Below are 56,781 nucleotides of genomic sequence, written 5' to 3'. Positions count from 1 at the left end.
AACCGCTACACCTTACTGCGCTCGGTAACAGCGTCAGCACACCAAAAGATGGGCTAAGTGGTGAGGTAATTTTATTTGAAACTCTCGATGAGCTGATTGCCGCGCCAGACAATAGCTTAAAAGGTAAAATAGCTTTTATTAATTACCGCATGAACCGCGACATTGATGGTAATGGCTATGGACCTGCGGTAAGAGCTCGTAATAGCGGCGCCGTAGAAGCGGCTAAAAAAGGCGCTATCGCCTATATGATGCGCTCTGTAAGCACCAGCCACCACCGCTTCGCGCACACTGGCGGCAGTCACTATAAAGCGGGAGTGACAAAGATCCCGTCCACTGCAGTTGCCAACCCTGATGCGGATCAGCTAGCACGCCTTATCAACTCAGGTCATACCGTTAAAGTCGCGCTAAATATTCAAACCGAGGACTTAGGTGAAGGAACCAGTTACAACGTCATCGGTGAATTCACGGGCACCGAATTTCCAGAGCAATATGTCTTAATTGGTGGTCACTTAGACTCTTGGGATCTGGGTACCGGTGCACTCGATGATGGCGCAGGTGTTGCATTAACGATGGCAGCAGCAAAGCACATTGCCGATGTAAAACGCCCTAAACGTAGTGTCCGGGTAGTCCTATTTGCAGCAGAAGAACTCGGTCTTTGGGGAGCAAAAGCTTATTTTAAAAAGCATCAGGCAGAATTAGACCGCATCGTAGCCGCATCCGAGTCCGATTTTGGTGCAGATGTAGTGTATGCATTTGAATCAAACGTAAATGCCGCTTCCTTACCGGTTGTGCGTGAGATTGCAAAGCAATTGGCGCCACTTGGCGTTACTTATATTGGCAAGAATAGCGCACATGGTGGTCCTGACTTAATTCCGCTGAAAAATGCCACATCAGCACCAATTTTCGCTTTACACCAAGATGGCACAGATTATTTTGATTATCACCACACAGCTGATGACACGCTTGATAAAGTCGATCCGGCAAAATTAAAGCAAAATACCGCGGCATACGCTGTATTTGCCTTAATGGCAGCCGACGCCAAAACGAAAATGGCAGGGAAATAAAATCTTACACTTATGGGGACAAGTACACTTGTCCCCTACACTCAAGTTGCCTACCTTAGACATACCCACACCTAACTAACTAATAGAATATGGAAATCAAAAGCGTATTTTTTTCCTTTTACGACACAATATTCAACTTTATCAGTAAATATAAACTTACCGTGTCGGCACTGATTGTGGTCACTATTGCACTTTACTTTTATAACCAATATCAACAACAAATCGCTAGTTATCAAACATACTTAGCATCCCCACAAATCGATGACCTGATTATTTTTGATGCTGGTAAAAACATAGGGCAAGCTTATGATCCGGCTTTTCAGGTCTTACAAATTACTGAGCTGACAGATGACAACATTGAAGTAAAGGAAAGCGCCTACACTTACCGTACGATGCGTAACATCACCCGAGATATCCGTGTCAGCATGCTAATGACCGATCACTATTTTAAACCACAAAGGCTGACGCTAGAAAAAGATAACCTATTAGACTTACTTGACGATGACACCATAGTCTCAGTCTACAGACCCGTCGGGATCCATGTGCTTGGCGGCGTTGTTAGACAACGATTTAAAAAGCCGAAGCCGCTATACAATGGACCCAAAATTTCAGCACAGAATCAAGAAGCAATTCACGCTTACAGCCAAGGAAACTTTGAAGAAGCAAAAACGGGATTTGCAGCAGCGGCTAAAACCGGCAACCCTTGGGCACAATATAACTATGGGACAATGCTTCGCGATGGTGAAGGCGGTGCAAAAGACATTAAAAAAGCGATCCACTGGCTTAAACTTGCTGCCGAGCAAGGTAATCATAAAGCACAAACGGCGCTGGCTAAGTTATGCCAAGACCACCCTTGTTAACTGTGACTTTGCTTGTGATACTGCATAGTCAAAACGTTTGCTTCAAACTCTTGTTGTGCCACAGGCTTAGAATGAAAATAGCCTTGTGTCATATCACACAGTAAATTCTTTAAAAACATGCATTGTGCAGGGGTTTCAACCCCTTCCGCAATGACCCTTAAGTTCAATTTATGCGCCATCAAGATAATCGCACTGACGAGCGCTTTATCTTCTTCATCTTCAGGTAAATCTCGAATAAAGGTTCTATCAATTTTCAATTTAGAAAGCGGGAAGCGCTTGAGGTAACTCAACGACGAATATCCAGTACCAAAGTCGTCAATCGCCAGTTCTACGCCCATTTCTCTTAATGCTTTTAGTTGTGACAATATTTTGTCTGAGTTTTCAACTAGTACCGACTCTGTGATTTCCAATGTCAGATATTTTGCTTCCAGTTTGGTATCTCTAAGTACCTTCCTTACTAGCTCGACCATATCTTGGCGTTTAAACTGGATACTAGAAACGTTAACTGCAATAAATAAGGGTCTACCGTAGTTGTCTTGCCAGGCTTTAACTTGAGAACAAGCGTGATACAGCACCCACTCTCCAATGGGTAAGATAAGGCCTAGTTCTTCGCAAACGGGAATAAACTGCTCGGGTGAAACATGGCCCAGCAACTCACTTTTCCATCTTAACAACACCTCGCAGCCAACGAGGTCGCCGCTGCCAAGCTGTGAAAAAATGGGCTGGTACACCAGTGATAATTCTCGATTAGAAAGTGCTTTATGCAAAGCACTTTCTAACACACTACGCGCTTTGGCATGTTGATGCATCGCTGAAGTATAGAATTGAAAACAGTCGCGACCATGTTCCTTGGCTTTATACATTGCACTGTCGGCATTACGGAGCAAAATTTTTCGATCGGTGCCGTCATCTGGGTAAAGCGTGATCCCCATACTACCGGATACATAAGCTTCGTGCCCTTCCAAATGAAAAGGGTTGGCTAACGCACGTAAAATCTTCGTCGCAACCAGCTCTAAATCACTGATAGAACTTATATCTTGTAGCAATAAAGCAAATTCATCCCCACCTAACCTTGCAACGGTATCAGAGCTGCGCACGCACTCATTAATACGGTTTGCTGCTTCTTTGAGTAATAGATCACCAATATGGTGCCCAAGCGTATCATTCACTGCTTTAAAGCGGTCAAGATCGATAAAACAAATAGCAAAGCGCTCTTCTAGTTGAGCTGCTCGTTTTAACGCTAAATCAAATTTAACGTGATAATGATGGCGATTTGCAAGGCCCGTCAAACTATCAAAGTTGGCTTGCTGCCACATCAACTGTTCATTACGTTTTCTCGAGGTAATATCGCTGAATAGGGCTACATACATATCAATTTCCCGAGCTTCATTAAATACTGCGGATACCTGCAGCCAACTCGGATAAATTTCACCATTTTTGCGCTTGTTCCAAATCTCTCCTTCCCAATGACCTTTATTAACCAAGTCATCATATAACGCGTTGAAAAAGCGCTCATCGTGACGTCCAGAATTCAGGATTGCAGGCGTTTCCCCAATCACTTCATCCATGCCAAAGCCTGTAATTTCGCTAAATGCGCGATTTACCATTTGGATTTGATTATGTTTGTCGGAGACCAACACACCTTCCGTGGTTGTCGAAAATACCGTACTTGCTAAGCGCTGTTCTCTTTCATTCTCAAGTTCTTCCGTAATATCCTGAATAACATAGATAAAACCAAGCTTTGCTTGTGTTTCACTGACCACAGGGGCACAAGAAACCCGAACATTGCGATAGCCAAAACGCGCATCAAGTTGGCACTCAAGCGTTCCTTCCGTTAGCAGCTTTTCACTATCAAGCACATCAAATAAGGTATAAATAGATTTTGATTTTAACGATTCTAAACTATCAAAATCCTTTAACACTGAGCCATTAGCGGCTTCAATGTGATGAGTTTCATCCGTAAACACCAGATATGCTTTAATACCATCAAAAATGGCACTAAGTTTCGCACCTTGGTCTTGTGCTCGCTGATTGGAGCGCCTTAGCCTGACCAAAACGGTCATCAACACCGCCATCGATAGAATAAGCACAGCAATTACCGCAGTTAACAAAATGACCTGTACCATATTGGCTTGCTTGATTTTTTCAGTCTGCAGCATGACCTGTTGTTCAAGATTGGCTTGGTAATGCCAAAGATCTTGCTGTAGCTTACGCTGCTCACTCATATCTTGAATGATAGAAAGTAACCTAGGTTTGCCATCGCTATCTTCAAATGGTGTCGAGTGAACACTTACTGTTTTCACACTACCGTCTGCAGTTTGATGTTGGAAGATAAAATAGTTACGGCCTTCATTTAAAGCCGCTTGACGCTCATTGGCAACCTGCTCGGCAGTAAATAAGTTGATATCTTGAATGACTTTTGATTCTAGTACCGCCTCGCTATAACCATAGAATGCGGCAGCAGCCTTATTGGCATCCAAAATTTTTCCAGACGTGGGCTCGATGATCAACATCACCGCGCTATGATTAGAAAAAGTATAATATGGTAACTCGTTAGCTGGTGCTGAAATACAAAACAGCAACAGCAGCCCCCCGAGCAATTTTGACATCAACTTCAAACTCAGACCCCTCAGGATATCGTTTTATGCAACCGCGGCGACTATAGCGCAAAGGGTATGTGAGCTACATCGAAAGTCGATTTTTGCTTGTTTCATATCAAAACAACTCAACACACACATCATTTTATAACAATTTATACACTTGCTCCGGCGTACTGACAAGCCGATAAGTTCTGAAAGTGTAGTCTATTTCGAAATACTGTAGACGCAAAAGTGAGTCACTAAACCTTTTCACCATCCCATCCGTACAGCTAGGAAAAATATGCCTAGTTGATATACTAGGCCAAACTCAACTCATAGTGCGCCGATGAAATACCAAGACTTACGAGATTTTATAGCCCAGCTTGAAAAACAAGGAGAACTTGTTCGCGTCAAGCAGCCCATTTCCACCAAACTAGAAATGACTGAAATTGCAGATCGAACGCTGCGAGCAGGTGGACCCGCTATCCTATTTGAAAACCCTGTAGGTTATGACATTCCGGTACTGGCTAACCTATTTGGCACACCAAAGCGCGTTGCAATGGGGATGGGACAAAGCGATGTCAGTGAGCTAAGAGAAGTCGGCAAGTTACTCGCTTTTTTAAAAGAACCCGATCCACCGAAGGGAATTAAAGAAGCCATCGGCCAGCTACCGGTATTCAAACAAGTGTTGAATATGCCAGCCAAGGAAGTGAAAAAAGCGCCATGCCAAGAAGTCGTATTGAGCGGTGATGAGGTCGATCTCACGACACTACCTATTCAACATTGCTGGCCTGGTGATGCCGCACCTTTAATCACATGGGGGTTAACGGTAACCAAAGGTCCTTATAAAAAGCGTCAGAACCTAGGGATTTATCGTCAGCAGCTATTGGGTAAAAACAAAATTATTATGCGCTGGCTATCACATCGCGGCGGCGCGCTTGACTTTCAAGAGTGGTGCAAAGAGCATCCGGGCGAACCGTATCCGGTATCGGTTGCACTTGGCGCTGATCCGGCGACGATTTTAGGTGCCGTAACTCCGGTTCCCGATACTTTGAGCGAATACGCATTTGCAGGTCTACTGCGTGGTAGTAAGACGCAGGTCGTTAAATCTATTTCTAACGAACTGCAAGTACCAGCGAGTGCCGAAATCGTCTTAGAAGGATATATTCAACCGGGCGAGCTCGCGCCAGAAGGTCCATATGGCGATCACACAGGCTACTACAATGAAGTTGACGACTTCCCTGTAATGACTGTCACCCATATGACGCATCGCAAAGATCCAATTTATCACAGCACTTATACGGGCCGCCCGCCTGATGAGCCTGCTATTCTTGGTGTTGCCCTTAACGAAGTATTCGTACCTATTTTACAAAAGCAATTTCCGGAAATCGTCGATTTTTACCTTCCACCAGAAGGCTGCTCATACCGCATGGCGGTCGTCACCATGAAAAAGCAGTATCCGGGGCATGCTAAACGCGTGATGATGGGCGTATGGTCTTTCCTTAGACAATTTATGTACACCAAGTTTGTCATTGTTTGCGATGATGATGTAAATGCTCGCGACTGGAATGATGTGATTTGGGCGATAACAACACGTATGGACCCCGCAAGAGACACCACCTTAGTTGAAAGCACGCCTATCGATTACCTCGATTTTGCTTCCCCTGTATCCGGTCTTGGTTCTAAAATGGGTATGGACGCAACTAACAAGTGGCCGGGTGAGACCGACCGTGAATGGGGCGAGCCTATCGTTATGGATCCCGAGGTTAAACAACGCGTTGACGAAATTTGGGATACCCTAGGGATCACCATCAAATGACATATATCATCTAACATTGTGCACTCAGCTATGCTAGAGTGCACAGACTTTAGCCACGTGCTTAATAAAGGTAACACATGCAAGTATTAGCAGCAGAGGTTGTCTCAATTACACCTCTTACGGAATTTGTTCACAAAGTTATATTAAAACCTGAAGAAGCGGTGCAATTCGAAGCCGGCCAGTATCTGCAATTGGTACTTGGTGAAAAAGACAAACGTGCTTTCTCGATTGCCAGCAGCCCTTCAAAAACAGAGCAGTTAGAGCTACATATCGGTGCTTCTGGCGCTGACTCTTATGCCATGCAGTCACTAGATCACCTACGTAACGCTTTTGATACAAAGCAAACCGTTGCATTAGAAGTTGGTCTTGGCGTATCTCAGATCCGTGTTGATCAAGCACGTCCACTAGTACTCCTTGCCGGCGGTACTGGATTTTCTTATGTCAAATCTATGGCCGATCACTTGGCTGAAACGGGTTACGATCAACCAGTATTATTTTACTGGGGTGTAAAAGAAGAAGCTGCGCTTTATGCAAAAGCGGAGATGGAAGCTTGGGCCGCCTCAAATAAACATTTCCAGTTTATTCCTGTGGTAGAAAATGCCAGTGAAGCATGGGAAGGCCATCGTGGTTTCGTTCATCAGGCCGTGATGAAAGATATCGTTTCTTTAGAGCCGTACAGCATTTATATGGCAGGCCGCTTTGACATGATTGGCATCGTGCGTGATGACTTTATCAATCATGGTGCTGAGCGCGACTTTATGTACGCCGACGCTTTTGCGTTTATTAAGTAACTTAAGACAAGTTATTTAATAGCAATTTATCCAATGTGTGGCAGGTCTTTAGTCACACATTGAAAAAACAGAACGAACCAATCAAAACAATCCATTTTACCAAAGCAGCCTCAATCGCTACTCTCATATTACACACAAACACCGCGAGAAGTATGATGAGTAAACTCTATGTTCGTGACATCATGTCACCTGATTTCCCACTGTTAACCGCCGAGACCGAGCTAACCGACGCGATTAGTTTGCTACAAAAGCATCATTTAATTGGTGCGCCAGTGATAGATGCACAGCGTCATCTTGTTGGATTTATTTCAGAGCAGCAGCTACTCAAGCCTTTGCTTAATTCCAGCTACTTTTGTGATGGTAAAGTACAGCTGAGAGACTTACTGGCTACGCCTGCCCTCAGCATTGAAGCTGCAACAACCGTTGTCGACCTTGCACAACGTATGCAGCAAAATAGTCCTAAGGTTTATCCCGTACTCAATGAAGGCAAAGTGATTGGAATTGTGACGCGCAGCCAAGTCGTTGCGGCGTTAAAAGAGAGTTATCTTAGCTGTGCGGGGTGATCCCACACAGCAATTTCAGCCTACGCTTTCTTTGCAAGCAACGCTTTTTTATCAGCTTCGCTTAAAAAGGCAATCTCAACCGCATTGCGCTGCGCTTTATGGATATCACTCAAATCTAAACCTGCCGCCGCAGCTGCATGGCTATACTCGTTGTCCAACTCGATACCTTGAACCGCAGGGTCATCGGTATTGATGGTTGCCAATACACCATGATCTAAAAATGCTTTCAATGGATGCGTGGTTAAACTTTCGACAGTACTTGTTTGGATATTACTGGTTAGGCAAGACTCGATCCCGATACGATTATCACGTAAATAGTCCATCAGAGCTGGGTCATGGATTGCTTTAACTCCGTGACCGATACGTGTTGCACCAAGTTCTTTAATGGCTTGCCAGATACTTACCGCGCCCTCCGCTTCACCAGCATGTACCGTCACCCCAAGGTAAGCATCGCGAACCTGTTTATAATGTTCAATAAACAGCTCGCCTGGGAAGCCCAGCTCGTCACCCGCGAGGTCAATCGCAACCAACTGCTCTTTAAAGGCAAGTAGCGCGTCTAGCTCATATTGACACTTTTCCACACCAAATGTGCGTGACATAATCCCGATCAGGTTAACCTTAATGTCTTGGCCTTTAACTGCACTTTGTACACCGTCGACTACGGCTTCAACAACGCCCTGCGGGTGTAGATTATGGGTTTTTGCCATGTAGTAAGGACTAAACCTTAGCTCTGTGTAATCAATACCTTGTGCAACTGCGTCGGCAACATTTTCAATCGCAATACGGCGACAAGCATCGTAGTCACCAAGTACCTTTACGCCCCAATCTAGTTTTTCAAGAAACGCCATTAGATTGGGTGCATTGTCCAACACTTGAACATGTGGGCGTAGACCTTCGAGATCCGTTGCCGGTAAATCCATATTAAACTGCTGGCCAAGTTCTAAAATCGTTGTAGCACGAACGTTACCATCTAAGTGGCGATGTAAATCTAATAGTGGGAGTGTGTTATTGATCATAAGAGACTCGATTTGCAGTTAAAATTTTTGGGATCATACGCACCTAAACTGAGATAGCAAGGACATATGTCAGAATTGAGTATAGCTAACTTTAATGCAAAAAAGCCTGCACATTGCTGCGCAGGCTTTTCGTTACGATTTTGCGATTAAATACGCTTTCTCGTAAGTATGCATTTTTTCGTAGGCGAGCTGAGCTTGCTTACTCCAGCGCGCTTCCCAAGGGTTTGCGCTTAAGGAATCAAAGATCTTCGCAGCAAGCTCATAATCCCCCTCAGCATTGCAAAGGCAAGCCAATGAGAACAGCAACTCCTTGTCATCTGGATGTTTTTTCAATTGCTGCTGCAGTGCTAATTTGAGTTCATTACTACTTTGCGTGCTGTGTTGCAGATAGTCCGCTAACTGGTGATATTGACCTTGTTTAAGCAGCTTCTTGAGCTCGCCCAACACTTCCGCTATGCGTCCCTGTTGCAGCTTCACTTTATTAAGGGCTGGTATTGCATGTGCTTTTACTGCCTTAGGTAGCATATTGAACAAAGTGTCTGCTTGCTCTGGGGCTATTACAAACATGCGCTCGAACACACTCTGCCACTGCGTATCACTCCAGTTGAGCTTTTTGTGCCACTTCGCGATTTGTGCAGCGGCCAGCTCGGGTTGCTTAGCCTGCAGGCAAGCTAAAATGTAACCGCTAAGCACCGCTGAAGTTGGTTTAGCCGCAGACATTTTATCATCAAGTAAAGCCAACGCCTGTTCACTATTATTTGCCTCTAGCCATAGTGCCGCGAGCTGCCCTTGGTTGTCATCCGATATAGCTTCTAGCTCAGTATTTGCTTTGACAACATCTCCTTGCTTTAACGCCGCTTTGGCTGCGATGGCACGCACATAGTCTTGGCGTTCATCCGGCTGCGGCGTTTTCGTCAACAAGGTTGCTGCTTGTTCCACTTCGCCGTTAATAAATAGCCACAAACTTTCGTTCCATGCTTGTTGCGCTTTTAGTTTACGCTTTCTGGAAAAATGACCTTTCGTATTGACAAGGCGATGCCACGACCAACGCACTACCTTACCCAACAACACTAAAGCGGTGATGACAAGCAACAACAAGATAGTGAAAGACACTATGCTGCCTTCAATCGTGGTTTGATTGAACGAGATCAACACATAGCCTTTCTCATCAATGAGCAAATGACTGGCGGCTAGCGCGATAAAGATAAGCGCGAAGGTGATGATTTTTGCCATCATTTTAGCCACCCTTTTACTGCTGCAGGGGTGGCAAGCTCAATCGACTCTTGGCGCTGAACTTCACTGCGGCTCAGCTTGTTTAAAGCCTGCTGCATCGCGCTCACAGGCGCGTGTTGCGTATCAAAATAACGCGCCAATGTGTCGGCTGCACTATCAAGCGCACTGAAGTAAATGCTCGCCTGTTGATCTATTAATGCGGTTTGTGCTTGGGTTAAATAAGCACGCAGCTGCGTGCGTATAAGCAGCTGCTCGTTTTTATCTAAGAGTGGGTCTATCACCACTTCATCATGGTGGCGTATGGTAATAAAGGCATCAACCAACCCCCGCCAAGAGCGCTTTAAGTTCGCTTGCCAATCATCAACCTGTTGCGATAGCGCAGCATCTTCACTCGCTGCCTTTTGCGGAATCTGCTTGGTTTTGATCGTTAGCGTATCAACTTGAGACAATAAACTATGAAGCTCAAAGTAAAGTGACTCCGTTTGTGGCTTAGGTAAGGCCTTCAAAGCCGCAATATCTGTAGCAATCGCCTGCTTAACAGCAGCCGTGTTGGACTCAGACTCTAAGCTCTCTTGCAAGCGCTGCAGAATAGCGATTGCGCCAAGATAATCTTGCTCTGCCGCGACCTTAAATGCAGCAAGGCGCTGTAAATACAATGCCTCAGAGGCCACGGCACCGCTTACTTGCTGCTGCGCCTTGGCAAGCGTCTGCGTTAGCTGGGTTTCCACATGTTGCTGCTGCTCAGCCAATCGCTTTGCGACATTGTCTTGCAACGAATCAAGCACATTTTCTACTCGCTGAAGTTGCGATTTAGCGCCACTCAGCTGTGTGTTTAGTAGCTGATTTTCAGCGTTAATCGCTTGGTTAGCTAACAACGCTTGTTGCAACTGTTGTTGCTGTTGCAAATAAACATAGCCAGCACCAGCGCCACTACCTAGTGCCACTAATAATGCAAGGAGCGCAACCTTACTCACACCAGCCTTCGCGTGATGTGGCGTTACGGTTTGCTCTGCTGCTTTTGCAGCTTGCGGGGTATTTGTATTCTTTGTTTGCGATTCAGACTGAGTCATTTTGCGCCCTTGCTGCTTGGTATAGTCGATGATACTCCCTGCGATGGCACGATTATCAGGGCCATGACATACCACAATTTGAGACTGTTCGATGTTATAGGATTGCTGTACATGCTCAGCAATACGTTGGCTCACAACAAAGAAAGTGCGCTGAGCCAACCAATCTTTACTTGCTGACGACTGCGTATTAAAAATCGCATCCGCTGCACTATTACTGGTAATGACTATACCTTCAATCTGCTGGCTTCGCCAGTGGTCTAACCAGCCATCTGCATTGTCTTTTACGGCAACACGTTCATAAACCACTAGACTGTCAAGGATGGCACCTCGCGCTTTTAAAGTTTGCGCAATGACGGGACGCCCGCCTTTCCCTTTGACCAACAATACACGCTTGCCCTCAACAGAGGACAGCTGCGGGAGTGCAAGCAAGCCTTCGGAATCAGGTTGTTTAGGATATTTAGCCTTGATATTTAGGGTCTGCTGGATAGCATCGGCCGTGCCTTCGCCAACAGCAAAAGCTGCGCAATGTCCGGCTAATGGCACTTCTAGTTGGTGAAAGTATCGCACCGCATCTGGCGAGACAAAAATAGCTAACTCGGCTTCGCTTATCATTGCTTTGGCGGTGTCACTCACCGCCACTTCATTAAGCTGCAATACTGGGCAAATCACTGAGCTAATTTGCTGCTGTGTCAGTAACTCAGATAAAGGTTCTGATTTGCCAACGGGTCGAGTTAGCACAACTTTCATTTAAGCGTCCCTATAAACCTCAGCAAGAATTTTATCTGCACCTTGCGCAAGTAAGGATTCTGCCAATTGAATTCCAAGTTGCTCAGCCTCTGCAACCGTACCAGAGCATTCGCCGCGCAAGATTTCGCTGCCATCGACAGCACCTACTAAGCCGCGCAAGTGCACCTGATCGCCCGAGACTTCTGCATAAGCGCCGATTGGAACCTGACATCCCCCTTCCAAACGGCGGTTCATTGCGCGCTCGGCAAGTACACGAATACGTGTATCAGTGTGTTCCAGTGGTGCGAGGAATGCTTTGGTTTGAGCATCATCGCTACGACATTCGATACCGACAGCGCCTTGGCCATTGGCCGGTAATGAATCTTCAGGTTCAATATAACTTGCGATTCTATCCACCATTTCTAAACGGATAAGTCCCGCCGCGGCCAAAATAATGGCATCAAACTCACCCGCATCTAGCTTGGCTAGGCGAGTATTCACATTACCGCGTAAGTCTTTAATGATTAAGTCCGGACGAGCCGCTCGAATTTGACATTGGCGACGCAGGCTTGAAGTGCCAACCACAGCGCCCTCAGGCAACTCTGCAAGTGAGGTATAAGTATTTGACACAAACGCGTCTCTTGGATCTTCACGTTCGCAAATAGTATGCAGCTCAAGCCCTTCAGGGAAATCAACAGGTACATCTTTCATTGAATGCACTGCAATATCTGCGCGCCCTTCTAACATGGCCTGCTCAAGCTCTTTGACGAACAACCCTTTACCGCCAATTTTTGCCAGTGGCGTATCTAAGATCTTGTCGCCTTTCGTCGACATCGGCACGAGCTCTACTTTTAGATTCGCATGGTGTTTTTCAAGCTCTGCCTTCACAAATTCGGCTTGCCATAGCGCTAAAGCACTTTTGCGCGTTGCAATACGTAATATGGAAACTTGTTCTGTCATGATTTGCCTTTCATTTATTGCAGCGTTATTGCCGCTGCAAATAGTTAACTATGTGGTGATGGCAGTCGGTCACATGCTGCCATACACAATACTGCGAGTAAGATTATTGCTGACTGTTATCCACAATGCGGAACGTCTTTTGGGCAAGCAGTTGTCCAGACTGCGTCACCACCTCAACACGCCAATCTCCGGTTTGACTCGGCATGACGTTCTTACTTGAATAAGTACGATAGCGCGCGGCTTGGATCGGCAGCTCCACTTCTGCCATCAACTCGTCTTGATGGAACCACAGGTGCGACACCACTTGATCTTTAAGCGCGTGTACTTCAGTGAAAAAGTAAAGCTTGTCACTAAACTGAGTGGTCGCAATCACGTCTTTCAACACGTTCGTTGGTTCGCGGTCGTCAATCATAGTAGTGAGTACAGCGCGGCTGATAAATTGCGTGTCTATTTTTGCCCCTAGCGCGACACTGGCTATGCGCGCTTCAGCATCAAATTGATTTTTAGCTTCAGCCCTTGTTTCTGTTTCTGTTTCTGTTTCTGTTTCTGTTTCTGTTTCTGTTTCTGTTTCTGTTTCTGTTTCTGTTTCTTCAGAAGCTTGTTGCTGTTCCTGGTCTAACGCAATGACTTGAGCGACCTCTATTGAGGTCGTCGCGGCACCAGTAGGGGTGAGTTCGGGCGTCGTTAACACGCTATCGGGTGAGGTATCCGCACTTAGCAGCCCGACTTCACGCTCTTCGTTAGAGTCTACTGATGCAGGAGAGTCATTCAGTGATGTATCGGTTTTTGCAATGGTGGCATGTATAGGTACTGCCACTTGGACATCGTCTTCGTCTGCGTTAACGTTATCCACGACACCATAAACACCCGCGGTTGCAATGCCAGCAAATGCTGCCGTTGCCATAAAAATGCGTTTCCAGTGCCATTGATAGGTCACCGCTGAGGGCTCTGAGGGTTGCTTACTCACCGACGTTTTTATGACAATCTTTTGTGACATTGCTTTGCTCCTGTATCTGTCACCAGTACCTTATACCACTTAATATTAATCGCTCAGTCTCGTAATTAACCAAGCGCGAATGGCTTTTAACTCTTCAAGACATACCTGATGCTCCATTGGGTAGTCTTGCCAGCTCACTTCATAGCCTTGCTGTTGTAACGTGTTAAATGCGTGCTCGCCTGCAAACATAGGCACGACAGGATCAGCACTGCCATGCGCCATAAAAATAGTAAGCTCGCTTTGCTGTGCTTCTGCGCTGAGCTTTTCAGGCACACACATATAAGTTGATAGTGCCATGACACCAGCCAATTTAACAGTTAAACGCGGTGCAAGATGGAGCGCAATCACGCCCCCTTGAGAAAAGCCAGCTAAGATAATGCGGTTAGCTGGAATACCTTTATCTAACTGTGCCTGAATTAACGCTTCAACCTGAGCTGATGAGTCTCGCACACCTTGCTCATCCGCTCTTTTATCCAGATCAAATGATTTAATGTCATACCATGCACGCATCACCATACCACCATTTATAGTGACCGGCTGTTCTGGTGCATGTGGAAAAATAAAGTGTGCACCCAATTCGTCAGGCAGATTTAACTCAGATGCAATGGGTAAAAAGCCGTTACCTGAATCGCCTAAGCCATGGAGCCAAATAATACTCGCTTTATGCTGTCCTTTGGCAGGATAATCTACAAACTCCAACATTAATCGTGCTGCCACTCTATTGCGATATTTGCCTGTTTAGTCGCCGCGTCGCTCATAAATTGCCAAAACTCAGCACCAGAACGATTATCAATCCACTGATCGCCACGCAACTCAAAGTGATGACCATTAAACTTAGTCGCCACCCAGACTTGGTGCAATGGTGCTTGTTTGTTGATAACAATTTTGCTCTTGTCAGGGAAAATAATTTCTAGAATTCCCGATGCTGATTCGTAATCTAAATCAGCGTCACAATCATCGATCTGCTCTTCAATAGTCAACATTAGCGCATCGGCTAACTCATGATATTCACTTTCTGTCATCGTGATTTCCTCTTACTGACGCACTGCGGCATGGTGCCTAAGCTTAACTCGCTATTTGAGCAATTTGATGAAGACGAAATTTCAATAGCGAAAAGCTGCTTTTTTTATCAATTCTGTTACTCTGCGATTATAAAGGCACTGACACGAATTATCTAATGAAAGCGACACCTTATAAATTTAGCGTAACGGCACTTGTTTTTACTACTTTAATCGGATTATCGGGTTGCGGTCAAAGCGGTCCGCTTTATTTGCCTGAACAACAGGCTAAAAAATCAAACCAACCGAAAGCAGCACAAGCAAACCAGCCTGAAGCAGAACAACAGGAGCGTTAAAATGGATTATTTCAATTATCAAGATGGCGAACTATTCGCTGAAGATGTCGCCATAACCACAATCGCCGAGCAATATGGCACTCCTTGCTATGTCTACTCGAAGAAGACTTTAGCGCGGCATTATCACGCTTTTACGGATGCCGCAGCCGGTCATCCCCACTTAGTGTGCTACGCAGTAAAGGCGAATTCAAATATCGCCGTATTGAACGTCTTGGCTCAGCTTGGTTCTGGTTTTGATATCGTGTCGAAAGGTGAACTTGCGCGAGTGCTAAAAGCAGGGGGAGATCCTCAAAAAGTGGTTTTTTCTGGTGTTGCGAAAACGGAAGATGAAATCGAGTTTGCACTTGAGACTGGGATTAAATGCTTTAATGTTGAGTCGATTGCAGAGCTGCACCGTATCAGTGAAGTGGCAACCACACTGGATAAGATTGCGCCAATTTCATTGCGCGTAAACCCAGATATTGATGCAAAAACTCACCCCTATATTTCAACCGGGTTAAAAGAGAACAAATTTGGTATTGATATCAAAGCCGCATTTGATGTTTACCAGCTCGCTTACGCCCTACCAGGTTTAAAAGTGGTTGGGATCGACTTCCACATCGGCTCTCAGCTGGTTGAGGTTAATCCATTTTTAGCGGCGTTAGATAAAGTGCTGGCCCTAATTTCTCAACTCGAAAAGGCGGGAATTTACTTGCATCACCTCGATATCGGTGGCGGTCTTGGCGTGCCTTATGACGGTGAAAAACCGCCGCATCCGAGTGCTTACGCTGCAGAGATTAAAGCGCGATTGGCGCAGTTCAATGATCTAGAACTTATTTTTGAGCCTGGTCGAGCGATTGCTGCCAATGCTGGTGTGTTGGTGACTAAAGTCGAATTTATTAAGCCAACCGAGCATAAGCATTTTGCCATTGTTGATGCTGGCATGAACGACATGTTACGACCATCGCTTTATCAGGCTTGGCAAAATATCGTACCAGTCACACCGCGAGACGACGTTGACGCGATAAATTACGACGTGGTTGGTCCAGTATGTGAAACGGGTGACTTTCTAGGTAAAGACCGAGTGCTTAAAATTAAGGCTGGCGACTTATTAGTACAGCGCAGTGCAGGCGCGTATGGCTTTACCATGAGTTCAAATTACAACTCACGCCCCCGCTGTGCAGAGATCATGGTTGATAACAATCAACACCATCTAATCCGCCAAAGAGAGCCTCTAGACTCTCTGTGGCAATTTGAGCAACTACTGCCACAATAACCCGACTTGGATACGTCCTAGGGATGCAAAACAAGGCATAATGCCAAGCCGCTTCCTTAGTCGAGGTATCCATGGCAAAGTATTAGTAAAGTGAGGCCATGGTTTTATACCAAAAGATAACCACTCTATGTTTATAAACTTTTCAAAAATGCATGGTTTAGGCAACGACTTTGTGGTGATAGATAATGTCACCCAAAATGTGTTTTTGTCTCGAGACCAAATTAAGAAGTTAGCAGATCGCCACTTTGGAATTGGCTTTGATCAGCTGTTGATGGTTGAAGCGCCTTATTCCCCGGACTTAGATTTTCATTATCGTATTTTCAATGCCGATGGTAACGAAGTTGAGCAATGTGGTAACGGTGCTCGCTGTTTTGCTCGCTTTGTCCGCATGAAGGGCTTAACGAACAAACACAAGGTTTGCGTCTCTACAAAGGGCGGCAATATCACCCTGTATACCGAAAAAGACGGCCAAGTTACCGTGAATATGGGCAAACCGAACTTTAACCCACAAGCCATTCCGTTTCGTGCAAACAAACAAGAAAACACCTATATTTTAAGAGCCGACGAACATACGGTGTTTTGTAGCGCGGTTTCTATGGGCAATCCTCATGGCGTGATTATTGTCGATAGTGTAGAAACCGCTGAGGTAGCTACACTCGGGCCACTCCTTGAACACCATGAACGTTTCCCACAAAAGGCCAATATTGGCTTTATGGAAGTAGTTTCTCGTGAATACGTTAAGTTACGTGTTTGGGAGCGCGGCGCTGGCGAAACGCTTGCCTGTGGCACAGGAGCATGTGCCGCTGTTGTTGCTGGCATAATGCAAGGTAAGTTAGAAGAAACTGTTAGGGTCGACCTACCAGGTGGCAGTCTTCAAGTGCGTTGGGGCGGTCAAGGTCAAGTAGTGAAAATGACCGGACCGGCGGAGCATGTTTTTGATGGGCAAATCGCAATATGACCATAAAAGAAGCAAATTCGACTGAACAATTAGTCATAGAGTACCTGCGCAAGCATCCTGATTTTTTGCTCAGGCACCCTTATGTGCTATTGGATTTGCAGCTACACCACCAGCAGCAAGGGCTTCCAAACCTTGCTTTGCACCAACAGCGGATGCTCCGCGATGAAGTCAACTCACTACAGCAGCAGATCAAAGACATGGTCCATTATGCAAAAGCCAACGAGCTGGTTTTCAAGCAATTGAGTGAATGCCAATTGGCTATCATGCGTTGTACTGAGTTGAGTGCAATCAATCATACGTTAGCACAGCGCTTTGAGGACCACCCGGACATCCAAGCATGTAAACTCATCAACATCGATGATACGCTTTTGGAACTAGTGTCAGCTAAACTGAGCAGTAACAACTGCTACTTAGGACGACTCAGTCCGTCACAAGCTGAACTCTTGTTTGCCGATATTGAAGTAGGATCGGTAGCACTTTACCGCGTTGATGCGTCAGACAAAGGTCGCTTTATTCTGGCCTTTGCCAGCCGCTCACCAGAACACTTTTCGCCACAACACGACAATATGTTGATCACGGCTTTTATTCAAACATTATCGCTTAAGCTCGAAGCGCTGGCATGAGCCTAACACCACTATCGGAAGATTGGACGCAACCAGTAACCGCCTTTATGGCACACTTGCGCCACGAAAAGCACTACTCAGAACATACACTCACCCAATACAACACTCAGCTTATTCAAGCAGCGCAGTATTTTTGTGATCACGCCTCTTCTTGGCTAGAAGTCAGTGGCGAGCAAATTCGCCGCTACAGCATGAAGCTTCGCGGTCAAAATTACAGCCCAAGAACTATCAACCTTAAGCTTAGTTGTATTCGGAGCTTATATAAATTTCTCAAGCTCAAGTCACAATCGCAACAGGCTGTCGTCAATCCCGCACAAGGGATCCGAGGGCCTAAGTTTCAAAAGCCACTCCCAAAGAACCTTGATGTTGACCAAATGGGGCAACTTCTGGAAATTCAGGCAGATGATGCGCTTGCCATTCGTGATAAAGCCATGATGGAATTAATGTACTCTAGTGGTTTGCGATTAAGCGAGTTGGTTGGCGCAAACCTATTGGATGTCAAAGACGGTGAAATACGCGTGCTTGGTAAAGGCGGTAAGGAGCGCGTTGTGCCTGTCGGCGGTAAAGCGCTAAACGCACTAGCTGATTGGCTCAAAATAAGGCCGCAATTTACAACGTTGGAAGAACCAGCGCTTTTTGTGAGCAAATTAAAGCGCCGGATCAGCCCTCGCCATGTCCGCGCAAGAATGAAAGAATGGGGTCTGAAACAAGGGGTTAGTACACCTATTCATCCCCATAAACTGAGGCACTCGTTCGCCAGCCACATGCTAGAATCCAGCGGTGACTTGCGCGCGGTACAAGAGATGCTTGGACATGCCAGCTTATCAGCCACTCAGGTCTACACCCATTTAGATTTTCAACATTTAGCAAAAGTGTATGATAGCGCTCACCCAAGAGCGAAAAAGCAAAAAGACGAGTAACAATGCGATTCAATAAGCCCATTTCAGACATTGCCGCCATCAGTTTTGATTTAGACGATACGCTATACGATAACAGGCCTGTTATCATTGCGGCTGTTAACGCCATGACAGCGCACCTGAATACTATTCCCGGGTGGCAAGCGAAAGGGGGATCATTCTGGTCTCAATGTCGAAACGAAACACTCAAACAAAACAGTGCGCTTGCAGAAGATGTGACAAAGTGGCGTCAAGTGGCACTTGAGTGGGGCTTCACAGCACTGGGGTTTGATAGTGCAACAAGTAAACAGCACGCGCTACAGGCCTATCAAGCCTTTGCCGATACCCGCAGTAATATCACGGTCAGCGACGCCGTCATCAACCTGCTTGCTCAGTTACGCAGTCAATATCACATCATTGCTATCACTAATGGTAATGTCGAGATAGATAAATTTAATCTTCGCGATAGTTTTGACTTAGTGCTTCGCGCTGGAATTGATGGCCGCGCCAAACCTCACCCTGAGCTTTACCAGCTTGCCTGCCAGCATTTTAACCTTGCACCACATCAACTTCTGCATGTTGGCGATAGCTTAGATACCGATGTACAAGGAGCACACCGTGCCGGCTGCCCTAGTGTTTGGCTTCGCAATCAATTTGCGCCATACCAGTACAAAGGATTGGCTAATGTGGAAATCGATGACATACAAATGTTAAAAAAGATGATGTAATGTTTCCTTTTATGCGGTTGCATTCGGTGCTTGAATAACGTACTAATATTGACTTCCAAAAAACGATAATAATGGAAGTGAAATATGTCATCACAGGACACAACAAGTGATACAGGCTTTTTTGGTCATCCAAAAGGCCTACAGACTCTGTTTCTCACCGAGATGTGGGAACGAATGAGTTATTATGGCATGCGTGCCATGTTAGTACTTTTCATGACGGCCACCTTACAGCAAGAAGGTCTTGGCTTCACCGTTGCCTCCGCTGCCGCAATATATGGCCTCTATACTGGCTCGGTTTATTTCTTAGGTCTACCGGGAGGTTGGATAGCAGACCGTTTATTGGGTGGCCAACGCGCGGTTTGGTACGGCGGTATTATCATCATGTGCGGCCACATCATTCTTGCCATCCCAAGTCAATTTTCCTTTTTTGTTGGCCTTATCTTTGTTGCCAGTGGCACAGGTTTATTAAAACCCAATATTAGCGCTATGGTTGGCCAGCTTTATAACGATGAAGATAACCGCCGCGATAGTGGTTACGCGATTTACTATATGGGGATCAACCTAGGGTCTGTGATCGGCTATGCGGTATGTGGCTACTTTATGGAAAACGTTGGTTGGCATTGGGCCTTTGGTGCAGCCGCGGTGGGCATGGCAATCGGTTTAGTCAATTATCGCCTAACAGACAATCACATCGCTACCGTTGGCAATGCGCCAACTAACCCAATGACGGGGAGTCAAAGTGCTAAAGCTTGGGGTGCGATTGTTTTAGTCATTGCGGCTGTTGCAGCAATAACGGCAGCGGCGTTTGCAGGTGTTTTTGTGATAAACCCCGTAGAGCTCGCAAAATATGTCGCGATAGCTTTTACTGTCACTTTCTTTTTGTATTACGGTTATATCTACTTTGGCGGTAACCTTGATGCCGATGAAAAGCGCCGGATGTGGGCACTCTTTTTGGTTTGCGTTGCGTCCACTTGTTTTTGGTCTGGTTTTGAACAAGCGGGCTCTTCACTTAATTTATTTGCCCGCGATTACACCGACAGATTAATCGGCAGTTTTAGTATTCCAACCGCTTGGTTCCAATCGGCCAACGCTTTTTTCATTATCGTGTTATCCCCTTTCTTTGCTGCGCTTTGGATTAACTTGGCTAAGCGCATGATCACGCCAACCTATAGCGTGAAATGTGCGATTGGTCTTATCATCATGGCGAGCGGATTTATTGTGATGTTTTTCGCTTCCCAATTTGCAGCTCAAGGCCTACAAGTAGCACCAATGTGGTTGATCACCACTTACTTTCTGCACACCGTGGGTGAACTTTGTTTAAGCCCAGTGGCGTTGAGCGCAGTAAGTAAGTTATCTCCCAAACGTTTTGCTGGGCAAATGATGGGGGTTTTCGTACTCACTTACTCAATTGGTAATATCTTCTCGGGTCTGCTCGCTGGTAGCTTTGATCCTAATAATATCGAAGACTTACCAAATCTATACCTACAAATTGCGCTATTTACTATCGGTATTGGTGTATTTGTCGGTGTACTTGGTCTAAAAACCAAGCATTGGGAAAAGCAATCTGAAAAGCCGCTCACAGAGCAAACGGCTTAAATGAATTGAAGATGTAGGAGTGATGGCTTCTACATCTTCTCAAACTCAGCAGAAACAAGCTGGCCGTCATAAGATTTGAAGTGGCCAACCCAATCAGAGTTTACTACTTCTATCATGCCATATAGATTCTCAATCGAGCCTATTTGAGATGCGCGACTTTCAGGGTCAAGATAATTCACCCCATAGAATTGCCAAGGAGTAAGTACATTCGATATCACGCTCAATCCAGATAAATTAGCATTGCTTAACGACCAACTCTCTAGCAGCTTAACTCCTATCACTCGGCCAAATTGGCTTTGTTCAATTAACTGATTACACCCGGTGTAAAATAGCGTTTGTTTATCTATGCCACGCCATTGCATTAAGCCGCCCTGATGCTTTGTAATAAAAGCTTTGATGTCTTCTTGACCACTCCAGCATGCAGGAGCAATTGGTTTCGCAATCTCTGTTTTGCCTATGGTTAGGGCAGATAATTTGGTCTTCGGATCGGTAGTATATCTTCCCTCGACAAAAAACTTAATGTCAGGAAACTTTTCCTTAAGTGCAGAAACTGTCATCTCATCCAAGTCCCGGTTTGTAATTTGAGTTTGCTGGTGACTTAGTGGTGTAGCAAGAGCAACATCATAAATATCAATTAGATTTGCAAGACTGATAGGAAGAAGATTGAATGCATATTGGTACCCGACGAGCTTATCATGTTCAAATAAAAACGCGTTATTGCGACCAATAAATGCAAACTTTTGATAAGCATTAATAGGCCATTGCATCGTAAAACGGCCTATTTTTTCTTCCGCTTGTGAAAAAGAGTCTCCGAGCTTAATACCAAATACTTGGTCCGTAGTAACAGAAGTATCAAGTACCTCTGTTAGCTTTGGCTTGAGTCGACTTTTGTGCGGATCAATCGTTGTGTTATAAGTAATTGAATGGGTCGTTGGTTTGGATGAAAAAACAGCACCAGATATCAGCTCAGTGTTTTTTGCTGTAAGTACTTCAGTATAATGACAAGATAAAACGGGCTGAGCTACAACTTTCCCGGATACAACAGCTCTTTTCGACCACCCATCAGCCGTTCTTTTGAATGAAGCATTTTTAATAATTATACCTTTCTCAAACGCTTTAGCTTCTTCAGATAACGCGTCAAATAGTGACAATCTAACATCGTCAAACAGCACAGTGACAACATCCGATAACTCACCATTACTCGCCTCTTGTCCCCCCAACAAACGCATTGACTTTGAGCTTTGCTTGTATATTTCAATGGGCGCTTTACTTTCATCAATGACACAATCACTATTTTTCGTAAATATTTGGGTCGCACTCACTTGCACACTCACCGCAAACAAACCAGCTAGCAAAATATTTTTTTTCATTTTTTGTCCCTTTTTTAGCCTTATCTCAACCTTAGCGTAATCCGATACAAATCTGTAGTTTTTCTTCCGACTTTGCTACTGTACTGGCTCTTTTAAAAAAGGATGCTGTTTTCTATGTCTAAAGTCATGATCACTGGTGCAACGGGCTTATTGGGTCGCGCACTTTGCCAAGAGCTAAGTAGTACCCACGAGATTTTAGGATGTGGCTTTAGCCGAGCAGCCGCGCCACTTCACAAACTTGACTTGGCTGACCACAGTTCGGTTTTAGATTTCTTAGATAATCACGGCCCAGAGATACTTATTCACGCAGCAGCAGAGCGCAGGCCAGAACAATGTGAGCGAGACCAAGCGGCAACGCTTGCGCTCAATGTTGCGGCAACCGAGTTCTTAGCCCAAGCCTGCCGCGAAAGAGATATTCGATTTTTCTTTATTAGTACTGACTATGTGTTTGACGGCACCTCAGCACCTTATGTTGAAACAGATATCACTAATCCTGTGAACTTCTACGGCCAAACCAAGCAAGCTGCGGAGCGTGCCATACTGGCAGACAGCGCATTACACACCATAGTACGAGTGCCAGTTTTATACGGCGAGGTAAAAACGCTGGAAGAATCTGCGGTAACCGTTATTGCAAAACAGCTGTTAGCCAACCCCGCTTCAAGTCACGATCATTGGGCCATTCGCTACCCCACCCACGTCAATGATATTGCGCTAACGCTCAAAGGTGTTATCGCACAACCTAGCCTTGGTGGGATTATTCATATCAGTGGCAATCAAGCATTCACTAAGTATGAAATGGCGCAGGTGATGGCGCAGGCTTTGCAACTACCGACGCAAGATCTCGTGCCGCTGAGCCAACCGAGTGACGATGCCACAAGACCACAAAATTGCGCTCTAAAAGACACTAGATTGATTAACATGGGGATCGCTCACAACCGCGATTTTGCAACCGCGGTGAGTGAAGTGCTCACAAAACACAGATAACGCTTAAAACAGGTTATTACGACCGAAGGGCACTTCTAATGTATTGTCATTGACTGACACTGGGTGCCCGACCATCTCGTCATAAGCGCTTTGATGCCTAATCACCATTTCCATGTAGCTAATATCAAGCAGGCGTTTTTGAATTTGCAGCGGGTTATGTGCTTTTAAAAACTCGCCATTTTCTTCCGTGACATAATATTCCACGTTATTAATAAGCACACTGACTTGATAAAGCGCTAAATCAATGGAATGCACTATTACCTTTTGCAGCGGCTGATGTTGTTTTAACTTTGAAAACGCAATGGCCATTGATATTCTCCATGCATAGATCCAAACAGTCTGTTGCCTTACAATACGCGCTGTTATCTCTTTTTGATCATGTGAATGTCTATGTCCTATCCGATGCGTTTGGCCAAATATCTCAGCCACTGCGGTGTTTGCTCTAGGCGACAAGCGTCTCGCTTAATTGATAGCGCAAGAGTGACCGTAAATGGCCGCTTGGCCAATCACATAGATCACATCAATTTGACCGATTGCATTATGGTCGATGGTGAACCGGTCACGCCGCCACAAGCGAGAAGACTCTTTGTTTACCATAAACCCGTGGGTATAGACTGCAAAGTGAATCCAGATGACCCTGCGAGTATCTACCATGTGCTACCAGAGTCATGTCGTGTTTATCCAATAGGTCGGTTAGACAAAGACAGTCGAGGCTTACTACTACTCACCAATGATGGGGCACTGTGTCAGCAATTAATCCACCCTGACCATCATCAAGAGAAAGAATATGAGGTGCAAGTTGACAAGCCTCTGGACCCAGATTTTTGCCTTAAAATGGCAGCCGGCGTGCCAGTGAAGGGCCAAATAACCCTCCCCTGTACCGTTGAGCAAATCGCACATGACCGCTTTAGAATAGTGTTACGCCAAGGCCTCAATCGCCAGATCAGAAGAATGGCACATTACTGTGGTTATCGGGTTATCGACTTATACCGAGTGCGTATCGCAAACTTAGCATTGACACAGCTAGAGGTTAACTCCGCTGAAGTGAAAGAGATTTCAGCAGAGTTAATTCAGTTGACCTAAGTGTAGAGTCACGCAAAGGACGACTATAAACCACACACCACAATAATGGCGATAGCACAGCCGAGTCCTAGCGCCCAGACAATGGAGCGCAGCACGTCAATATTCGCCCAATACAGCACACAATATAATGCTCTAGCGACAATATGGCCTATCGCTAGCCATTCGACTAGAGGAGTGTAGGTTTGGGTGCCAAACGCAACGGCCAAGGCGACAGCAAACACGGCTAATGACTCAAAACAGTTTTGATGTGCGGCCAGCGCTCTTGCCCCCAGCCCAGTTAGTTTCTTTTGCTGTTCACGCGGGTGCTTGTTGTCGTAGCCCCCTTCTTTATTCATCGCCACTGCCACAGGGATTTTGGCAAAATAAGGTAGTAAGATGGCAAGAATTGCACAGATGATTAGTATACCCACAAGATACTCCTTCAACCTTTTGATTATTCAACTCAGTAGAGCAGAATAGCGTTAAAAAGAAAAGCCATAGTTGAATACGTAATACCCTAACCTATGGCCCAATCTTGTAGCATCGACCTTAATCATATCGTGATACTGAAAATTGAACATGTGGCAAATTGTCGCAGTGCGCCAACCACAAGAATGCTTCCGTAGCACATTGAATACACATTGAATTATTTTCACTATCACGATAATTCATTTATTCAGACTCGCTCCTATCCGGTATGCTGATACACATTCGAGCATTGTAGAGTCACCTCTCATGTGGATTTTGTTCACCTTACTAGCTGCTTTTTCTCAGGCTTGGCGAAATGCTTTTCAAAGCAAATTGAGTGAAAGCGCCTCCACAGCCAGCGTCACCTTAGCAAGATTTATTTTAGCCAGCCCACTTGCGGGCTTATATCTTTGGAGCCTTTATCAGATCGCTCCTGCAGAATCGCTCGTCATTAACGATGACTTTTTAGCCTTTGTGCTGGGTGCCAGTGTCATGCAGATCATCGCGACGGGGTTAATGGTGGTGCTGTTTAAGCAAAATAATTACGCCATAGGCGCTGGACTTGCGAAGAGTGAGGCACTCGTGGCGGCAATTTTGGGCGTACTCTTTTTTGGCTCAAGCTTAACTTTACTCGGCTGGTTTGGTGTCTTTATCGGCGCCATCGCGGTGTTGTTATTGAGCGGTTTTAGCCTGCGTGCTTTCAATGGTAAAACTGCACTAGTGGGACTTGCCTGTGGAACAAGCTTCGCGCTTACTTCTCTTTGGGTGCGTGAAGCCAGTATCGCATCGGGCCTACCTTTCCCCCACAGTGCAGCCTGGGTGTTATTATTAGTGCTGATTTGCCAAACTGTAATGTTGAGTATGTATTTGACGATACGCGAACTACACTCTTGGCGCGTGCTGTGGCAACGCCGCAAACTGACGCTGGCCATTAGTGTTAGCAGTTGCATCGGTTCTATAGGTTGGTTTAGCGCAATGAGCCTTGAGCATGTAGCCTACGTGAAAACCCTTGGCCAAATCGAAGTGTTTTTCACTTTGCTTATCTCATTCTTATGGCTCAAAGCACCGGTAAAGAAGCGCGATTCAATGGGACTCTTACTCATCGCAGTCGCGGCTATTTTGGTTATGCTAACTTAAGTACCACAACCCCACTGATGATAAGTAACACACCCAAGTAGCGCATAAAACTACTTGGGTCACCGTAGAAAAAGATACCCACTAAGAATGTACCTGCCGCGCCAATACCCGTCCACACCGCATACGAGGTACCCAGTGGAATTTGCTTTTGCGCCAGCCATAACATCCAGCCACTCAAGGCCATAAAACCAACGGCTATCACTATGCCTAGCCAACGAGTATCGGCTTGTTGCGCCATTTTCAGACCAACGGGCCAACCTATTTCAAACAGGCCAGCCATAATTAAATAAACCCACGCCATACTATTTTTGTTTCAACTCCACAGAATACAGGTCTTTTCTTCGGTCTCGTAAATTACGCACCGTTCCTTCACTATGCAATATTTTGAGTTTATCTAAGTCTAAGTCACTAAATAACAGCATTTCCGTATTTGGTGTTGCTTCGTTTAGCGCGGCATCATGAGGGAAAGCAAAGTCCGATGGCGTCAACACCGCTGACTGCGCGTACTGCACATCTAGGCTTTCTACCTGTGGTAGGTTACCAACGCTTCCTGCGATAACCACGTAGCATTCGTTTTCAACCGCACGGGCCTGCGCACAGTGTCTTACCCTTAAATAGCTATTTTTTGTGTCAGTCCAAAATGGTACAAACAAAATATCCAGCCCTTTTTCAGCCATGATCCGCGATAACTCTGGAAACTCCACGTCGTAGCATACTTGGATCCCTACTCGGCCCGCGTCCGTATCGAACACTTCAATTTTATCACCGCCTTTGATAACCCAATCATAGTCTTCGTGAGGGGTGATATGAATTTTACGTTGTTCATCCACTTTGCCAGAGCGATGACACAAGTAACTGACGTTATAGAGCTTGTCGCCCTCAAGTAGCGGCATAGAGCCCGTGATAATATTGGCATTGTACTCAATCGCCATTTGCGACATAGCAGCTCTAAACTGCTCGGTATACGTCGCCAATGCACGAATTGCTTCGGTCTGATTTCTATAGCTTCCGAGCCCCATTAGTGGCGCGTTAAAAAACTCAGGGAAAAGGATAAAGTCACTTTGGTAATCCGAGACCGTGTCCACAAAATACTCAACCTGCTTCATTAGCTCCTCTACCGATTCCACCCTGCGCATTTGCCACTGCACGGCCCCCACTCTGACGATGGTTTTCTTGCTTTCGATCACGGTATCGGTTGGCTCGAAGAGAATGTTATTCCACTCAAGTAGGGTCGCATAGCCTTCGGAGTCCTGATCTTCCGGCAGATATTGCTTAAGCAATCGCTTTACTTGGAAGTCGTTGGCAAGTTGGAAGCTTAGAATGGGGTCGTGTAATTCTTTATGGTCGACTTTGTTTATATACTCCATTGGCGACATACTGCCACGGAATTGCTTATAAAGCGGAATACGACCACCCGCCAAAATCGCGCGTAAGTTGTACTGACGACAAAGCTCTTTACGAGCATCATACAGCCGTCGACCAAGACGTAGACCACGATGGCTTTTGGCTATCACTACATCCAGCCCGTACAGAGCATCTGCATTACTATCACTAAAAATTCGGCTATGCGCGTCAACAATGTCTTCATAGGTATGCGGGTTAGAAAAGGTTTGATAGTCAACTTGAACACTAAGCGCGATACCGACGAGACGCTCACCGTCTTTGACACCGATCTGCCCCTCAGGAAACTGGTCAATCAACCTAAATATCGTATGACTAGGCCACGCACCACCGAGATCAGGATAGGCTTCATCCATTAATGATTTAACCTGATCGTAGTCAGACTTTTCTAGGTTACATAGCGTGATCCGCGCTTTTTCTACAGACATATCAACTCCAAAGCTTTTATTATCTACCTATCTCTCACTCTACTACAGCCAACCTTGCTGGATGCTGAGCGAATAACCTGAGCTTAGGTCAAATAGACGGCAAATCACAATAGAGCTTCTATACTTATTTTATTGTGAATACCACAAGAGCTTACGTTTGACTAAATACCACCCTTATAGCAAACCAGACCAAGTAGAAGCATTAAAATTTGCATTATTACGACGTGTGGCCGCGTATTGCATGTGGCTACACGCAGGCCTCATTGGTGTCTTTTGGCATTTAGAGGTGAACATACTTGCTTTGGTAAACGTGGGTAGTGTGCTGATGTGGTACGCTGGCATTAAACTCATTGATGCGAGTAAACCCTCGATTGCACTGCGGGTTTTCTGCCTTGAAGTCGCCATCCATGCGACGCTGGTGTGTGCCTATCTCGGCATGTCACTCGGGTTTCAGTACTATCTCTGGACAGTGTCTTGCCTCATGCTGCTAGATTACCAACTCAGGTTACGTAATGCCGTGATTTATTCCGTTGTGTTGATCACGCTATTCGCAGTCTTAGAGTTATTGTTTGGTGATGTTGCCTATCAATATCGCTATCAACAGTTAATTCCCTATGTCCATTTTGCCAATGTGCTCATATGTGGTATTCCAATGATCTACACAATCAGCCACATACGTAAAATGACAGTGCAACAAAGAGACAAATTAGAAGAACTCGCTGCACACGACCCGCTCACACAAATGTTCAACCGTCGCTATGCGCGCGAGTTAATCACCCATGCTAAAGAAAACTGTATCTCTACTCACTCTCCTTTATGTTTGGTGATGGCGGATATCGACCACTTTAAAAAAATCAATGACACCTTTGGCCATGACAAAGGAGATCAAATTTTAAAAAGTGTGGCCGAAACAATCAAAGCACATATTCACCCTGCAGACATTGCAGTTCGTTGGGGTGGTGAAGAGTTTTTAATCGTGCTCGCGCCTTGCTCTAGTGGAGAAGCAATGCAGCGCATGGAAAAACTACGACGAGCCGTCGAGACCACCAGTTTTGAAAACGACATTCTTAAGGTCACCATGAGTTTTGGCGTTGCAAATTGGGATCCTAGCCAAACTTTTGAGGTCGTCATTCAACACGCGGATGCCGCACTTTACGACAGCAAACATTCAGGTCGGAACCGTGTTACCGCAGCACCGATTTTGCGTGTATCGGAGGGCGTAAGTTAACCCCCTCCGATACGTTCAGTGCAAAGCATTACTTAGGTGAAATGACTATCTGGTGAGTTAATTCACCAGGTAGCAAGGGGGTATTCTCCCCTTCGGCATAATCTGCAAATCCAGACCGATAAAACGGCGATAACGGATGTCCACTTTGGCCACCAGCAACCGTTAAAATTGCATTTTGTAAATGACCAGGTTGTGCGATAAAGCGTTGCGATGCGCCGAATGATTTACCCTGCACCGCAGGCATAAAGGTATCACCAAAAGCTTGTGCGGTTGGCATATCTAACAAACCGCTCAGCATTGGCATTTGTTTTGAGAAAGGATGCTGCACCTTGAGTGCATTAACATCCCCCCAGCGCCAAGCGGCCATATTACTGCCATATTTTTCGCTAAGTTGCTGCTTGGCAAGCTTGTAAGCAGCCAACTCTAACTCAAGCCAAGAACCATGCTCGCCCAACCAACTATTTGGCTGCTCGGTTAAGAGCTGCCAGAGTGAGGGCTCAAGATAACGCTTAACCGGCTTCATCGACAATTTTTGTGTGTTTAAGTGCTGCTCCAAGGGTGCGAAAAGAGTGTCGATCAGTGCGTTGCGGTAGGCTTTTACTAAGGTGTAACCGACTGAATCTGCACAAGCACAAGCCTGCCAGTCATTAAGGAGCGAAATATCATTTTCAAAAGATGCGGAATGTTGGTTTTGCAATAGGGATACTAAGTGCTCGTGCCACGGCGCTAAAAACTTGGCGCGATTGTCCAATTGCAGCTGATAGAAATCCGCTTCCGTAAATTGTTGCTGACCTAACAGTCCATCGCGGATCTGCACGGCACGTGCACCTAACGCATAGCCGCCATCACCAAACCTTTGATTATCTGCAACTGAAACCACGCGAGAGTTAGCCGTCCACAATTTACCGTTTTCAGGGTTTTGCACAACCGGGCGAACTTGTTCGTTGTTCTGCCACGCTTGCTCATATTGCTCTATATTCAACGCCGTGTCATGAGCCGTTTTGCGTGCAGGAATAGCCCCCATCGGCGTCCAAGCAGCTGCCCCTTTACTGTCTACCACCATCAAGTTTTGTACAGGGATCCCTACCTTTTTGGCATGTTCTGTTGCTTGCTGAACTTCGGTTAATCGTTCAAGTTGCACAAGCTCTAAGTTTACGGCATAGGGTTGATGAGCAACCCAACTCAGCGCTAGCTTCTTATCTCCAAGTTGTTTAACGGGACCAAATGTACTCATTTCCAATTTATAGGAATGGCTTTTGCCATCAGGCAATTTTATTTCTTCAGCAATGAACTGCGTCTTGGTGTCTGCGTCAAGCTCAATCCAATCGGCTGTATCTAAATAACCATTGGTGAATCCCCACGCTATGCGATTATTACTTCCAACCACAATGGCTGGAGCGCCTGGTAACGACACCCCAGTTACCTGAATTGCATGGCCCTGATCCTGATAATTAAGCTGGGCACGATACCAAATCGACGGCACATTTAAGCCAAGGTGCATATCGTCGGATAACATTGCCGATCCTGTCTTTGTAAGCGCACCAGTTACGGCCCAATTATTACTGCCGTAAAGCGGCACATCAGCAATATGTGATGGCTGAGCTTGCACGATTTGTTGCTGTAATGCAGGAATAGTAACTGGCGATGCCGTAAGTACACTGTTATCCAAAGCAGCCTGATATTGACTAGGCTGCAAGATAAAATCGAGCATATCTTGACCATATTGCTGCTTAAGCGCAATTAGGGTTTCATCGCGCTCATAAGTACCTGCTTGCAAGTCTAGATACATGCTAAAAATAGTGAGTAAGCTGTCTTCTGGCTGCCATGGTGCAGGAGTTGCACCTAGAAGCAGGTATTCAAAACTGGTGAAGCCAGATTGTACTCGCCCATCGTTCACCCCTTGTGTATAACGCTCAAGGATTTGCCTATGCGCCTCAGGTAAGGACATCACGATAAGCTTTGCCCGTTTTCTGAATTGATGGAATCGCATGCTTTCATCAAGGCCAATGGCCGCCGAGCCAAATAACTCACTCAATTCACCTGCGGCATTGCGACGCAACAGGTCCATTTGAAAAAAGCGGTCCTGACCATGTGCAAAACCCAATCCATACGACGCATCTGCTCTGGTGTCAGCCGACACGACAGCTTGCCCCATGGCATCGCGCGCTACCGTTACTGTATTATCAATCTCCGATGTACTTCCTTTACCATCCAGTGCAGGCAGGCTCAGCGCAAGCAAGCCATATATACTTGCAGTACCAAGCAATACCAGTAACAGCAGAACGACAATAATTCGTTTAATCCAAGTAAGCATGACCATCCCTTAACAATGTATCCAGTGCTAATTTATGCCTAGAAGATATAGCATGTCATTGGCTAATAAACCAATATTCTCGACTTTGTCACAGTTATAAGACAATCAAGTTAAAGCATTTTATTTTGGTTAATTAGATTTCGCTTTGCGAGGACTGAACTATAGTTAAATCATCGTCTTCAACACAGAAGCACCATGATCTCTGAACTATCGACATCACCACTTAAATTTCGCTTTGTGAAATATAGCTTCTGGCTTTTGCTAGTCGTGATCATCGCAGTGGCATGGTATGTTGATCAAGTAAACTATCGCCGCTTAATCGCGATAGAAAAGAGCCGCTCGACCGAGGAAGTGAATGTCTACCGCACTAAAATAGAAGGTATTCTGGCAAAAAATGTACAACTTGTCAGAGGACTAGGCATTGCCCTTTCTGGTCAATCCGAACTCTCTCAAGCTCGCTTCGAACAGCTCGCAAAACCCTTATTCGATAGTAGCCAAATCCTTCGAAATATCGGAGCAGCTCCAAATATGCGGCTCGACTATATTTACCCATTGAAGGGCAATGAAAAAGCCATAGGCTTAGACTACCAAACCCATCCGACGCAAAAATACGGCGCATTACTCGCCAAAGAAAGTCGCGAAATCGTGATGGCAGGTCCACTAGAGTTGCTGCAAGGAGGCACAGGGTTAATCGCAAGAGTTCCCGTTTACACTGACAAAACTCACTTCTGGGGTTTACTCTCTGTCGTGCTCGATATGGATAGTCTGTATCAACAAGCAAACTTTACCGCATTAGAAAGTCAATATCTGATCGCGATTCAAGGCGTTGATGGTAAAGGCCAAGACGGAGATTACTTTTATGGCAATAGTAATATTCATTCGCTTGCCCCCATCGCATTTAGTGTCAACGTGCCCTCAGGTGAATGGGAACTCTACGCCGTGCCTCGCATTGGTTGGCAACCAGCGGCAACTGCCGTGTGGCCTTTTCGCTTAGCTATCATCGCGCTGATTATCATCTTTATTGCCGCATTTATCTTCATCACTCGACTGCTATCGCAACTGCAACGTAATGCTTTGTCACTGACCAATATGGGCATACTCGCAGAAGTTGGTGCATGGGAAATTAACGTCAAAACACGCGATATTATTTGGTCGGACGTCACTCGTAGTATTTTCTGCGTGCCGAGACAATTTCAGCCCACTTGGATGAATACAACAGAGTTTTTCAAAGCGGGTTTGCACAGAAAGCGTTTGCAAGACTGTGTGGATGAACTTATAAAAACAGGCCATGAGTTCGAAGAAGAATTTATTATCCAAACCCAAAATCTGGACGACTTATGGGTGCTAGTGAAAGCGCGCTCTATTCGCAATGGCAAACGCACTAGCCACATTTTTGGTTCCATTCAAAACATCCATAAACGCAAAATCATGGAAATGGAACACGATAAATTCGCCAAGAATAATGAGCTCCTTGCCCATTTGAGCTCTCACGAAGCCATCTTAAATAACCATCTCAACAAAGCACTCACACTCTGTGCAGATACCTGTAGAAAAGGAGTGGAGGTTAATAAAGTGAGCATTTGGCAATTTAATGAGGATAAAAACCAGCTGATCCCAGTGTGTTTTTCAAATGCTGCGATGGATAACTTAGAGCACTTTCCTCCTTGGCGAAAAGCAATAGCGCCTGCATTCTTTAGTGAAATTGAGAGTGGTCAAATAATTGCGGCGGAACAAGCTGAAAACCACCCTGCAACCATGGCCCTCACTACAACGTACCTTGAACCTTTTGAAATTAAGGCGATGCTTTGCTGCCCCATCAGTCATAAAAACCAAACCTTAGGCGTTCTTTGTGCAGAGTACGATGTTGTAAGTCCAGGTTGGGGTCAAAGCGACCTCCGTTTAATGAAATCTATCGCCGCCATGCTAGGAAGCCTCTTTATCAATAAAGCCCATCAAAAAGCAAAAAATCAAGCCATCATTGATAAAGACTTAGCAGAACAATCCGCTAAAATGAAAGCAGAGTTTTTAGCCAGTATGAGTCATGAAATACGCACTCCACTCAATGGCGTAATGGGTATGGTTGAGCTCGTCATGCACTCACAACTCACTTCGACTCAACACCACCAGCTCTCTTTGGCATATAGTTCAGCGAAGTCCTTGCTTACCATCATTAATGACATTCTCGACTTTTCCAAAATAGAGGCTGGTAAGCTAACGATCGAATTTGTTGAGTTCGACCTTATCGAGATGTTAAGTAATATGCTGTCTGGTTTTGTGCGCGCCGCTGATGCCAACAATAATCGGCTACATATCGATTTATCAGGTATGAAAGTCCATACCGCACAAACAGATCCTAATCGCCTCAAACAAATCCTTAATAATTTGTTAAGCAATGCGATTAAGTTCACCCATGATGGTTCAGTGACTTTAAGCTGCCATACCGAACAAACGGGCGATCAAACTCGGTTATGGTGCAGTGTAGAAGATACCGGTATCGGTATTTCAAAGGAAAAGCTCAATAAAGTTTTTGATTCATTTACCCAAGCAGATTTATCAACCACTCGACAATATGGTGGTACTGGGCTTGGTCTCACCATTGCAAAGCAATTGTCTCAATTGCTCGGTGGCGATCTACAAGCATTTAGTAAAGAACACGTTGGCAGCACGTTTTCCTGTAATGTACTACTAACAGCAGCTAAACCCATTACCGTGCATGGAAAGTCTGATAACTCAACGTTATATATATTAAGCGAAATCAATGAAGACTACAGTAAACTACTGAAGCCTTGGCATATCACGTGCTTGCACGTGCAGCAACTTGATATGCTCATGACTCAACTGCAACAACCATCTTCACATCTTGCTGTTATTTTGGATGCCAAGTTACTCAATGCCACGCCGCGGAAAAAACAACAAGCACTCAAAGCGCAGCTAACACAGCAGCAGATCGTACATATGGTTGCCGTTGAAGAGCAAAGTAGCGAAACCCTCTCGCTATTTTCCTCCTGTGAGCGGGTGTACTATCCCATTACGCCATATGCAGCACTTCAGGTGTTCAACTCTAATTATCAAGACCCAGACAAGCCGACATCCGTCAAAACCGACTCACAGGTCAATGCTGAACCCCTGTTAGCACGCTCAATCTTATTGGTGGAAGATAATCGGATAAACCAAACCGTTGCGATGACGATGTTAGAGCGTTTAGGTGCGAAAGTAGTCTGCCAAGAAAATGGAGAGTTAGCACTTGCACATTTACAATCAACTAACAAACCTTACGATGTAATTCTAATGGATTGTCAAATGCCGGTGATGGACGGTTATCAGGCAGCACAGCAGATCCGCCAAGGTGTTGCCGGAAAAATCCATCAGCATAGCGTGATCGTTGCACTCACCGCCAACGCGATGCAAGGTGATAGAGAAAAATGCCTTGATGCTGGAATGGATGATTACCTCACCAAACCCATTGACTTTGATGAGCTAAAAGCCAAACTTCTGCAAATAAAACCGCAGCAAACAATGCAAGCACCTTCGTCTACGGCCCAACAAAGTTAGCTCACACACTTTGCTACAGTAAATATTGGTATTATATTGCTACTATCAAGATGATGTTATACATCTCATCAGCAACAACAAAAATAAGGAAAGTGATGCAATTAGATACTCAAGAGCAACGCGTACTGGGTAGCTTAATCGAAAAGCAAGTCACCACCCCAGAACAATACCCCATGTCACTCAACGGCCTCACCAATGCGTGTAATCAAAAGTCGAATCGCGAGCCGGTGATGGAACTCTCTCAAAATGATGTGCTAGACACACTGACTCGCCTACAAGAAAAACGCTTAATTACCTGCGACGAAGCACTCTCTGGTCGCGTCGACAAGTACAGCCAGCGCTTTTGTAACAGTGATTTTGGCCACCTAAAAGTCAACGCGAAACAAAAAGCGATTATCTGTTTGCTGTTACTGCGTGGACCACAAACTCCAGGTGAATTGCGTACTCGCAGCGGCCGCCTCGCAGAGTTCAGCTCCGTACAGGACGTTGAAGCGACATTAAGTGCGATGCAAGAACATGATTATGTAGTTAAGCTTGCCAGGGAACCTGGAAAACGAGAAAGTCGTTATCAACACTTGTTTGGTGACCAAGTCGTTGAATCAACAGCGCCTGCAGAAGCCATAACCGGCACCCAAAATGACAGCGAAATCGAAAGCTTAATTGCCGAGATTGAGCAATTAAAGCAAGAGCTCGCCACCATCAAAGCACATTTAGGGCTTTAAAAAGCGCGTCAGCACCAACATAATAGAAGTTTATCGCCCCGATAGTATTGAGGAACAAGTATGCGTGAAGCAATCATGGCCGAAATGAAAGTTCAGCCAATTATTGACCCGGAATTTGAAGTCAAACGACGTGTCTCATTTTTAAAAGCACGATTACAAGCCTCTGGCTGCTTCACCCTTGTGCTTGGCATAAGCGGAGGAGTTGATTCGTCAACTTGTGGACGTCTATGCCAGCTAGCTATCGATGAACTCAATGCTGAACATGGTACTGGGGCTTATAAATTTATTGCCATGCGCTTGCCGTATGGTGTTCAAGCTGATGAAGATGAAGCGCAACTTGCACTTGAGTTTATCCAACCGAGTCAGCGCTTAACAGTCAACATCAAGCCTGCGGCCGATGCCATGCACGAGCAAGCACTTGCTGCCATGGCGGGTGGAAGCGTGCCACTGCCTTCACAAGCCAGCGTGGATTTTATTAAAGGAAACGTAAAAGCACGCCAGCGCATGGTCGCGCAGTACGAAATAGCAGGCCTGACTCGCGGTTTAGTCGTCGGCACCGATCACAGCGCTGAAAACATCACGGGCTTTTACACCAAGTTTGGTGACGGCGCCTGCGACTTAGCGCCCTTGTTTGGCCTGTCAAAACGCCAAGTTCGCGCACTAGCGGCTTTTCTCGGGGCACCTGCGGGACTAGTACATAAAGTACCGACAGCCGATCTCGAATGCGACCGCCCAGGCCTTTCCGATGAAGAAGCGCTGGGACTAAGCTATGACAATATTGATGACTTCCTCGAAGGTAAGCCTGTTAGCAGTGAAGTAAACGACAAACTTATTGCCATTTATCAGCGCACCCAACACAAGCGTCAACCAATTCCTACGGTATACGACGAACAATAGTATTGTTGGCAGGAGATAACCAGTTATTCATCCTGCCAACCTTAATTTCTCAATTCACAAGGTGATTAACGTATGAGCCCCGCAGCTGCACCTATTTTAATTACTGGTGGCGCACAGCGCATTGGACTTGCTTTGGTGAAACACTTTCTCGCTAAACAGCAAGCCGTCATATTGACGTATCGCACCAAACATCAAGTTATCGATGAACTAGCATCGCTAGGTGCCATTTGTATCAAGGCTGATTTTGACGAGCCAGAAGCAATCACGCAACTCAACAACCAAATTCGTGCCCATACCGACGCACTCAGTGCCATCATCCACAATGCATCGAGCTGGGATTGTGAAGCCAACAACCCTGATTTTTCAGCATTATTCGACAATATGATGCGGATCCACGCTAAAGTCCCTTATTTGATCAATCATGCCTTGAGCGACTTATTGACAGCTAGCAATAATGTCAGCGATGTGATCCATATTACTGACTATGTAGTAGAAAAAGGCAGTCCAAAACACATTGCCTATGCCGCAAGTAAAGCTGCATTAGATAACTTAACTCGGTCATTTGCCGCTAAGTTTGCACCTAGCATCAAAGTGAATAGCATTGCACCTTCTCTTATCATCTTTAATCAAGACGATAGTGACGAGTACAAGGCAAAAACCTTGAAAAAGTCTATTATGGGAATTGAGCCTGGTAGCAAAGAAGTTATCAATAGTGTCGACATGATACTCTCTAGCAACTATATGACAGGACGCACGGTACAAATCGACGGTGGCCGCCATTTGAGGTAACGCATTATGCAAGACAAATTACAACATAGTTATAAAACGATTATTGAAGCCGTGGGTGAAGATGCAGACCGCGAAGGATTATTAGATACGCCAAAGCGCGCAGCGAAAGCGATGGAATATCTGACTCAGGGCTACCGTCAAACACTGGATGAAATCACCAATAACGCGGTATTCAGCTCAGATGCCGATGATATGGTGCTGGTCCAAGATATAGAGTTGTACTCTATGTGTGAGCATCACCTTCTACCTTTCGTTGGCCGTTGTCACATCGCTTATATACCTGACGGTAAAGTGCTTGGCTTGTCTAAATTTGCCCGCATTGTTGATATGTTTGCCCGACGTTTTCAAATCCAAGAGCAGCTAACTCATCAAATCGCCAAGGCCGTTGAGGAAGTCACCGGCGCAAAAGGCGTTGGCGTGATCGTTGAAGCCAAACACATGTGTATGATGATGCGTGGGGTTGAAAAACAAAACTCTAGTATGCGAACGTCTGTCATGCTTGGTAATTTCAGAAGCGACCCCAAAACCCGCAACGAATTTTTACAGTTAGTGAAAGGATAAACACGCTATGTCGAATGCCATTATTAAGGTGACGAATTTAAGGCTACGTACCTTTATTGGTTTTAATCCCGAGGAGCGGGAAAAAAAGCAAGATGTCGTGATCAATATTGAAATTCACTACCCAGCGGATACGGCATGTTTAGATCATGATAACGTGGCTCACGCGCTTAACTACAAAACGGTGACCAAAGCTGTCATCACACTGGTAGAGGAAGGGCATTTTTTGTTACTTGAGAAATTAGTGGCTGACATACTTGCTGAATGTCACCAACATCAAGACGTGACGTATGCAAAAGTCACCGTAGATAAACCGCACGCTTTACGGTTTGCTGACTCAGTGTCACTCACGCTTGATTGGTACAGAAGCTAAACTAAGCGATAAGACCCTGATATGCACTTCCTTGCCTTCTGGTATTAAGAAATCACCTGTAAGGCAAGGTAAATCACCAGTGCGTAACGGGCGCCTTTACCGAGCGCGACTAACACAAAAAACCACCCAAAAGAGGTCCGTAGAGACCCCGCTACCACAGTCAAAGGATCTCCGACTATGGGGAGCCAAGCAAATAGCAATGAAAACTTACCGTAACGATTAAATAGTCCACAAGCCTTATCATATTGCTGTTGAGAAACCGGAAACCAGCGCTTATTCCGCCACTTAGCGATAAACCAGCCAAGATAATAGTTGACACAGCTACCTAGTAAATTACCTGTTGTCGCAGCCAGCCATAACCAAACTAATTCACCCTGTTGTTTCACCACGAGCCCACTCAGCGCCAGCTCCGACGACGCAGGTAATAGTGTTGCGGCAATAAAAGCAAGCCCAAATAAAGAAAGATAAATCATATCAACGGCTATAAGAAATTGGACTTTAAGAAATCATCTAAGTGGGGCAATATACTGAAATGCGCGCAAGACTTCAAAAACACTGACACGGAAACAAGGAATAGACATGAAAACAACAATAAAAATGTTACTACTTAGTACCGTTCTCACCACCGGATTAAGTGGCTGTAAGGCCTCTAACGAAGCACAACCACAAGCAGACGATGGCTATCAGACCTATATCCACACCGGCGACTCCTTTAAACATTTGCAATTTACGGATATCAAAAACCAAGCTGTTAGGTTCGATGCTAATCACAAAAAGCTGGTGATTTTATTCGCGACGTGGTGCTCCGATTCGCAACGTTTATTGAGTGAACTAAAACAATCTGAATTACTCACCCAGGCCGAGTTAACCATCGTTGCCATTGGCCGAGAAGAAACTAACACTATGCTTGAGCAGTTCAACGAAACCATGCAATTGCCCATCCATTTTGTTGCCGATCCCAATCGAGATATTTACAACACGTATGCCAATAAAGGCATTCCTAGAGTCATCTTGCTTGATGAACGCAACCGAGTGATGCAAACCCTCATCGGTGAGCAACCCAACACCTTATCAAAACTAAACTGGAATTAACGAGGTAACTATATGAATCCAGAAGTCGTTAGCATTCTCACGATGGCCAAAGTTATCCAAACCGCCGTTGCCCCTGTATTTTTAATTACGGGTATTGCTGCGACCTTAGGGGTACTATCAAACCGCTTAGCACGGATCACGGATAGGGCGCGTTTACTTGATCGCAAAATCAATACCACGCAAGATGAAGAGCTCAAAATGCACTTTAGCCGTGAAATGCGCGCACTATTAAAACGGTCTCGTTTTATTCACGTTGCATTTAGCATGAGTGTACTCAGTGCGTTGCTTGTGTGTGCAGTGGTTATGCTGCTGTTCATGTCCCACTTGTACAGTATGCCATTGGGTATTACTTTATCGTCTTGTTTTATCGCGGCTATGGTGCTGCTTATTGGCGCGTTTGTCTCTTTGCTTGGAGAAATCTTTTTAGCCACTCGCAGTATGCGCAGGGGCATGATATTCAAAGACATCGAGAGTTGATTATTTAAAACTAGTTGCCTCCGTCACAGGGCACTTATCGCAATTGTTTGATTATATTTGTAATTTACATTGAAAATAGGGAAAAATATTAGGGGTTTACTATGAAGAAACTACTTACCGTCACACTCTTTAGCTGTCTTGCAGCAACAGCGCAAGCTAACACTATGTTTGAATCGGCTGAAGATGCAATTGAATACCGCCAAGCGTCTTTCCAATTGATCCGTTTCCAGATTGGCAATATGGGCGACATGCTAAAAGGCAAAGTGCCATTTGATGCTGAAGTATTTAAGCAACGTGCTCACAATGCTGCACAATTATCGCAAATGCCTTGGGAAGCATTTATCGACGGTTCTGACAAAGGCAATACTGATGCCCTACCAGCCGTTTGGTCAAATAGAGCTGAGTTCGATGGTAAAGCCAAGCAATTTGCCGAGTATGCTCAAGCACTGGCTGTTGCAGCTGACTCTGGTGACAAAAAGCTGATTGCTTCTGCATTTAAAGATTGGGCAAAAGGCTGTAAAGACTGCCATAAATCTTTTAAAGATTAATACCAATCGTATAAAAACAAAACAGCCGCATATTTGCGGCTGCTTACTATCTGGATATCTCATCAGCTTGGCTATCACCAACGACACAGTAACTCAGACATCGCACTGAGTAACCCACAGCCCTGCTTAATCACACAGCCAAATTGAATTACTGTCAGTGCTAGACTCGTAGATGACGTCTAGTGATCAATCATCAATATAGTCGAAATCATCATCGCCTAGATTTCTACGTAGGCGTTTTTGCTCTAAGTAGTCGTCTAGCTTTCTTTTGACTTTACGCTTTTGCTTGTCATGTTGGTTACGACCCAACTTTTCAAATTCATCGTCTGCAAAATCATCATCAAGCGCATCGTAAGAGAATGTCTTACCCACAACTAACTCCAAAATAAAATAGTCATTAATAAAATGAGAGCCGTCTCTCAAGATCACTATTTAGCGCTAAATTGTCATTCTGAAAAGTGAGAGTTTCTTATCCTTACAATAAAAATTTTTTATTGCCTAATTCATTTTGACAAAAACAACTATATTTTAGTCAATTTCATCACTTTTAGAGCACCTTAACTTTCAACAATAAAACACAATGCATTGATTTTATTTGAGTTTATATTTGGCATTGTTCTTGTAATAACAATCATGCAACTGAGCCAATAAGGATCGACCATGAATAAAATTTTACTACTAACAGCAGCAACAATGATGACAACCACCGTCGCTGCACACGAAAAAAATAACATCACGTTTAGCGGTGACAATTGTGAAGTAGAATTTCAAAATGACGTTAGGATCACGCCTGATAACTTGGTGATCACAACGGCCAAAAACAAAACAGCTGAGATCAACAACCTTGGCGAACTGACACTCAATGGCGAGCGCATCGCACTTAATACACAGCAAAAAACGATGCTCACGCAATATGGTGATGAACTAAGAGGCCGCCTACCACAAGTGGCTGATATTGCTTTTGAAGGCATAAAACTAGCGGGCGTTGCCCTTAATGAAGTGGCGCAAACCTTTAATTTAACCAGTTTAGATAGCATTCATGCTGTGATCGATGACCTCGAAACAGAAGTGCAAAATACGTTTTATCAGCAAGGTGCGTTTGTGATGGGCAAGCAAACCTTTGATGAGTTTGGCCAAAATTTCGACACTCAGTTTGAAGAAAAAATCGAGACCGCAGTACAAGGTGCCATGATGCAATCGATAGGTAGCTTACTGGTTGCGATTGGCAACGAAATGTCAGATGCAAACGGTGATATGAGCAGCTTTGAACAACGTATGGAAAACTTCGCAACGCAAATCGAAACCAAAGTTGAACAACAGGCAGAATCTATTGAGAAAAAAGCCGACGCACTGTGTGGCGATTTTGAACAAATAGCGAAAAACGAAGCTATTGTCGCAAGGTCTATCCCCGCCATGTCAGAGTACCAACTGTTTAAATTTAAATAATCTGACGTTGGCATAACTTACATCTAATTAAAGATACGTTATGCCAACCCTTTCCTTTGTGCATCAGCCAATTCCCCCAGCGTTTTAATCGCTTGCTCTACCGACGCATCCCACGGCAAACCATAACTGATACGTATACAATTTTGATACTTTTTGCTGGCACTAAATAGCGTACCGGGCGTAATACTGATCCCGCGCTCTAAGGCTTTTTGGAACAACAAGGCACCATCAACGTGCTTACCTAAGTCTAGCCACAGCACACAACCACCTTGCGGGCGACTGACTCTTACCTCACTACCAAACGCAACATTCACCGCTTGGATCATACGATCTCGATTCTCAATTAACCGTTTACGGACCAACTTTAAATGGCGCTCGTAGCCTCCGGAGCTGAGAAAGTCCGCCAATGCCCATTGGTTCATTAAAGATGACGAGCAACTCAACGCACGTTTTATGCGCTTTGCTTTTGCACTAAATTGACTGGCGACCATCCAACCCACTCGATAGCTGGGCGCTGCGGTTTTTGAAAATGACGCACATGTGATCACTAAACCCTTTTGGCTAAATGCTTGTGCCGGTATGCCGCGCTGCTCGGTAAAATATAAATCGCCATACACATCGTCTTCTATCAACACCACGTCACGTTGCTCTAATAGTGCCACCAGCTGCGCACGTCTCGTATCTGGCATAAAGCTACCAAGCGGGTTACTAATACTGGTAGAAAACACACACGCTCGAATATCATGCTTTTCAAGTGCCCGTTCAAGGTCGCTCAACCAAATGCCATCATCCGGGCAAACAGGTATTTCAATGGCCTTTAACCCTAAGTTTTCAGCCAGTTCAACAATGCCAAAATAACAGGGGGATTCAATCGCTATCACGTCTCCGGGCTTGGTCACCGCTTGTAACGCAATCGCCAATGCTTCTTGCGCGCCATTGGTGATCACCACTTCATCCATATCTATTGCTAAGCCCATATCCAAATAACGCCGCACGATTTGCTTTTTTAAACTATCTAAACCATCCATAGGACCATAATTAATGAGTTCATTCCCTGCTTCTTTCATTGCGCGGCGCATAATTTTGGCAAGAACCTGCTCAGTACCAGCAATGGCGATGGGGTTAGCGATACCTAAGGGGATTGCATGTGGCTGATGGATCCCCTTATATACTTGTTCAATCAACGCCTGCTTGTTCACCACCACAGGTTTGGCGGGCAATCGTGCACGCTTCGGTGAGTCGTTGTGCGAAGCTCTGTGACATAAAAAGTAGCCGGACTTCTCTTTGGCAATGACTTTTCCCTGATCTTCAAGTGCTTGATAGGCCTGCTTTACCGTTGGGATACTGACATTTAAGTTTTGCGCCATAACACGCAATGAGGGAAGCTTTTCGCCCGGTAAAATGGACTCTTGTTCTGCCATCGACAAGATCATTTGGATCACCTGCTGATAGAGAAAGGCGGAATGTTGGCGTTGAATAACGGTACTCATAAGCAATAATCTGTATAGGTATAAATTAGCAAATTCTGTATATAGCTTATACAGAATAACAGCGTAAACTACAGACTTCCACTGCTGTTTGAATCTAGAGCCGATCATGAAAAATCTATTTCTTTACGCCATCACTGTGTTGATTTGGGGATCAACATGGCTTGCCATTGAATACCAACTTGGCAGCATCAACGAGTTTGTGTCGCTATTTTACCGCTTTGGCCTCGCCGCGGTTTGTATGTGGGCGTTTGTCATCTATAAGCGTGTGCCAATGCGATTTTCTCGCCGAGATCACGGCTTTTTCATCCTCTTAGCGCTGTGTAATTTTGGTGCTAACTATCTCTTCTTGTATTGGGCTCAGGCACATTTAACGTCAGCGATGGCATCAATTGCGTTTTCATTATTATTGGTCGTTAACATCGTCAACACTAAGTTATTTTTTGCCAAACCTATTGCAAAGCGAATTTACTTTGGCGCATCACTGGGCACGCTTGGGATAGTCAGCTTGTTTTGGCACGATTTGGTCGCATTTGATTTGCAAAGCGAGGCCTTCTTGGGATTATCATTAGCTCTATTAGGAACAGTGGTCGCGTCACTCGGTAATATGGTGAGCGTACGCAATTCTAATCAGCAAATTGATGTTATGGCGGGAAATGCGTGGGGTATGCTTTACAGCGCTGTCATGTTAGCAACCTATGTCGCCTTTAGTGAACATCAGTTTATCAACCAAGCGCCAGCATCATATTGGTGGTCTCTGATTTACCTCAGCGTGTTTGGCACCGTCATTGCCTTTGGTTGTTATTTCTCACTACTCAAGAATATTGGGCCTGAGAAAGCGAGTTATTTGATAGTGTTATTTCCTTTTGTTGCCGTGGCCTTGAGTACCTTATTTGAAGGCTTTGAGTGGCAGCAAAACACCTTTATTGGATTTATTTTGGTCATCCTAGGTAATGCGATTGTACTCACGCCTTTAGATCGCATCTACGCTTGGTTGTCCATTCGGTCCCCAGTTAGAAGTTGAAGTCTTACCAATGCTTTAGCTTCTTACTTTTCAGCGCCATTTTATAATGGCGCTTTTTTTATGTTCAGAGCTCTGCGGCAGCAAGTTATCGTCGCCGGCGTGCGCCCAACAATCTCTCCATCGGCCTCGATGTCATACCCCTCTTGTGCGATATAAAGCTCTGTAATGCGACCGTGGTGCACATTTCTTGTGCCCATATGACGTTTAAGTAGCATATTGACAAACAGTACCACCCGCTGCCAATGCGTTTGCGGCGTGAACCACAGCAGCTCCAACTGACCGTCATCAAGACAAGCCATAGGAGCAGGAGTTAACCCTGCCCCAAAGTGTTTGCCATTCGCAAGTAACAACATCATACCCTGCTCAGGCCACGCATTGCTGTGATAGCGAATGAGCTTGGCAGTAAACAGCGACATTAATCCCGCATAGGTATAGCTCAGCTTTCCTAGCCGTTTGGTTTGTCCTAAGTTATTCATGACATGCGCGTTAAAGCCAATCCCAGCAACATTGACAAACCAGCGCCCGTCCACTTTACCCAAATCAATACTCGAGATCTTGTCTGAAAATACAGCTGCTCGCCACTGTGCTTTGGAATAATGAAACTGCCGAGCAAAATCGTTGCCAGTCCCCGCAGGCAGCAGCGCAAGCGTGTTATCCCGTTCAGCAATGGCATTGGCGACTAGGTGCAAAGTGCCATCCCCCCCAATCACCACCACGCTCACTTCCGCCGTAGCTGCTTGAGCAATTGCGTCCCTATCTGCGACAAAGTTTCCAGTGGTATTAAACCAAGTTGCCGTCAACTGTTGTTGTTTTAATTGTTGCTTTAACCATGCAATTTGCGCTTTCCCCTCAGCACCCGCTAAAGGGTTGACTACCACCAGCATAAAAACCCTTAAATACAAAAACTCAACTTATATGAATAAAAAACCAAAACTAAAACCAAAAATAAAAAACAAAAACCACAAACACCCATATTAATTGGGATACAGCCTAATAAAGACAATCACACTTATGCATAACCATGCAAAAAAGCCATTAAAATAAAAATGAACAAACCATTAATTCATTAGTTATTTTTATCCGAAAACATCAATTTTTATCGTTTTAAATTTAAACAAATTGCGTGCAAAATAGCCTTGTTTTCAATCATAGCTTATTAGGAGCCAGACATGCTTAATTCAGCTGCACCTTGCAGCCCATCACAAAACACGTTTAACCAAACACAACCAACTAAACAACGTCGTATCAATTGGACGAAGTGGTTGGCAGTATGTGGTCAACACTTAGCGTTAAAAGACGTGATTATGTATAAGTAAGTCTGCACAGAGCATGGCGTCCCAACCCGCCATGCTCTCGTCAGCATTTGTTTCAATAGACCATAAAAGCACCACTTCAACCAGCATTTTTGTACAAAACCTCTTCGTCAAACCGCTAATTTCTAGCACAATTTTAAAAAAACCTCACTTTTAGCACATTTTTTAAGCAAACAGTTTAAAAACGGTTTACAGCGCCTAAATCGCTAAGTATTATCTTTGCCCATGGAGAGATGGCTGAGTGGTTGAAAGCACCGGTCTTGAAAACCGGCATACGTTAATAGCGTATCTAGGGTTCAAATCCCTATCTCTCCGCCATTTTTAAAGTATTGCGCCGGAGAGGTGGCCGAGTGGCTGAAGGCGCTCCCCTGCTAAGGGAGTATAGGGTTTGTAGCCCTATCGAGGGTTCGAATCCCTCCTTCTCCGCCATCACTTATAAGAAAACCGCTTAATTGCGGTTTTTTTATGTCTGCGATTTATCACTTTCACACACAACTGGTCAGATGTCTTTAACCTATGCTATGTTGAGATCTGATTGGGGAAATGAGTGTGACAAATGAAAATCCATGTCTTAGAAGGCTATATTCAACATATTTATCTGGTTGAACACGAAACAGATCTGCTGTTACTCGATGGTTGCTGTCGTGCCGATGTTGAGTTGGTCTGCAACTACATCCTGCAACTGCAAAAGCCACTAAGCGCACTCAAACTGATTGTGGTCACGCATATGCACCCAGATCATGCCGGTGGCGCGCACAAACTCAAAAAACTCACGGGCGCAAAGATTGCGGCCGCAAATGCCCCCAGTCAGTGGTATCGTGGTATTGATGGTGTCATGATGCACCTCTCCGATATGGCGCTGGCACTTTGGGTTGCAGGGAGAAAGCGCAAGGCCAAGCGTAACCTTTGGTATCCAAGACAATTATCACCAGACTTTTACCTAGCCGACGGTGATCACTTACCCTACTTTAACGAATGGCAAGCGATACACACACCCGGTCATACGGATAGAGATTTGAGCTTGTATCATCTCCCCAGTAAGCGCATTTATGTGGCGGATTTGACGGTAAAAGTGAAAGGGCAATTTGTTGCGCCTTTTCCGGTATTCTATCCACGCTTGTATCGCCAATCTCTTGCCAAAGTAAAGGCTCTACAACCCCACTCCGTGATCTTGGCGCATCAAGGAGAAGTGCTTGCAGAAGAAATTGATTTTAACGCATTGATAGCGCGCGCGCCCAAGCAACCAATGACACATTGGCGCTCGGTGAAGAAGAAGACTAAAAAAGCACTAGGATTAGGAAACTAGCTTTCGTTGATAACCCGCACCAACTGCGCGATGTCCTCCTGACTATTATAAATATGTGGTGAGACACGAATACCGTAGCAACGATTATCCACAGCAATGTCTGCTTGCTTAAGCTGCTCCATCACTGCCTCATGCTGCGAGCCAAAATGCAAAATAGCGGTCCCAGAGCAAGCACTCTGTGCTGTAGGAGAGCGATAAAATTCAGGCAATGCCGCTTGTAACTCAGATAACAAAGCAAAGTTGTACGCTCTTACTTGCTCAATCCCAAGCTCGGCAAAATAGCCAAGGCTGTGCCCCGCATAGATATAAGGTGCCACACTTGGAGTACCGCCCCAAAAACGCAGCGCACTTTCACTCAGCGCAAAATGATGAATATCAAACTCGAATGGATTTTGATGCGAAAACCAGCCAACGTCTTTTGGTTCGCAATAAGGCAAGACATCCTCATTCACCCAGATGAAACCTGCGCCAGGGCCACCGCAGCTCCATTTCACACAAGAGCCGATAACGCAATCCGCGCCCCACTCGCTTAAATTTATTGGTAATACACTAAGTGACTGAGCAATATCAATAATACTTCGACAACCATATTGGTTAGCAAGGCTAATGATGTCAGCAACAGGCGCCTGCTGACCGCTGTTCGAATAAACATGACTGACAAATACCCAATCAATTTGCTCGTCAATATAGTGCTGCCACACACTTAGGTCGTGCATATTCATCGCTTCGGGAATATAAACAATCTCAATATTGTCCAGCGCGTTTTGTAACGCAAATCCCATGCTTGGGAAGTCTTGCTCACTCATCAATACGCGTACTTTGCGAATGCCACTTTCGGGCAAACTCATCGCCCATTTCGTTAAACCACTGGAAAGGTTTGTTTGCGGACAAAACAGGCGCGCATCAGTGTGTAATAGGGAAGCTAGGGCTGAGGTAAAGCGATCAATACCGCTTAGCCACTGCTGCCAAGGCTCTTGATTTTGTTGTTGCCAGGGCACCATAAATTGCTGATGGAAATCTTCCTCTGCAGATTTCAACATACGACCAACGGAATGACTCAATAAATAGCGACCCGTAGGCAAGTGAAAATCATCCCTATATTGCTTCATGCTTAACCCCTATTGCTTGGCGTAATCGTTTTAAGTCATGATGCCGAGTAAAGATATCATCGCGCTCGGCAGCGGCTCGCCTATCTCTTAAGTCTGCGAGTTCTTTGAGTAACACTTCAATCGGTGGACCACTGGCGGTCACTTTGCTTAAGTGCTGTTGCTGCATTGCTTGCGAAGGTTTGGCGATATACTTTTCGACGAGTTGATTGTGATGTTGTATGGCCGTATCTCCATGCAGCTTACACACTTGTATAAACAAGCTACAGGCAGGGCCAAACCAATCACTTTTCGGTCCTTTCACTGCACTCAGAAACGCATCCATTAAATTAGGCGTACGCATGCATTCACGCAGGGTTGCTTGGTCTTCTGGCATCATATAGAGGAATTTTTCCACCAGCATTTGACCGTAACTAATATCATTAGCCGGGCATAACCCCAACATCATATCGATAACATTAATACCCGCAAAATCTCCAGCGTTTGCACCACGATAGACCTCTTTACCAACTCGGTAAGGTTTGTAATAGGGTCGTACAACGTAAAAGAATGCCTCGGTATCTAGTTCCTTAAATAACTCTCGATTAGACTCTATCACCTCAAGCAGCGCTTGCTTAACTTGTTTGAGTAGCACCAATGACATGGGATGAGAAATTCCCAAATGATGCACTTTCATTAACGATTCAGACGCACGTTTATAGGCAAGAATGGCCTGAGTATTGTAGTCGATGAATAAGCGCTCTGCCGGATGGGAAGTAAAGCGCTTATACACGCCGTTGATTGCTCGGTTGTGTGTGGTGAGATGAGCCGTTGCGAAGCGTGGTGTAACTCCCAAAGAGGCACCAATGTGCATAGCCAGTGCCGATGCTTGTGTTAGTGGAGACACCCTTTCACGGCTTGGCTCGGTAATTTCGTGGCGTCTACATGCTGCCATAAATAGACCAACGTTACCGAGTAAGTCGAATGCTTGCTCAAAGCCTTCGTCGGTATTGCCTTCTTCTAGCAAGGCTTGGATCAGTTGATTACCTTCTTCTAATAACTGTGCTTTTAGCGTTTCACCAACGCCTTCAACGTTTGCTTTATCCTGCTGCTGCCAATAAAGATGTTCAAGCTTGTCGTTAAGGTCGACAAACGGACCTCTAATCCAAGCGTCAAATTGTACGGCTAATGGACTCATGATTACTTCTCGTGATTATTCCACAGTTAAGGCTAGCAAATCACCACGAGCATAATTTGCCAATTTTCTCTAAAAGTTTAATACTGATTAGCAAGAATCACTCTTTTATTTAGTTTATGTCGGTAAATCTAGATGCCAAGGACAAATTGCTCCTTAACGCCTTGCAACATAATGCACGTTTGAGTAATGCCTCACTCGCCGAAAAGGCAAACCTTTCCGATACTCCCTGTCTTCGACGCGTAAAACGCTTACAAGATACAGGAGTAATTTCAGGCTATCATGCGGCACTTGATAGAGCGCAAGTTGACCTAAGTATTTTGGTTTATGCATTTATAAAACTCAGTGAAAATACCGCAACTGCAGCGCATTTATTTGAACAACACGTGGAATCTGAAGATCAGGTGATTAGTTGTTCGGTGATCTCCGGAAGTCATGATTACCTCTTGGAAATCGTAGCAAAGGATTTGCCCAGCTATGAACAATTTGCCAAGCATCAATTGGGCGCCTGTAAGGTGATTAGCGGGATTGAATCAACGATTGTCCTCAAGCAAACTTTTGCAAAACGCATATTACCGATCCGCTAACCATTTTTATCGTCATCTGTTCTCGCTATACTGCATGTGATTTTATGCTCATAAGGACCGACTATGCGCCACTACCTTACCTCCACAGTATTTGCTTTTAGCCTGTTTGCCTCACCTTTGCTCATCGCACAAGACTGTGTTACCCAAGTGAGTGATATGTCGCTATTCACCAAGAGCAAAGCATCGGGATTATTCCGCGAAGCGATCGATAAAGGCCCTGTCACCATCGATATAGCGAATATAAAAAACTATAACGAATATATTCGTTCTACCAAGCAAATTATTGAAAGCCGCAATCCCCGCGCTACACTGCCGTGCCCGTTAATGACGCCCACTGCAACATTACTCAACCTGAAAAACCCCAAGGTAAGTGACTTAATCGCGCCATTTTCACTTGAGCATGACAACAAAGATCACGCCATTTTACTTATCCATGGTCTGACCGATTCTCCTTTTACTTTTCACTACCTTGCGGCAGCACTCTATGAAGCAGGATACAATGTCAGAACCATGTTACTGCCAGGCCACGCGACTGCACCAAGCGATTTAACCGAAGTTGATATTGACGATTGGCAAACCCATACGGATTATGCCATCGCACAGACGAGCCAAGATTTTAAGCATTTTTCCGTACTTGGTTATTCCACTGGTGCCGCCTTGGTGCTGAGTAGCATAGCAAAGCATAAGCCCAATAATTTAGGCTCTGTTGCACTTATCTCACCCGCCACAGAGCCACATAATAAGAACGGTTGGCTAGCCAAGTGGATTGATTACGTGCCATTTGTCAATTGGATAGATGAAGACGCAGATTTGGATTTCGCCAAATATGAATCTTTCCCATGGCATGGCGCAACGTTAGCCCATCAGGCTATGGCGCCACTCAAATCACTCACCACTTTGTCAGATGTACCGATGTTTATCAGCTATAGCGATGTCGATACCACCATAGACAATCATGCAACGGCAAAGCTGCTAGAAAAATGGCAACCTAAATCAACATTGACCCAATTTATCTACTCGGAAACGCCATCGGCTAAGCAAGGTGTGAATTATCGGAGCGTGAAAGCCGACAACATTGTCGATATGTCTCATATTGGTATTTTGCAGCCACCTGAACATATTTTTTACGGCCGCAAAGGGCCTTATCGTAATTGCACCAGTTACCACTTAGAAGACCAAGCCTTCATTAACTGCCGCACAGGTAAAACCGTCCATTTTGGCGAGCGTCACGAGAAAAGCATGACGCAATACACCGCTCTTGCGCGGATCACGTTTAACCCTGATTACAGCAACTTCGAGCAAGCACTGCTCGCATTTTTTGACGGCCACAATGACTGAGTACCAACACAGGTTTATTCATTCTCTGACTGAAGTGACAGAAGCACAGTGGGACTGTGTTTCACCATCACATGTATTTACGAGCTACGCGTGGCTGCTTGCATTAGAGTTGAGCGGCTGCACCAGCAAAGAGACTGGCTGGATACCGCATCACCTAATGATTGAACGCCAAGGCGAGTTGATTGCCATTTTGCCAGGCTATATTAAATCGCACTCTTATGGCGAGTACGTTTTTGATTGGGCTTTTGCTGAAGCCTACGAGCGCCATGGATTAGATTACTATCCGAAATGGCTGTGTGGCGTCCCCTTTACACCAACTCAAGGGCCAAGAATATTAACGAAACGTCTATCTTCTTGCTTGCTTGAATATATTGACGCTACGCTCACGAGCCTCGCCCAACTAGGCATTAGTGGAGTCCATATAAACTTTTGTCGTGAAAGCGATTTTCTCACTCAGAGTCATTTAACGATACGCCGCAATGTGCAATTTCATTGGCATAATCAAGGTTACGCCGAGTTCGCTGATTTTCTCGCACGACTCACATCAAGAAAGCGTAAAATGGTCATGAAAGAGCGCCAAGCTGTGACCGCCCAGGGTATTAACATAAGCTGGACTGTTGGCAGAGAAATAAGTACAGCACAACTTGATGCGTTTTTTCTCAGTTACCAGCTCACCTATCTTAAGCGATCGCGACACCACGGCTATCTCTCTCGCGACTTTTTTCAGCAAGTTATCACCTCGATGCCAGATAAGTTTCGTCTTTGCTGCGCCTACTTAAACCACGAAATTATTGCCACTAGTTTATATCTTGTGGATGGTGATACCTTGTATGGTCGCTATTGGGGCGCAATTGAGGATAGTTACGACTTTTTGCATTTTGAGCTGTGTTACTATCAAGGCATAGAGTACGCCATTGCTAATCAGCTTGCTGTTTTTGACGCGGGTGCTCAAGGCGAGCACAAGTTAGTGAGGGGTTTTGAGCCGGTGTGGAGGCAATCGTATCACCGCTTATTTCAACCTGACTTTCAACACGCGCTTGAGGATTTTACCAAGCGCGAAGCCGACGCACTCGGGCATTACTTTACCGAGTGCCAAGCAAAACTACCGTTTAAACACCAATAAGCGATTATTAGCCGGCATCGCATAGTCTTGCTGTAGTGTAAGTCCTTGCTCTGCCGCAAGCGCCAATACCCATTCTTGATCGCGAATGCCACTCTCTTTGTCTTGCGATTTTAAATACGCATCAAACTCTCGGTTACTCTCGCTGGTGAATTCACCTTGATAATTAAACGGCCCATAAACTATCAGGTAGCCGCTTTCTTTAAGGTGTCGTCCAACTCCTGCGATTAAGCGCTCAACGAGCGTTAATGACACAATGTGCAAGGTATTCGCGGTATAGATCACATCATAACGCTGATTAACAGGCCACCCATGGTACAAGTCTAGCGCCAATGGCGGTAAAGTATTTTCCAACTCCGCGTCATCAAGCCACGCTTGAATACCTGCGTGATTAACCTCCCTGTCCGCCGTCTGCCACGTTAAATACGGTAACGCCGCAGCAAAATGCACCGCATGCTGACCCGTACCTGAGCCTACCTCTAGCACTTCCAAAGGTTTATTTAGATAGGGAGTGAGCTTTTCTAATATTGGCTGTTTATTGTTTTCACACGCTTGAGAGTAAGGTTTTGTCATCTCGTTTGCACTATTTTGATCGATTTATGCGCCTCATTGAGGCAATAATTTATCTCAATTGCAAGGCAAATAGCTAAAACTTCCACTAAGCAATTAAAATTAGAAAAGAAATTTATTTTGGTACAACTTCTGCTAAGTTTAAAGAGTACTAAGAGGAGAAGCGAGCATGAAAATTTCAGAGATCACCCAAATGCCAAGCCAACTTAAAAGCGAAGGACTTGTCCTGAAGAAGCGTAAAAATACCTTCACGAAAAGTCGCGCTTACCGACAAGAAGTCGCCAACCTGATGCAACTCGAAGAACAAGAGAAAGAGCATTCAGAGCAGCAATATCTCCTCGGCTATAATTAATACCAATTGTATTAGGTAAATGAGCTATTTGAAGCGGAGAAATAACTTTAGTAGCTAAGCAAAAATTTTGCTATTTAGTTGTTCTAAATGAGAAATTTTTAACGACGCTAATATGGTATTTCACCCTTCAAATTGATTGGAGACTTAGTGCAATTGGTATAAGCTCAATCACACTTTCTTAAATTCATTTCAGACTCATAGTGAGCTGCTATGGTGAATGCTAAACAAATTGTTTGGCAGTGCGAATACTAAAGCTTGAATTGCCAACCAAACGATGTAATGATAACCATTATCATTACATCGTTTGGTTTTGTATTTATGCAGCTAGCTACTTTATTACAAACTTATCGTGCGAAGCTTAATCGCCACTGCCAGCGACCACAACTCGAGGCGCCGCTCTTGGTTGCGGAATATATTTCGGCAGGCATCGGCATGGCGAAATGGTACGAACGCCATAATAACCCGCTGCTGCAAGAGCTTTATCTTAAAAATACATTGTCCGAACTGTTAGAACAGATTGCCGATCCACTCGTTGATACCGCCATACGTAAACAATGCATGGATCAATTATTTAAACCTTTGTTGGCACTAAAACGGTTTTATAAACATCACCATACTTCGTCACGGCAATTTTTGAAGCTCCAGCGAGATGCGTGCCAAACCTGCCAGCAGTTTAACCCTTTTTATTAGGAGCAACGATGACTACATTTCGTCAAGAATCCGATAGTATGGGAACATTAGATGTTCCTGAGCATGCGCTCTACAAAGCGCAAACACAACGCGCTGTGAATAACTTTCCTATTAGCGGGATCACAATGCCAAGTAGCTTTATCAAAGCATTGGCCTATATCAAACAAGCCGCAGCTGAAACCAATCAATCCCTTGGCCATCTATCAAGTGATAAAGCAAAAGCAATTGTGAGTGCCTGTCAGCAGCTAATTGATGGCAAACACTTAGATCAATTTCCGGTAGATGTCTTTCAGACTGGCTCTGGTACCAGTTCAAATATGAATGCCAACGAAGTGATCGCCACGCTGGCAACTGAATTAAGCGGCGTAGCAATTCATCCTAATGATGACGTTAACATGGGTCAAAGCTCAAACGATGTGATCCCAACAGCGATTCACGTGAGTAGTGCAATCACAGCGGTGTATGACCTTCTGCCAGCACTAAAACACTTATCTAGTAGTATTGAACAAAAAGCAGAGCAAGTAGGTCATCACGTCAAAACTGGCCGGACGCACTTGATGGATGCAATGCCAGTGACCTTTGCACAAACATTAAGTGGCTGGCAAGCGCAAGTTGATAATGCCTGTCAGGGCATTGTTCATTCCTTAGAAAAAGTCTACGAGTTAGGTCAAGGTGGAACAGCGGTAGGCACAGGTATTAATGCCGATCCTCAGTTCGCTAAATTATTTAGCCAAAACCTGAGCACTAACATCGGGATCCGCTTCAGTAAAGGCAACAACTTTTTTTATCATATCGGCTCACAAGACGCGATTGTGGGACTGTCAGGCCAACTTAAAACCTTTGCAGTAGCACAAATGAAGATAGCCAATGACTTGCGCTGGATGAATTCAGGACCGCTTGCTGGCCTAGGTGAAATCGAGCTTGAGGCGCTACAACCAGGCTCTTCAATCATGCCAGGTAAAGTAAACCCAGTTATTCCAGAAGCGGCTGCAATGGCCAGTGCTCAAGTGATAGGTAATGACGCAACGATTAGTGTTGCAGGCCAGTCTGGCAATTTTGAGCTGAATGTTATGCTGCCAGTGATTGCATTAAATATTTTGCAAAGCATTGAGATCCTCTCAAATACCGCGAGGCTACTTGCGGACAAAGTTATTTCAAGCTTTAAGGTGAATGAGCAGAATATTCAAAAGGCACTGGCTAAAAACCCGATTTTAGTTACCGCATTAAATCCTGTGATCGGGTATGAAAAAGCAGCACAAATTGCCAAGCTTGCCTACAAAGAAGGACGTCCAATCATAGAGGTCGCTGCTGAGCAAACCGATCTGAGTGAACACGAGCTCCAATCATTACTCGATCCGCAAAAACTCACCAAAGGCGGTCTATAACGCTGTCCTTCACAGCCTGCGATCACATATAGTGTATGCAGGCTGCAGAGCTTGCTATTCCTTAAGGACTTGCGTAGTTTAATTAGCAAACATTAGGAGAGCATATAATGAACAAGATGATCCCCACTTTACTTGCAACCTTTTTGCTGTTTGGTTGCCAAGAAGAAGTAACTAAAGAAGAAACTGTAGAACAAAAAGCAAAAGAGACTAAGCCTGTAAGCGAAAAGCACACCGAAGTTAAAGAATCAAAAGAAGCAAGCTTACCTATTCAACAAGATGGTAAAAAGCTCGATACCTCTGACATCAAAACCCATAAACAGTCATTGGAAAGCGTGGTGGCCGACAAAAGCTGTGATAACGATACCCAGTGTAAAGTCATTGCCGTTGGCGATCGTGCCTGTGGTGGCCCTTCTTCTTATCTAGTGTATTCAACAAGATCAGCAGATGAGGCCCAAGTTAAGCAGTTAGCGGAGCAAATTACTACATTAGAGCGCGCCTATAATATGCAAAATCAGATGATGAGTATCTGTCAGCATTTAATTGAACCCGTAACACAATGCGTTGAAAATAAGTGTGTTAAACTAGAAAATAGTCGTCCTACATACTAGAGGCAATAATGAAGTTAGCTATTTCTCTCGCTTGCATCGGCACACTACTTGCGGCGTTATCTGGCTGTGAAATGACACCAAGCGATGCAACAAATCGCTCGAATGCTACGCATACACTCAGCGATATAAGAGCAAATATAGGATGTGATGCAAGCTATCAGTGTAAAGTAATTGGAGTAGGTGAGCGATTAACCTGTGGTGGACCAAGAGAATACCTGATCTATTCAACGAAGCATACTGATGAGCAAGATGTAGAAGCAGTCGTTAGCGCTATTACAAAGCAAGAAAAGCTGAATAACAAAGGAAAAGCGCCAGCGGTTAGTTGTGAACCTGTGATGCCAATACAAACACTATGTATTGCCCATACCTGTCAGGCTGTGCCTCTATAAACTGATGAGCACTCAGGTTATCGGATAAGCTCATTGATCACTGAGATCACCATCACTAACAGCGCACAAATACTCGCATTAATAATGTACTTCACCTCAAGCTGCTTCTTAATCCAATAGCTATACATAAAGCGAATTAAGTAAGTGGCTGAAGTACCAAACAATGCAAATATTACCAACAGTGCAATTAAATGAAATGACACGCTAAATCCCCGCTTTTTAGCCCATCATATCGTTAATTGACCCTTCCTTATAGCCCTTATTGCATAAAACCACATAGCAGCTTCTCGCTTGCAACCTATCGGCGGGTAAACCATCTTATATGGACTCCTCCAATTGTACAAGCCACTTTTAGCATTATTAGTGTGATTGCGTGCTTATATCCGGGCTCTTGATGA

The 56,781-nt window shown here is 45.0% G+C and carries 59 protein-coding genes and 2 tRNA genes (1 of these 61 only partly in view); 39 read left to right on the top strand and 22 right to left on the bottom strand.

Annotation, left to right across the window (positions count from 1 at the left end; all coding sequences use genetic code 11):
- On the top strand, positions 1-1,064 hold the 3' portion of the coding sequence (locus tag EXT48_RS00300; RefSeq protein ID WP_130163265.1) for a M20/M25/M40 family metallo-hydrolase. Its footprint begins 331 nt before the window's first position; only the last 1,064 of its 1,395 coding nucleotides appear in the window; its start codon lies off the left edge, out of view; the stop codon is at positions 1,062-1,064.
- Between the two features lie 89 nt (positions 1,065-1,153).
- Positions 1,154-1,924, top strand: coding sequence for a tetratricopeptide repeat protein (locus tag EXT48_RS00295; RefSeq protein WP_130163264.1), 771 nt, complete (start codon positions 1,154-1,156; stop codon positions 1,922-1,924).
- Here EXT48_RS00295 and EXT48_RS00290 read toward each other — a convergent pair.
- The gene (locus EXT48_RS00290; protein ID WP_130163263.1) at positions 1,921-4,533 is read right to left on the bottom strand and encodes an EAL domain-containing protein; all 2,613 of its coding nucleotides are present in this window, start codon (positions 4,531-4,533) and stop codon (positions 1,921-1,923) included. The genes EXT48_RS00295 and EXT48_RS00290 overlap by 4 nt on opposite strands.
- A 316-nt stretch (positions 4,534-4,849) precedes the next feature.
- Here EXT48_RS00290 and ubiD point away from each other — a divergent pair, with 316 nt between their 5' ends.
- From ubiD to EXT48_RS00275, 3 genes are all read left to right on the top strand, one after another.
- On the top strand, positions 4,850-6,322 hold the full coding sequence (ubiD, locus tag EXT48_RS00285) for a 4-hydroxy-3-polyprenylbenzoate decarboxylase (protein ID WP_069022841.1): 1,473 nt from the start codon (positions 4,850-4,852) through the stop codon (positions 6,320-6,322).
- A gap of 77 nt (positions 6,323-6,399) precedes the next feature.
- Positions 6,400-7,113 carry an NAD(P)H-flavin reductase gene (gene fre, locus EXT48_RS00280; RefSeq protein ID WP_130163262.1) on the top strand — a complete coding sequence of 238 codons (714 nt, stop codon included), beginning with the start codon at positions 6,400-6,402 and terminating at the stop codon, positions 7,111-7,113.
- A 155-nt stretch (positions 7,114-7,268) separates the two neighbouring features.
- Positions 7,269-7,676, top strand: a complete 408-nt coding sequence (locus EXT48_RS00275; protein WP_039491023.1) for a CBS domain-containing protein — start codon at positions 7,269-7,271, stop codon at positions 7,674-7,676.
- Between the two features lie 20 nt (positions 7,677-7,696).
- On the opposite strand, the gene add is transcribed toward EXT48_RS00275, so the two are convergent.
- From add to cyaY, 7 genes are all read right to left on the bottom strand, one after another.
- Positions 7,697-8,692, bottom strand: a complete 996-nt coding sequence (gene add / locus EXT48_RS00270; protein WP_039491021.1) for an adenosine deaminase — start codon at positions 8,690-8,692, stop codon at positions 7,697-7,699.
- 132 nt (positions 8,693-8,824) lie between these two features.
- Entirely contained in the window at positions 8,825-9,928 is a 1,104-nt protein-coding gene (locus EXT48_RS00265) for a heme biosynthesis HemY N-terminal domain-containing protein (protein ID WP_039491018.1), read from the bottom strand.
- On the bottom strand, positions 9,925-11,742 hold the full coding sequence (locus EXT48_RS00260; RefSeq protein WP_130163261.1) for a uroporphyrinogen-III C-methyltransferase: 1,818 nt from the start codon (positions 11,740-11,742) through the stop codon (positions 9,925-9,927). Before EXT48_RS00260 ends, EXT48_RS00265 begins: the two co-directional genes overlap by 4 nt.
- Complete coding sequence (gene hemC / locus EXT48_RS00255; protein WP_045989735.1) at positions 11,743-12,681, bottom strand: hydroxymethylbilane synthase; 939 nt, start codon at positions 12,679-12,681, stop codon at positions 11,743-11,745.
- Positions 12,682-12,784: 103 nt separating this feature from the next.
- A complete protein-coding gene (locus EXT48_RS00250) occupies positions 12,785-13,678 on the bottom strand; it encodes a DUF2914 domain-containing protein (RefSeq protein WP_130163260.1) in 894 nt (297 codons plus the stop codon).
- 45 nt (positions 13,679-13,723) lie between these two features.
- On the bottom strand, positions 13,724-14,380 hold the full coding sequence (locus EXT48_RS00245) for an alpha/beta hydrolase (protein WP_010604231.1): 657 nt from the start codon (positions 14,378-14,380) through the stop codon (positions 13,724-13,726).
- Positions 14,380-14,700, bottom strand: a complete 321-nt coding sequence (gene cyaY / locus EXT48_RS00240; RefSeq protein WP_010378141.1) for an iron donor protein CyaY — start codon at positions 14,698-14,700, stop codon at positions 14,380-14,382. The genes EXT48_RS00245 and cyaY overlap by 1 nt, the downstream gene beginning before the upstream one ends.
- 155 nt (positions 14,701-14,855) lie before the next feature.
- On the opposite strand from cyaY, the gene EXT48_RS00235 reads away from it, so the two are divergent.
- The 7 genes from EXT48_RS00235 (at position 14,856) to EXT48_RS00205 (ending at position 21,088) form a co-directional block, all read left to right on the top strand.
- Complete coding sequence (locus EXT48_RS00235) at positions 14,856-15,032, top strand: lipoprotein (protein WP_010604229.1); 177 nt, start codon at positions 14,856-14,858, stop codon at positions 15,030-15,032.
- Between the two features lies 1 nt (position 15,033).
- A complete protein-coding gene (lysA, locus tag EXT48_RS00230) occupies positions 15,034-16,287 on the top strand; it encodes a diaminopimelate decarboxylase (RefSeq protein WP_130163259.1) in 1,254 nt (417 codons plus the stop codon).
- Positions 16,288-16,414: 127 nt separating this feature from the next.
- Positions 16,415-17,245 (top strand): diaminopimelate epimerase, encoded by an 831-nt coding sequence (dapF, locus tag EXT48_RS00225; protein WP_039491011.1) that lies wholly within the window; start codon positions 16,415-16,417, stop codon positions 17,243-17,245.
- A complete protein-coding gene (locus EXT48_RS00220) occupies positions 17,242-17,868 on the top strand; it encodes a DUF484 family protein (protein WP_130163258.1) in 627 nt (208 codons plus the stop codon). The genes dapF and EXT48_RS00220 overlap by 4 nt, the downstream gene beginning before the upstream one ends.
- Positions 17,865-18,788, top strand: coding sequence for a tyrosine recombinase XerC (locus EXT48_RS00215; protein ID WP_130163257.1), 924 nt, complete (start codon positions 17,865-17,867; stop codon positions 18,786-18,788). Before EXT48_RS00220 ends, EXT48_RS00215 begins: the two co-directional genes overlap by 4 nt.
- A 2-nt stretch (positions 18,789-18,790) precedes the next feature.
- Positions 18,791-19,492, top strand: coding sequence for an HAD-IA family hydrolase (locus EXT48_RS00210; RefSeq protein WP_130163256.1), 702 nt, complete (start codon positions 18,791-18,793; stop codon positions 19,490-19,492).
- Positions 19,493-19,576: 84 nt separating this feature from the next.
- Complete coding sequence (locus tag EXT48_RS00205) at positions 19,577-21,088, top strand: peptide MFS transporter (protein ID WP_130163255.1); 1,512 nt, start codon at positions 19,577-19,579, stop codon at positions 21,086-21,088.
- A gap of 29 nt (positions 21,089-21,117) precedes the next feature.
- On the opposite strand, the gene EXT48_RS00200 is transcribed toward EXT48_RS00205, so the two are convergent.
- On the bottom strand, positions 21,118-22,458 hold the full coding sequence (locus EXT48_RS00200; RefSeq protein WP_130163254.1) for a hypothetical protein: 1,341 nt from the start codon (positions 22,456-22,458) through the stop codon (positions 21,118-21,120).
- A gap of 114 nt (positions 22,459-22,572) precedes the next feature.
- On the opposite strand from EXT48_RS00200, the gene EXT48_RS00195 reads away from it, so the two are divergent.
- On the top strand, positions 22,573-23,442 hold the full coding sequence (locus EXT48_RS00195; RefSeq protein WP_130163253.1) for an SDR family oxidoreductase: 870 nt from the start codon (positions 22,573-22,575) through the stop codon (positions 23,440-23,442).
- 3 nt (positions 23,443-23,445) lie between these two features.
- On the opposite strand, the gene EXT48_RS00190 is transcribed toward EXT48_RS00195, so the two are convergent.
- The gene (locus EXT48_RS00190) at positions 23,446-23,751 is read right to left on the bottom strand and encodes a DUF6482 family protein (protein ID WP_069018884.1); all 306 of its coding nucleotides are present in this window, start codon (positions 23,749-23,751) and stop codon (positions 23,446-23,448) included.
- 81 nt (positions 23,752-23,832) lie between these two features.
- Here EXT48_RS00190 and EXT48_RS00185 point away from each other — a divergent pair, with 81 nt between their 5' ends.
- Positions 23,833-24,525 carry a pseudouridine synthase gene (locus tag EXT48_RS00185; protein WP_130163271.1) on the top strand — a complete coding sequence of 231 codons (693 nt, stop codon included), beginning with the start codon at positions 23,833-23,835 and terminating at the stop codon, positions 24,523-24,525.
- Positions 24,526-24,548: 23 nt separating this feature from the next.
- Here the strand turns inward: EXT48_RS00185 and EXT48_RS00180 are convergent, their stop codons facing one another.
- Complete coding sequence (locus EXT48_RS00180) at positions 24,549-24,935, bottom strand: MAPEG family protein (protein WP_039491002.1); 387 nt, start codon at positions 24,933-24,935, stop codon at positions 24,549-24,551.
- A gap of 304 nt (positions 24,936-25,239) precedes the next feature.
- Between EXT48_RS00180 and EXT48_RS00175 the strand changes: the two genes are divergently transcribed.
- Positions 25,240-26,109: a DMT family transporter gene (locus tag EXT48_RS00175; RefSeq protein WP_130163252.1), complete on the top strand. Its 870-nt coding sequence runs from the start codon at positions 25,240-25,242 to the stop codon at positions 26,107-26,109.
- Here EXT48_RS00175 and EXT48_RS00170 read toward each other — a convergent pair.
- Together EXT48_RS00170 and EXT48_RS00165 are read right to left on the bottom strand one after the other, a co-directional pair.
- The gene (locus tag EXT48_RS00170) at positions 26,096-26,410 is read right to left on the bottom strand and encodes a multidrug efflux SMR transporter (RefSeq protein WP_010604216.1); all 315 of its coding nucleotides are present in this window, start codon (positions 26,408-26,410) and stop codon (positions 26,096-26,098) included. The genes EXT48_RS00175 and EXT48_RS00170 overlap by 14 nt on opposite strands.
- A 1-nt stretch (position 26,411) precedes the next feature.
- On the bottom strand, positions 26,412-27,938 hold the full coding sequence (locus tag EXT48_RS00165) for a carbon-nitrogen hydrolase family protein (protein WP_010378119.1): 1,527 nt from the start codon (positions 27,936-27,938) through the stop codon (positions 26,412-26,414).
- A gap of 157 nt (positions 27,939-28,095) precedes the next feature.
- Between EXT48_RS00165 and EXT48_RS00160 the strand changes: the two genes are divergently transcribed.
- Positions 28,096-29,166, top strand: a complete 1,071-nt coding sequence (locus EXT48_RS00160) for a diguanylate cyclase (RefSeq protein ID WP_039490999.1) — start codon at positions 28,096-28,098, stop codon at positions 29,164-29,166.
- Positions 29,167-29,194: 28 nt separating this feature from the next.
- On the opposite strand, the gene EXT48_RS00155 is transcribed toward EXT48_RS00160, so the two are convergent.
- Positions 29,195-31,480, bottom strand: coding sequence for a penicillin acylase family protein (locus EXT48_RS00155; RefSeq protein WP_130163251.1), 2,286 nt, complete (start codon positions 31,478-31,480; stop codon positions 29,195-29,197).
- Between the two features lie 195 nt (positions 31,481-31,675).
- Here EXT48_RS00155 and EXT48_RS00150 point away from each other — a divergent pair, with 195 nt between their 5' ends.
- The 6 genes from EXT48_RS00150 (at position 31,676) to folX (ending at position 38,371) form a co-directional block, all read left to right on the top strand.
- Positions 31,676-35,032 carry an ATP-binding protein gene (locus EXT48_RS00150; RefSeq protein WP_130163250.1) on the top strand — a complete coding sequence of 1,119 codons (3,357 nt, stop codon included), beginning with the start codon at positions 31,676-31,678 and terminating at the stop codon, positions 35,030-35,032.
- A 95-nt stretch (positions 35,033-35,127) separates the two neighbouring features.
- On the top strand, positions 35,128-35,754 hold the full coding sequence (locus EXT48_RS00145; RefSeq protein WP_069018888.1) for a YceH family protein: 627 nt from the start codon (positions 35,128-35,130) through the stop codon (positions 35,752-35,754).
- Between the two features lie 60 nt (positions 35,755-35,814).
- The gene (nadE, locus tag EXT48_RS00140) at positions 35,815-36,651 is read left to right on the top strand and encodes an ammonia-dependent NAD(+) synthetase (RefSeq protein ID WP_039490991.1); all 837 of its coding nucleotides are present in this window, start codon (positions 35,815-35,817) and stop codon (positions 36,649-36,651) included.
- 72 nt (positions 36,652-36,723) lie between these two features.
- On the top strand, positions 36,724-37,440 hold the full coding sequence (gene folM / locus EXT48_RS00135) for a dihydromonapterin reductase (RefSeq protein WP_130163249.1): 717 nt from the start codon (positions 36,724-36,726) through the stop codon (positions 37,438-37,440).
- Between the two features lie 6 nt (positions 37,441-37,446).
- The gene (gene folE / locus EXT48_RS00130; protein ID WP_130163248.1) at positions 37,447-38,001 is read left to right on the top strand and encodes a GTP cyclohydrolase I FolE; all 555 of its coding nucleotides are present in this window, start codon (positions 37,447-37,449) and stop codon (positions 37,999-38,001) included.
- Between the two features lie 7 nt (positions 38,002-38,008).
- Complete coding sequence (gene folX, locus EXT48_RS00125) at positions 38,009-38,371, top strand: dihydroneopterin triphosphate 2'-epimerase (RefSeq protein ID WP_010378103.1); 363 nt, start codon at positions 38,009-38,011, stop codon at positions 38,369-38,371.
- 44 nt (positions 38,372-38,415) lie between these two features.
- Here folX and EXT48_RS00120 read toward each other — a convergent pair whose 3' ends face one another.
- The gene (locus tag EXT48_RS00120) at positions 38,416-38,844 is read right to left on the bottom strand and encodes a YqaA family protein (protein WP_130163247.1); all 429 of its coding nucleotides are present in this window, start codon (positions 38,842-38,844) and stop codon (positions 38,416-38,418) included.
- A gap of 106 nt (positions 38,845-38,950) precedes the next feature.
- On the opposite strand from EXT48_RS00120, the gene EXT48_RS00115 reads away from it, so the two are divergent.
- The 3 genes from EXT48_RS00115 to EXT48_RS00105 all read left to right on the top strand — a co-directional run bounded on the left by EXT48_RS00115 (position 38,951) and on the right by EXT48_RS00105 (position 40,488).
- The gene (locus tag EXT48_RS00115; protein WP_130163246.1) at positions 38,951-39,463 is read left to right on the top strand and encodes a thioredoxin-like domain-containing protein; all 513 of its coding nucleotides are present in this window, start codon (positions 38,951-38,953) and stop codon (positions 39,461-39,463) included.
- 12 nt (positions 39,464-39,475) lie between these two features.
- Positions 39,476-39,940: a DUF2721 domain-containing protein gene (locus EXT48_RS00110; RefSeq protein ID WP_017219384.1), complete on the top strand. Its 465-nt coding sequence runs from the start codon at positions 39,476-39,478 to the stop codon at positions 39,938-39,940.
- Between the two features lie 101 nt (positions 39,941-40,041).
- Positions 40,042-40,488 (top strand): cytochrome c, encoded by a 447-nt coding sequence (locus EXT48_RS00105; protein WP_010378096.1) that lies wholly within the window; start codon positions 40,042-40,044, stop codon positions 40,486-40,488.
- Between the two features lie 186 nt (positions 40,489-40,674).
- Here EXT48_RS00105 and EXT48_RS00100 read toward each other — a convergent pair whose 3' ends face one another.
- A complete protein-coding gene (locus EXT48_RS00100; protein WP_010604204.1) occupies positions 40,675-40,860 on the bottom strand; it encodes a PA3496 family putative envelope integrity protein in 186 nt (61 codons plus the stop codon).
- Between the two features lie 288 nt (positions 40,861-41,148).
- Here EXT48_RS00100 and EXT48_RS00095 point away from each other — a divergent pair, with 288 nt between their 5' ends.
- A complete protein-coding gene (locus EXT48_RS00095; protein WP_130163245.1) occupies positions 41,149-41,934 on the top strand; it encodes a DUF2884 family protein in 786 nt (261 codons plus the stop codon).
- Positions 41,935-41,972: 38 nt separating this feature from the next.
- Here the strand turns inward: EXT48_RS00095 and EXT48_RS00090 are convergent, their stop codons facing one another.
- Positions 41,973-43,532 carry a PLP-dependent aminotransferase family protein gene (locus tag EXT48_RS00090; protein WP_130163244.1) on the bottom strand — a complete coding sequence of 520 codons (1,560 nt, stop codon included), beginning with the start codon at positions 43,530-43,532 and terminating at the stop codon, positions 41,973-41,975.
- Between EXT48_RS00090 and EXT48_RS00085 the strand changes: the two genes are divergently transcribed.
- The gene (locus EXT48_RS00085) at positions 43,531-44,445 is read left to right on the top strand and encodes a DMT family transporter (protein ID WP_039490974.1); all 915 of its coding nucleotides are present in this window, start codon (positions 43,531-43,533) and stop codon (positions 44,443-44,445) included. The genes EXT48_RS00090 and EXT48_RS00085 overlap by 2 nt on opposite strands.
- A gap of 41 nt (positions 44,446-44,486) precedes the next feature.
- On the opposite strand, the gene EXT48_RS00080 is transcribed toward EXT48_RS00085, so the two are convergent.
- Positions 44,487-45,329 (bottom strand): diacylglycerol kinase family protein, encoded by an 843-nt coding sequence (locus EXT48_RS00080; protein ID WP_130163243.1) that lies wholly within the window; start codon positions 45,327-45,329, stop codon positions 44,487-44,489.
- 285 nt (positions 45,330-45,614) lie between these two features.
- Between EXT48_RS00080 and EXT48_RS23660 the strand changes: the two genes are divergently transcribed.
- The 4 genes from EXT48_RS23660 to EXT48_RS00065 all read left to right on the top strand — a co-directional run bounded on the left by EXT48_RS23660 (position 45,615) and on the right by EXT48_RS00065 (position 47,064).
- A complete protein-coding gene (locus EXT48_RS23660) occupies positions 45,615-45,761 on the top strand; it encodes a hypothetical protein (RefSeq protein ID WP_017219379.1) in 147 nt (48 codons plus the stop codon).
- Positions 45,762-45,985: 224 nt separating this feature from the next.
- Positions 45,986-46,076: transfer RNA gene (locus tag EXT48_RS00075), tRNA-Ser, on the top strand.
- 18 nt (positions 46,077-46,094) lie between these two features.
- A tRNA-Ser gene (locus tag EXT48_RS00070) sits at positions 46,095-46,187 on the top strand.
- Positions 46,188-46,314: 127 nt separating this feature from the next.
- Positions 46,315-47,064 (top strand): MBL fold metallo-hydrolase, encoded by a 750-nt coding sequence (locus EXT48_RS00065; RefSeq protein ID WP_130163242.1) that lies wholly within the window; start codon positions 46,315-46,317, stop codon positions 47,062-47,064.
- On the opposite strand, the gene EXT48_RS00060 is transcribed toward EXT48_RS00065, so the two are convergent.
- Together EXT48_RS00060 and EXT48_RS00055 are read right to left on the bottom strand one after the other, a co-directional pair.
- The gene (locus EXT48_RS00060; RefSeq protein ID WP_130163241.1) at positions 47,061-48,173 is read right to left on the bottom strand and encodes an aminotransferase class V-fold PLP-dependent enzyme; all 1,113 of its coding nucleotides are present in this window, start codon (positions 48,171-48,173) and stop codon (positions 47,061-47,063) included. The genes EXT48_RS00065 and EXT48_RS00060 overlap by 4 nt on opposite strands.
- Positions 48,160-49,347, bottom strand: a complete 1,188-nt coding sequence (locus EXT48_RS00055; RefSeq protein ID WP_130163240.1) for a monodechloroaminopyrrolnitrin synthase PrnB family protein — start codon at positions 49,345-49,347, stop codon at positions 48,160-48,162. The genes EXT48_RS00060 and EXT48_RS00055 overlap by 14 nt, the downstream gene beginning before the upstream one ends.
- Before the next feature lie 116 nt (positions 49,348-49,463).
- Here EXT48_RS00055 and EXT48_RS00050 point away from each other — a divergent pair, with 116 nt between their 5' ends.
- The 3 genes from EXT48_RS00050 (at position 49,464) to EXT48_RS00040 (ending at position 52,392) form a co-directional block, all read left to right on the top strand.
- On the top strand, positions 49,464-49,931 hold the full coding sequence (locus EXT48_RS00050) for an Lrp/AsnC family transcriptional regulator (protein WP_026001098.1): 468 nt from the start codon (positions 49,464-49,466) through the stop codon (positions 49,929-49,931).
- 63 nt (positions 49,932-49,994) lie between these two features.
- Positions 49,995-51,269: a carboxylesterase gene (locus EXT48_RS00045; RefSeq protein ID WP_130163239.1), complete on the top strand. Its 1,275-nt coding sequence runs from the start codon at positions 49,995-49,997 to the stop codon at positions 51,267-51,269.
- Positions 51,262-52,392 carry a GNAT family N-acetyltransferase gene (locus EXT48_RS00040; RefSeq protein ID WP_130163238.1) on the top strand — a complete coding sequence of 377 codons (1,131 nt, stop codon included), beginning with the start codon at positions 51,262-51,264 and terminating at the stop codon, positions 52,390-52,392. Before EXT48_RS00045 ends, EXT48_RS00040 begins: the two co-directional genes overlap by 8 nt.
- Here EXT48_RS00040 and EXT48_RS00035 read toward each other — a convergent pair.
- Positions 52,372-52,962, bottom strand: a complete 591-nt coding sequence (locus EXT48_RS00035) for a DUF938 domain-containing protein (protein ID WP_130163237.1) — start codon at positions 52,960-52,962, stop codon at positions 52,372-52,374. The genes EXT48_RS00040 and EXT48_RS00035 overlap by 21 nt on opposite strands.
- Positions 52,963-53,128: 166 nt before the next feature.
- Here EXT48_RS00035 and EXT48_RS00030 point away from each other — a divergent pair, with 166 nt between their 5' ends.
- From EXT48_RS00030 to EXT48_RS00010, 5 genes are all read left to right on the top strand, one after another.
- Positions 53,129-53,311, top strand: coding sequence for a hypothetical protein (locus EXT48_RS00030; protein WP_010378070.1), 183 nt, complete (start codon positions 53,129-53,131; stop codon positions 53,309-53,311).
- Positions 53,312-53,590: 279 nt separating this feature from the next.
- Positions 53,591-54,001, top strand: coding sequence for a hypothetical protein (locus EXT48_RS00025; protein ID WP_010604192.1), 411 nt, complete (start codon positions 53,591-53,593; stop codon positions 53,999-54,001).
- 8 nt (positions 54,002-54,009) lie between these two features.
- Complete coding sequence (locus EXT48_RS00020; RefSeq protein WP_130163236.1) at positions 54,010-55,386, top strand: aspartate ammonia-lyase; 1,377 nt, start codon at positions 54,010-54,012, stop codon at positions 55,384-55,386.
- A gap of 107 nt (positions 55,387-55,493) precedes the next feature.
- On the top strand, positions 55,494-55,994 hold the full coding sequence (locus EXT48_RS00015) for a hypothetical protein (RefSeq protein WP_130163235.1): 501 nt from the start codon (positions 55,494-55,496) through the stop codon (positions 55,992-55,994).
- Between the two features lie 8 nt (positions 55,995-56,002).
- The gene (locus EXT48_RS00010; RefSeq protein WP_130163234.1) at positions 56,003-56,383 is read left to right on the top strand and encodes a hypothetical protein; all 381 of its coding nucleotides are present in this window, start codon (positions 56,003-56,005) and stop codon (positions 56,381-56,383) included.
- Positions 56,384-56,400: 17 nt separating this feature from the next.
- Here the strand turns inward: EXT48_RS00010 and EXT48_RS00005 are convergent, their stop codons facing one another.
- Positions 56,401-56,586: a hypothetical protein gene (locus tag EXT48_RS00005; protein WP_010378060.1), complete on the bottom strand. Its 186-nt coding sequence runs from the start codon at positions 56,584-56,586 to the stop codon at positions 56,401-56,403.
- Positions 56,587-56,781 lie beyond the last annotated feature (195 nt).

Origin of the sequence: Pseudoalteromonas sp. CO348 (genome assembly GCF_004208845.1) — a bacterium.
GTDB classification, from domain to species: Bacteria; Pseudomonadota; Gammaproteobacteria; order Enterobacterales; family Alteromonadaceae; genus Pseudoalteromonas; species Pseudoalteromonas maricaloris.
The sequence above is the reverse complement of the archived record's forward strand: the minus strand, read 5'-3'. Positions and strand labels throughout refer to the sequence as shown.

Bases quoted from the DNA above. Each gene is read 5' to 3' on its own strand.
- folX (WP_010378103.1), top strand. From the start codon at position 38,009: ATGTCGAATGCCATTATTAAGGTGACGAATTTAAGGCTACGTACCTTT.
- EXT48_RS00010 (WP_130163234.1), top strand. From the start codon at position 56,003: ATGAAGTTAGCTATTTCTCTCGCTTGCATCGGCACACTACTTGCGGCG.
- EXT48_RS00205 (WP_130163255.1), top strand. From the start codon at position 19,577: ATGTCATCACAGGACACAACAAGTGATACAGGCTTTTTTGGTCATCCA.
- EXT48_RS00290 (WP_130163263.1), bottom strand. From the start codon at position 4,533: ATGTCAAAATTGCTCGGGGGGCTGCTGTTGCTGTTTTGTATTTCAGCA.
- EXT48_RS00250 (WP_130163260.1), bottom strand. From the start codon at position 13,678: ATGTCACAAAAGATTGTCATAAAAACGTCGGTGAGTAAGCAACCCTCA.
- EXT48_RS00035 (WP_130163237.1), bottom strand. From the start codon at position 52,962: ATGACAAAACCTTACTCTCAAGCGTGTGAAAACAATAAACAGCCAATA.
- EXT48_RS00245 (WP_010604231.1), bottom strand. From the start codon at position 14,380: ATGTTGGAGTTTGTAGATTATCCTGCCAAAGGACAGCATAAAGCGAGT.
- EXT48_RS00080 (WP_130163243.1), bottom strand. From the start codon at position 45,329: ATGCTGGTGGTAGTCAACCCTTTAGCGGGTGCTGAGGGGAAAGCGCAA.
- EXT48_RS00050 (WP_026001098.1), top strand. From the start codon at position 49,464: ATGTCGGTAAATCTAGATGCCAAGGACAAATTGCTCCTTAACGCCTTG.
- EXT48_RS00275 (WP_039491023.1), top strand. From the start codon at position 7,269: ATGAGTAAACTCTATGTTCGTGACATCATGTCACCTGATTTCCCACTG.
- EXT48_RS00095 (WP_130163245.1), top strand. From the start codon at position 41,149: ATGAATAAAATTTTACTACTAACAGCAGCAACAATGATGACAACCACC.
- EXT48_RS00120 (WP_130163247.1), bottom strand. From the start codon at position 38,844: ATGATTTATCTTTCTTTATTTGGGCTTGCTTTTATTGCCGCAACACTA.
- EXT48_RS00065 (WP_130163242.1), top strand. From the start codon at position 46,315: ATGAAAATCCATGTCTTAGAAGGCTATATTCAACATATTTATCTGGTT.
- EXT48_RS00155 (WP_130163251.1), bottom strand. From the start codon at position 31,480: ATGCTTACTTGGATTAAACGAATTATTGTCGTTCTGCTGTTACTGGTA.
- EXT48_RS00020 (WP_130163236.1), top strand. From the start codon at position 54,010: ATGACTACATTTCGTCAAGAATCCGATAGTATGGGAACATTAGATGTT.
- EXT48_RS00165 (WP_010378119.1), bottom strand. From the start codon at position 27,938: ATGTCTGTAGAAAAAGCGCGGATCACGCTATGTAACCTAGAAAAGTCT.
- EXT48_RS00045 (WP_130163239.1), top strand. From the start codon at position 49,995: ATGCGCCACTACCTTACCTCCACAGTATTTGCTTTTAGCCTGTTTGCC.
- EXT48_RS00115 (WP_130163246.1), top strand. From the start codon at position 38,951: ATGAAAACAACAATAAAAATGTTACTACTTAGTACCGTTCTCACCACC.
- EXT48_RS00025 (WP_010604192.1), top strand. From the start codon at position 53,591: ATGATAACCATTATCATTACATCGTTTGGTTTTGTATTTATGCAGCTA.
- EXT48_RS00210 (WP_130163256.1), top strand. From the start codon at position 18,791: ATGCGATTCAATAAGCCCATTTCAGACATTGCCGCCATCAGTTTTGAT.
- EXT48_RS00220 (WP_130163258.1), top strand. From the start codon at position 17,242: ATGACCATAAAAGAAGCAAATTCGACTGAACAATTAGTCATAGAGTAC.
- add (WP_039491021.1), bottom strand. From the start codon at position 8,692: ATGATCAATAACACACTCCCACTATTAGATTTACATCGCCACTTAGAT.
- EXT48_RS00055 (WP_130163240.1), bottom strand. From the start codon at position 49,347: ATGAGTCCATTAGCCGTACAATTTGACGCTTGGATTAGAGGTCCGTTT.
- EXT48_RS00295 (WP_130163264.1), top strand. From the start codon at position 1,154: ATGGAAATCAAAAGCGTATTTTTTTCCTTTTACGACACAATATTCAAC.
- EXT48_RS00195 (WP_130163253.1), top strand. From the start codon at position 22,573: ATGTCTAAAGTCATGATCACTGGTGCAACGGGCTTATTGGGTCGCGCA.
- EXT48_RS00265 (WP_039491018.1), bottom strand. From the start codon at position 9,928: ATGATGGCAAAAATCATCACCTTCGCGCTTATCTTTATCGCGCTAGCC.
- EXT48_RS00110 (WP_017219384.1), top strand. From the start codon at position 39,476: ATGAATCCAGAAGTCGTTAGCATTCTCACGATGGCCAAAGTTATCCAA.
- dapF (WP_039491011.1), top strand. From the start codon at position 16,415: ATGTTTATAAACTTTTCAAAAATGCATGGTTTAGGCAACGACTTTGTG.
- folE (WP_130163248.1), top strand. From the start codon at position 37,447: ATGCAAGACAAATTACAACATAGTTATAAAACGATTATTGAAGCCGTG.
- fre (WP_130163262.1), top strand. From the start codon at position 6,400: ATGCAAGTATTAGCAGCAGAGGTTGTCTCAATTACACCTCTTACGGAA.
- lysA (WP_130163259.1), top strand. From the start codon at position 15,034: ATGGATTATTTCAATTATCAAGATGGCGAACTATTCGCTGAAGATGTC.
- EXT48_RS00030 (WP_010378070.1), top strand. From the start codon at position 53,129: ATGAAAATTTCAGAGATCACCCAAATGCCAAGCCAACTTAAAAGCGAA.
- hemC (WP_045989735.1), bottom strand. From the start codon at position 12,681: ATGACAGAACAAGTTTCCATATTACGTATTGCAACGCGCAAAAGTGCT.
- EXT48_RS00040 (WP_130163238.1), top strand. From the start codon at position 51,262: ATGACTGAGTACCAACACAGGTTTATTCATTCTCTGACTGAAGTGACA.
- EXT48_RS00235 (WP_010604229.1), top strand. From the start codon at position 14,856: ATGAAAGCGACACCTTATAAATTTAGCGTAACGGCACTTGTTTTTACT.
- EXT48_RS00175 (WP_130163252.1), top strand. From the start codon at position 25,240: ATGTGGATTTTGTTCACCTTACTAGCTGCTTTTTCTCAGGCTTGGCGA.
- folM (WP_130163249.1), top strand. From the start codon at position 36,724: ATGAGCCCCGCAGCTGCACCTATTTTAATTACTGGTGGCGCACAGCGC.
- EXT48_RS00170 (WP_010604216.1), bottom strand. From the start codon at position 26,410: ATGGCGTGGGTTTATTTAATTATGGCTGGCCTGTTTGAAATAGGTTGG.
- EXT48_RS00090 (WP_130163244.1), bottom strand. From the start codon at position 43,532: ATGATCGGCTCTAGATTCAAACAGCAGTGGAAGTCTGTAGTTTACGCT.
- EXT48_RS00260 (WP_130163261.1), bottom strand. From the start codon at position 11,742: ATGAAAGTTGTGCTAACTCGACCCGTTGGCAAATCAGAACCTTTATCT.
- cyaY (WP_010378141.1), bottom strand. From the start codon at position 14,700: ATGACAGAAAGTGAATATCATGAGTTAGCCGATGCGCTAATGTTGACT.
- EXT48_RS00105 (WP_010378096.1), top strand. From the start codon at position 40,042: ATGAAGAAACTACTTACCGTCACACTCTTTAGCTGTCTTGCAGCAACA.
- EXT48_RS00185 (WP_130163271.1), top strand. From the start codon at position 23,833: ATGTCCTATCCGATGCGTTTGGCCAAATATCTCAGCCACTGCGGTGTT.
- nadE (WP_039490991.1), top strand. From the start codon at position 35,815: ATGCGTGAAGCAATCATGGCCGAAATGAAAGTTCAGCCAATTATTGAC.
- ubiD (WP_069022841.1), top strand. From the start codon at position 4,850: ATGAAATACCAAGACTTACGAGATTTTATAGCCCAGCTTGAAAAACAA.
- EXT48_RS00060 (WP_130163241.1), bottom strand. From the start codon at position 48,173: ATGAAGCAATATAGGGATGATTTTCACTTGCCTACGGGTCGCTATTTA.
- EXT48_RS23660 (WP_017219379.1), top strand. From the start codon at position 45,615: ATGCTTAATTCAGCTGCACCTTGCAGCCCATCACAAAACACGTTTAAC.
- EXT48_RS00200 (WP_130163254.1), bottom strand. From the start codon at position 22,458: ATGAAAAAAAATATTTTGCTAGCTGGTTTGTTTGCGGTGAGTGTGCAA.
- EXT48_RS00215 (WP_130163257.1), top strand. From the start codon at position 17,865: ATGAGCCTAACACCACTATCGGAAGATTGGACGCAACCAGTAACCGCC.
- EXT48_RS00190 (WP_069018884.1), bottom strand. From the start codon at position 23,751: ATGGCCATTGCGTTTTCAAAGTTAAAACAACATCAGCCGCTGCAAAAG.
- EXT48_RS00085 (WP_039490974.1), top strand. From the start codon at position 43,531: ATGAAAAATCTATTTCTTTACGCCATCACTGTGTTGATTTGGGGATCA.
- EXT48_RS00150 (WP_130163250.1), top strand. From the start codon at position 31,676: ATGATCTCTGAACTATCGACATCACCACTTAAATTTCGCTTTGTGAAA.
- EXT48_RS00015 (WP_130163235.1), top strand. From the start codon at position 55,494: ATGAACAAGATGATCCCCACTTTACTTGCAACCTTTTTGCTGTTTGGT.
- EXT48_RS00145 (WP_069018888.1), top strand. From the start codon at position 35,128: ATGCAATTAGATACTCAAGAGCAACGCGTACTGGGTAGCTTAATCGAA.